54 protein-coding genes, 2 pseudogenes and 1 other annotated feature (1 of these 57 cut by a window edge) are annotated in these 56,170 nt (G+C 59.2%); of the genes and pseudogenes, 37 read left to right on the plus strand and 19 right to left on the minus strand.

Going from position 1 to position 56,170, the window contains the following annotated elements:
- Window positions 1–18: 18 nt before the first annotated feature.
- The 3 genes and pseudogenes from Q7U49_RS11620 to metK form a co-directional block, all read right to left on the minus strand.
- Window positions 19–279 (minus strand): annotated as a pseudogene (locus Q7U49_RS11620) (transposase); the annotation flags it as partial.
- Between the two features lie 62 nt (window positions 280–341).
- Window positions 342–742: pseudogene (locus tag Q7U49_RS11625) on the minus strand (transposase); the annotation flags it as partial.
- Window positions 345–461, minus strand: a sequence feature (AL1L pseudoknot). Its footprint overlaps the pseudogene before it by 117 nt.
- Before the next feature lie 67 nt (window positions 743–809).
- Window positions 810–1,997, minus strand: a complete 1,188-nt coding sequence (metK, locus tag Q7U49_RS11630; protein ID WP_304764431.1) for a methionine adenosyltransferase — start codon at window positions 1,995–1,997, stop codon at window positions 810–812.
- Window positions 1,998–2,183: 186 nt separating this feature from the next.
- Here metK and Q7U49_RS11635 point away from each other — a divergent pair, with 186 nt between their 5' ends.
- Both Q7U49_RS11635 and Q7U49_RS11640 read left to right on the plus strand, forming a co-directional pair.
- Window positions 2,184–3,014, plus strand: a complete 831-nt coding sequence (locus tag Q7U49_RS11635; RefSeq protein ID WP_304764432.1) for a lysophospholipid acyltransferase family protein — start codon at window positions 2,184–2,186, stop codon at window positions 3,012–3,014.
- Between the two features lie 21 nt (window positions 3,015–3,035).
- Window positions 3,036–3,905: a lipid A biosynthesis acyltransferase gene (locus Q7U49_RS11640; protein WP_304764433.1), complete on the plus strand. Its 870-nt coding sequence runs from the start codon at window positions 3,036–3,038 to the stop codon at window positions 3,903–3,905.
- Here the strand turns inward: Q7U49_RS11640 and yihA are convergent.
- A complete protein-coding gene (gene yihA / locus Q7U49_RS11645) occupies window positions 3,902–4,645 on the minus strand; it encodes a ribosome biogenesis GTP-binding protein YihA/YsxC (protein WP_304764434.1) in 744 nt (247 codons plus the stop codon). The genes Q7U49_RS11640 and yihA overlap by 4 nt on opposite strands.
- A gap of 74 nt (window positions 4,646–4,719) precedes the next feature.
- Between yihA and Q7U49_RS11650 the strand changes: the two genes are divergently transcribed.
- The 3 genes from Q7U49_RS11650 to Q7U49_RS11660 all read left to right on the plus strand — a co-directional run bounded on the left by Q7U49_RS11650 (window position 4,720) and on the right by Q7U49_RS11660 (window position 7,160).
- A complete protein-coding gene (locus Q7U49_RS11650; protein WP_304764435.1) occupies window positions 4,720–5,346 on the plus strand; it encodes a cytochrome c in 627 nt (208 codons plus the stop codon).
- 183 nt (window positions 5,347–5,529) lie between these two features.
- Entirely contained in the window at window positions 5,530–6,528 is a 999-nt protein-coding gene (gene msrP / locus Q7U49_RS11655; RefSeq protein ID WP_304764436.1) for a protein-methionine-sulfoxide reductase catalytic subunit MsrP, read from the plus strand.
- Complete coding sequence (locus tag Q7U49_RS11660; RefSeq protein WP_304764437.1) at window positions 6,528–7,160, plus strand: sulfite oxidase heme-binding subunit YedZ; 633 nt, start codon at window positions 6,528–6,530, stop codon at window positions 7,158–7,160. The genes msrP and Q7U49_RS11660 overlap by 1 nt, the downstream gene beginning before the upstream one ends.
- Window positions 7,161–7,216: 56 nt before the next feature.
- Here Q7U49_RS11660 and lysA read toward each other — a convergent pair whose 3' ends face one another.
- Window positions 7,217–8,494, minus strand: a complete 1,278-nt coding sequence (gene lysA, locus Q7U49_RS11665) for a diaminopimelate decarboxylase (RefSeq protein ID WP_304764438.1) — start codon at window positions 8,492–8,494, stop codon at window positions 7,217–7,219.
- A gap of 5 nt (window positions 8,495–8,499) precedes the next feature.
- Window positions 8,500–8,733 carry a lipoprotein gene (locus tag Q7U49_RS11670; protein WP_304764439.1) on the minus strand — a complete coding sequence of 78 codons (234 nt, stop codon included), beginning with the start codon at window positions 8,731–8,733 and terminating at the stop codon, window positions 8,500–8,502.
- A gap of 12 nt (window positions 8,734–8,745) precedes the next feature.
- Between Q7U49_RS11670 and cyaY the strand changes: the two genes are divergently transcribed.
- Window positions 8,746–9,075, plus strand: a complete 330-nt coding sequence (cyaY, locus tag Q7U49_RS11675; protein WP_304764440.1) for an iron donor protein CyaY — start codon at window positions 8,746–8,748, stop codon at window positions 9,073–9,075.
- Window positions 9,076–9,114: 39 nt separating this feature from the next.
- Here cyaY and Q7U49_RS11680 read toward each other — a convergent pair whose 3' ends face one another.
- Window positions 9,115–11,382, minus strand: a complete 2,268-nt coding sequence (locus Q7U49_RS11680; RefSeq protein ID WP_304764743.1) for a penicillin-binding protein 1A — start codon at window positions 11,380–11,382, stop codon at window positions 9,115–9,117.
- Window positions 11,383–11,771: 389 nt separating this feature from the next.
- Here Q7U49_RS11680 and Q7U49_RS11685 point away from each other — a divergent pair, with 389 nt between their 5' ends.
- From Q7U49_RS11685 to Q7U49_RS11815, 27 genes are all read left to right on the plus strand, one after another.
- Window positions 11,772–12,851 carry a pilus assembly protein PilM gene (locus Q7U49_RS11685; protein ID WP_304764744.1) on the plus strand — a complete coding sequence of 360 codons (1,080 nt, stop codon included), beginning with the start codon at window positions 11,772–11,774 and terminating at the stop codon, window positions 12,849–12,851.
- A complete protein-coding gene (locus tag Q7U49_RS11690; protein ID WP_304764441.1) occupies window positions 12,848–13,465 on the plus strand; it encodes a PilN domain-containing protein in 618 nt (205 codons plus the stop codon). The genes Q7U49_RS11685 and Q7U49_RS11690 overlap by 4 nt, the downstream gene beginning before the upstream one ends.
- A 12-nt stretch (window positions 13,466–13,477) precedes the next feature.
- Window positions 13,478–14,152: a type 4a pilus biogenesis protein PilO gene (locus Q7U49_RS11695; RefSeq protein WP_304764442.1), complete on the plus strand. Its 675-nt coding sequence runs from the start codon at window positions 13,478–13,480 to the stop codon at window positions 14,150–14,152.
- Complete coding sequence (locus Q7U49_RS11700; RefSeq protein ID WP_304764443.1) at window positions 14,149–14,691, plus strand: pilus assembly protein PilP; 543 nt, start codon at window positions 14,149–14,151, stop codon at window positions 14,689–14,691. Before Q7U49_RS11695 ends, Q7U49_RS11700 begins: the two co-directional genes overlap by 4 nt.
- The gene (gene pilQ / locus Q7U49_RS11705; protein WP_304764444.1) at window positions 14,688–16,781 is read left to right on the plus strand and encodes a type IV pilus secretin PilQ; all 2,094 of its coding nucleotides are present in this window, start codon (window positions 14,688–14,690) and stop codon (window positions 16,779–16,781) included. The genes Q7U49_RS11700 and pilQ overlap by 4 nt, the downstream gene beginning before the upstream one ends.
- A 39-nt stretch (window positions 16,782–16,820) precedes the next feature.
- Entirely contained in the window at window positions 16,821–17,345 is a 525-nt protein-coding gene (locus Q7U49_RS11710; protein ID WP_304764445.1) for a shikimate kinase, read from the plus strand.
- A gap of 38 nt (window positions 17,346–17,383) precedes the next feature.
- Entirely contained in the window at window positions 17,384–18,493 is a 1,110-nt protein-coding gene (gene aroB, locus Q7U49_RS11715; RefSeq protein ID WP_304764446.1) for a 3-dehydroquinate synthase, read from the plus strand.
- A gap of 10 nt (window positions 18,494–18,503) precedes the next feature.
- On the plus strand, window positions 18,504–19,691 hold the full coding sequence (locus Q7U49_RS11720) for a deoxyguanosinetriphosphate triphosphohydrolase (RefSeq protein ID WP_304764447.1): 1,188 nt from the start codon (window positions 18,504–18,506) through the stop codon (window positions 19,689–19,691).
- 37 nt (window positions 19,692–19,728) lie between these two features.
- Window positions 19,729–20,280 carry a DUF1415 domain-containing protein gene (locus Q7U49_RS11725; RefSeq protein WP_304764448.1) on the plus strand — a complete coding sequence of 184 codons (552 nt, stop codon included), beginning with the start codon at window positions 19,729–19,731 and terminating at the stop codon, window positions 20,278–20,280.
- Window positions 20,277–21,230, plus strand: a complete 954-nt coding sequence (locus Q7U49_RS11730; protein WP_304764449.1) for an SAM-dependent methyltransferase — start codon at window positions 20,277–20,279, stop codon at window positions 21,228–21,230. The genes Q7U49_RS11725 and Q7U49_RS11730 overlap by 4 nt, the downstream gene beginning before the upstream one ends.
- A 20-nt stretch (window positions 21,231–21,250) precedes the next feature.
- Complete coding sequence (locus Q7U49_RS11735; RefSeq protein WP_304764450.1) at window positions 21,251–21,718, plus strand: hypothetical protein; 468 nt, start codon at window positions 21,251–21,253, stop codon at window positions 21,716–21,718.
- A 14-nt stretch (window positions 21,719–21,732) separates the two neighbouring features.
- Complete coding sequence (locus Q7U49_RS11740; protein ID WP_304764451.1) at window positions 21,733–22,446, plus strand: transposase; 714 nt, start codon at window positions 21,733–21,735, stop codon at window positions 22,444–22,446.
- Between the two features lie 163 nt (window positions 22,447–22,609).
- Window positions 22,610–27,349 carry a glutamate synthase-related protein gene (locus Q7U49_RS11745; protein ID WP_304764452.1) on the plus strand — a complete coding sequence of 1,580 codons (4,740 nt, stop codon included), beginning with the start codon at window positions 22,610–22,612 and terminating at the stop codon, window positions 27,347–27,349.
- A gap of 33 nt (window positions 27,350–27,382) precedes the next feature.
- A complete protein-coding gene (locus Q7U49_RS11750; protein ID WP_304764453.1) occupies window positions 27,383–28,849 on the plus strand; it encodes a glutamate synthase subunit beta in 1,467 nt (488 codons plus the stop codon).
- Between the two features lie 90 nt (window positions 28,850–28,939).
- A complete protein-coding gene (locus tag Q7U49_RS11755) occupies window positions 28,940–29,758 on the plus strand; it encodes an ABC transporter ATP-binding protein (protein ID WP_304764454.1) in 819 nt (272 codons plus the stop codon).
- Window positions 29,755–30,537 carry a lipid asymmetry maintenance ABC transporter permease subunit MlaE gene (mlaE, locus tag Q7U49_RS11760; protein ID WP_304764455.1) on the plus strand — a complete coding sequence of 261 codons (783 nt, stop codon included), beginning with the start codon at window positions 29,755–29,757 and terminating at the stop codon, window positions 30,535–30,537. The genes Q7U49_RS11755 and mlaE overlap by 4 nt, the downstream gene beginning before the upstream one ends.
- Before the next feature lie 14 nt (window positions 30,538–30,551).
- Window positions 30,552–31,037 (plus strand): outer membrane lipid asymmetry maintenance protein MlaD, encoded by a 486-nt coding sequence (mlaD, locus tag Q7U49_RS11765; protein WP_304764456.1) that lies wholly within the window; start codon window positions 30,552–30,554, stop codon window positions 31,035–31,037.
- A gap of 32 nt (window positions 31,038–31,069) precedes the next feature.
- Entirely contained in the window at window positions 31,070–31,801 is a 732-nt protein-coding gene (locus Q7U49_RS11770) for a VacJ family lipoprotein (RefSeq protein ID WP_304764457.1), read from the plus strand.
- Window positions 31,802–31,821: 20 nt separating this feature from the next.
- Window positions 31,822–32,478, plus strand: a complete 657-nt coding sequence (locus Q7U49_RS11775) for a phospholipid-binding protein MlaC (protein WP_304764458.1) — start codon at window positions 31,822–31,824, stop codon at window positions 32,476–32,478.
- Window position 32,479: 1 nt separating this feature from the next.
- Window positions 32,480–32,752: a lipid asymmetry maintenance protein MlaB gene (locus tag Q7U49_RS11780; protein ID WP_304764459.1), complete on the plus strand. Its 273-nt coding sequence runs from the start codon at window positions 32,480–32,482 to the stop codon at window positions 32,750–32,752.
- 24 nt (window positions 32,753–32,776) lie between these two features.
- Window positions 32,777–33,718, plus strand: coding sequence for an ABC transporter ATP-binding protein (locus Q7U49_RS11785; protein WP_304764460.1), 942 nt, complete (start codon window positions 32,777–32,779; stop codon window positions 33,716–33,718).
- Entirely contained in the window at window positions 33,715–34,470 is a 756-nt protein-coding gene (locus tag Q7U49_RS11790) for an ABC transporter permease (RefSeq protein WP_304764461.1), read from the plus strand. Before Q7U49_RS11785 ends, Q7U49_RS11790 begins: the two co-directional genes overlap by 4 nt.
- Before the next feature lie 27 nt (window positions 34,471–34,497).
- Window positions 34,498–34,740: a BolA family protein gene (locus tag Q7U49_RS11795; RefSeq protein ID WP_304764462.1), complete on the plus strand. Its 243-nt coding sequence runs from the start codon at window positions 34,498–34,500 to the stop codon at window positions 34,738–34,740.
- Between the two features lie 3 nt (window positions 34,741–34,743).
- On the plus strand, window positions 34,744–36,021 hold the full coding sequence (gene murA / locus Q7U49_RS11800; RefSeq protein WP_304764463.1) for a UDP-N-acetylglucosamine 1-carboxyvinyltransferase: 1,278 nt from the start codon (window positions 34,744–34,746) through the stop codon (window positions 36,019–36,021).
- The gene (gene hisG / locus Q7U49_RS11805; protein WP_304764464.1) at window positions 36,018–36,656 is read left to right on the plus strand and encodes an ATP phosphoribosyltransferase; all 639 of its coding nucleotides are present in this window, start codon (window positions 36,018–36,020) and stop codon (window positions 36,654–36,656) included. Before murA ends, hisG begins: the two co-directional genes overlap by 4 nt.
- Before the next feature lie 16 nt (window positions 36,657–36,672).
- Window positions 36,673–37,989, plus strand: a complete 1,317-nt coding sequence (gene hisD, locus Q7U49_RS11810) for a histidinol dehydrogenase (RefSeq protein WP_304764465.1) — start codon at window positions 36,673–36,675, stop codon at window positions 37,987–37,989.
- Between the two features lie 209 nt (window positions 37,990–38,198).
- Window positions 38,199–38,555, plus strand: coding sequence for a RidA family protein (locus Q7U49_RS11815; protein ID WP_304764466.1), 357 nt, complete (start codon window positions 38,199–38,201; stop codon window positions 38,553–38,555).
- 109 nt (window positions 38,556–38,664) lie between these two features.
- On the opposite strand, the gene Q7U49_RS11820 is transcribed toward Q7U49_RS11815, so the two are convergent.
- The 9 genes from Q7U49_RS11820 to ureA all read right to left on the minus strand — a co-directional run bounded on the left by Q7U49_RS11820 (window position 38,665) and on the right by ureA (window position 47,008).
- A complete protein-coding gene (locus Q7U49_RS11820; protein ID WP_304764467.1) occupies window positions 38,665–40,371 on the minus strand; it encodes a hypothetical protein in 1,707 nt (568 codons plus the stop codon).
- On the minus strand, window positions 40,368–42,320 hold the full coding sequence (locus Q7U49_RS11825) for a hypothetical protein (RefSeq protein WP_304764468.1): 1,953 nt from the start codon (window positions 42,318–42,320) through the stop codon (window positions 40,368–40,370). Before Q7U49_RS11825 ends, Q7U49_RS11820 begins: the two co-directional genes overlap by 4 nt.
- A 281-nt stretch (window positions 42,321–42,601) precedes the next feature.
- Window positions 42,602–43,261, minus strand: a complete 660-nt coding sequence (ureG, locus tag Q7U49_RS11830; protein ID WP_304764469.1) for an urease accessory protein UreG — start codon at window positions 43,259–43,261, stop codon at window positions 42,602–42,604.
- 8 nt (window positions 43,262–43,269) lie between these two features.
- On the minus strand, window positions 43,270–43,971 hold the full coding sequence (locus tag Q7U49_RS11835) for an urease accessory protein UreF (protein WP_304764470.1): 702 nt from the start codon (window positions 43,969–43,971) through the stop codon (window positions 43,270–43,272).
- A complete protein-coding gene (gene ureE / locus Q7U49_RS11840; RefSeq protein ID WP_304764471.1) occupies window positions 43,940–44,437 on the minus strand; it encodes an urease accessory protein UreE in 498 nt (165 codons plus the stop codon). Before ureE ends, Q7U49_RS11835 begins: the two co-directional genes overlap by 32 nt.
- Window positions 44,437–46,182, minus strand: coding sequence for an urease subunit alpha (gene ureC, locus Q7U49_RS11845; RefSeq protein ID WP_304764472.1), 1,746 nt, complete (start codon window positions 46,180–46,182; stop codon window positions 44,437–44,439). Before ureC ends, ureE begins: the two co-directional genes overlap by 1 nt.
- Before the next feature lie 11 nt (window positions 46,183–46,193).
- Window positions 46,194–46,499: an urease subunit beta gene (locus Q7U49_RS11850; RefSeq protein WP_304764745.1), complete on the minus strand. Its 306-nt coding sequence runs from the start codon at window positions 46,497–46,499 to the stop codon at window positions 46,194–46,196.
- Between the two features lie 11 nt (window positions 46,500–46,510).
- Complete coding sequence (locus Q7U49_RS11855) at window positions 46,511–46,696, minus strand: hypothetical protein (protein ID WP_304764473.1); 186 nt, start codon at window positions 46,694–46,696, stop codon at window positions 46,511–46,513.
- A 9-nt stretch (window positions 46,697–46,705) separates the two neighbouring features.
- On the minus strand, window positions 46,706–47,008 hold the full coding sequence (gene ureA / locus Q7U49_RS11860; protein WP_300118945.1) for an urease subunit gamma: 303 nt from the start codon (window positions 47,006–47,008) through the stop codon (window positions 46,706–46,708).
- A gap of 122 nt (window positions 47,009–47,130) precedes the next feature.
- On the opposite strand from ureA, the gene Q7U49_RS11865 reads away from it, so the two are divergent.
- Together Q7U49_RS11865 and Q7U49_RS11870 are read left to right on the plus strand one after the other, a co-directional pair.
- Window positions 47,131–50,613 carry an ATP-binding protein gene (locus Q7U49_RS11865; protein ID WP_304764474.1) on the plus strand — a complete coding sequence of 1,161 codons (3,483 nt, stop codon included), beginning with the start codon at window positions 47,131–47,133 and terminating at the stop codon, window positions 50,611–50,613.
- On the plus strand, window positions 50,603–51,586 hold the full coding sequence (locus Q7U49_RS11870) for a response regulator (protein ID WP_304764475.1): 984 nt from the start codon (window positions 50,603–50,605) through the stop codon (window positions 51,584–51,586). Before Q7U49_RS11865 ends, Q7U49_RS11870 begins: the two co-directional genes overlap by 11 nt.
- A gap of 25 nt (window positions 51,587–51,611) precedes the next feature.
- Here the strand turns inward: Q7U49_RS11870 and Q7U49_RS11875 are convergent, their stop codons facing one another.
- Genes Q7U49_RS11875 through Q7U49_RS11885 form a run of 3 tightly spaced genes read right to left on the minus strand, consistent with a single transcriptional unit; the run spans window position 51,612 to window position 53,986 of the window.
- Window positions 51,612–52,190 carry a DUF882 domain-containing protein gene (locus Q7U49_RS11875; RefSeq protein ID WP_304764476.1) on the minus strand — a complete coding sequence of 193 codons (579 nt, stop codon included), beginning with the start codon at window positions 52,188–52,190 and terminating at the stop codon, window positions 51,612–51,614.
- 37 nt (window positions 52,191–52,227) lie between these two features.
- Complete coding sequence (locus Q7U49_RS11880) at window positions 52,228–53,736, minus strand: murein L,D-transpeptidase (RefSeq protein ID WP_304764477.1); 1,509 nt, start codon at window positions 53,734–53,736, stop codon at window positions 52,228–52,230.
- A 55-nt stretch (window positions 53,737–53,791) separates the two neighbouring features.
- Window positions 53,792–53,986 (minus strand): DUF3330 domain-containing protein, encoded by a 195-nt coding sequence (locus Q7U49_RS11885; RefSeq protein WP_304764478.1) that lies wholly within the window; start codon window positions 53,984–53,986, stop codon window positions 53,792–53,794.
- A gap of 269 nt (window positions 53,987–54,255) precedes the next feature.
- On the opposite strand from Q7U49_RS11885, the gene urtA reads away from it, so the two are divergent.
- Entirely contained in the window at window positions 54,256–55,530 is a 1,275-nt protein-coding gene (urtA, locus tag Q7U49_RS11890; RefSeq protein ID WP_304764479.1) for an urea ABC transporter substrate-binding protein, read from the plus strand.
- Between the two features lie 143 nt (window positions 55,531–55,673).
- A protein-coding gene (gene urtB / locus Q7U49_RS11895) for an urea ABC transporter permease subunit UrtB (protein ID WP_304764480.1) crosses the window boundary here: on the plus strand, window positions 55,674–56,170 show its 5' end (the start). 1,078 nt of this gene lie beyond the right edge of the window; 497 of the gene's 1,575 nt are visible here — the first part of the coding sequence; it begins with the start codon at window positions 55,674–55,676; its stop codon lies off the right edge, out of view.

The raw sequence follows: 56,170 nt of genomic DNA on the forward strand, positions 1-56,170 counted from the left end.
TGCGAGACGGCCTCACCACTTATTTGCGAGTGCCTCGGCCACGATGTCAGCCTTGAGTTGGGCCTCGACATACAGCTTCTTGAGTCGCCGGATCTCTTCTTCAAGCTCTTTCATGCGGCTCATCATGGAGGTGTCCATGCCGCCATATTTGGCACGCCACTTGTAAAAGGTGGCGGTGCTGATCCCCAGTTCGCGTCACAGCTCTGGCACGGGTAATCCAGCCTCAACACGCTTGAGCGCGTCCATGATCTGGCAGTCGTTAAATCTCGATTTCTTCATATAGAACTTCTTTCTAAGAAAATTCTACTTCTGGCGCCTTTGATTTATCGGGGGGATTACCCGGACGGGGCAATCTGCAAAACTTCGCAGATTGGCTCGACCCCGTAGGTGTCGCGATGTTTGTCCACGAAGCCTCTCAGGACTTGAGTCGGCGGTCGAGCTCCGCCTGGGCAAAAAACGCACTGGCCAGCTTGAGGATTTCGTTGGCTCGGCGCAGTTCCTTGTTCTCACGTTCCAGGGCTTTGATGCGGTCACGCTCTTCGCTGGTGACGCCTTCGCGCAGCCCGGTGTCGATCTCCTGCTTGCGTACCCATTCATGCAGCGTCTGGGGAACGCAGCCAATCTTGGGTGCAATTGATTCAACGGCAGCCCACAGGGATGGGTATTCGCCACGATGCTCTTGCACCATGCGCACCGCGCGTTCGCGAACTTCGGGGGAAAAACGATTTGATTTCTTGCTCATGGCTCCATCTTCTCAAAGTTTGGAGCCTCCTCAATTCCCGGGGCGATTCAGTATTACGTTAGCATGACTATCCCATCAGCCCAGCCGCTGCGCGCAAAGTCTGGGCTTTGTCGGTGCTTTCCCAGCTGAATTCGGGTTCTTCACGGCCAAAGTGGCCGTAGGCGGCGGTTTTTTCGTATATGGGGCGCAGCAGGTCAAGCATCTGAATGATGCCGCGCGGGCGCAAGTCAAAGTGGCGGTGCACCAGGGCGGCAATGTCTTCGTCCGGGATCACGCCGGTGCCTTCGGTGTAAACCGTCACATTCATGGGTTTGGCCACGCCAATGGCGTAGGCCACCTGAATCTGGCATTGGCGCGCCAGTCCCGCCGCCACAATGTTTTTGGCCACATAGCGCGCGGCATAGGCGGCCGAGCGGTCAACTTTCGTTGGGTCCTTGCCGCTGAAAGCGCCGCCGCCGTGAGGGCAGGCGCCACCGTAGGTGTCGACAATGATCTTGCGCCCTGTCAGGCCACAGTCGCCTTGCGGGCCGCCCACGACAAAACGGCCCGTGGGGTTGATCAAGTATTTGGTATCAGGCGTCAACCATTCCTTGGGCAACACTGGCTTGATGATCTCTTCACGAATCGCTTCATAGAAGGCATCGGTCATCCGGTTGCCCAGGCTCATCTCGGGACTGTGCTGGCTGGACAGCACTACGGTGTCAATGCTGTGCGGCTTGCCGTCCACGTAGCGCATGGTGACCTGGCTCTTGGCATCCGGGCGCAAAAAGGGCAGGCGACCGTCCTTACGCAACTGCGCCTGGCGTTCGACCAGACGGTGGGCGTAATAGATGGGCGCGGGCATCAGTTCAGGCGTTTCGTTGCAGGCATAACCAAACATCAGGCCCTGATCGCCGGCACCGGTGTTCAGGTGGTCGTCGCTGGCGTGGTCAACACCCTGGGCGATGTCGTTGCTCTGTTTGTCGTAGGCTACCAGCACCGCGCAACCTTTGTAGTCAATACCGTAGTCGGAGTTGTCGTAGCCAATGCGTTTGAGTGTGTCACGAGCGACTTGAATGTAGTCCACGGTGGCGTTGGTGGTGATTTCGCCAGCCAACAAAACCAGGCCAGTGTTGCACAAGGTTTCTGCCGCCACCCGTGACTTGGGGTCTTGCTTAAAAATTGCATCAAGAATCGCGTCTGAAATCTGATCAGCCACCTTGTCGGGGTGACCTTCAGAGACGGATTCAGAAGTGAATAGGAAATCGTTCGCCATAATGGAAAGCCCTAATAAAAGTTAACAAGCATTGCGCGTTGCTTTAGCTTTCGAGGCTTTCGGCGAACGCTTTAGCAGATCTGTCATTGATTTGACAAGGCACAATGGCGTCCTCGATAGAGTGGCTCTTGTGTGTCGCCCTGCAAGTAGTTCCATAACTCAGCGACGTGGTATTTTATCGCACTCATGATCATCCTTTTCAAACTGTTGTCAGTCTGGCCTTTGTGGTTGTTGCATGGCTTGGGTGTTGTGCTGGGCTGGCTGGCGATTTTGACGTCCTCCACGTACCGCCAGCGCTTCGTCCGCCATGCTGGACTGGCCGGCTTGACACGTTACCAATTGTTGAAGGCGGTAGGGGAAAGCGGAAAGATGGTGCTTGAGCTTCCGCGTCTTTGGCTGGGACCCCAAGTGACCGTGACGTGGGATGGCGCGGAGCATGTGGAAGGGGCACTTGCACAGGGCCGTGGTCTTGTATTCCTGACGCCACATCTGGGTTGTTTTGAGATCGCGGCGCAAGCCTACGCTCAGCGTTTTGGTCAGATGGGTAAGCCCGTGACAGTGTTATTTCGACCACCAAGGCAGAAGTGGTTCATGGCGCTGATGGTCGCTGCACGGCAGCGTCCCGGTTTACAAACCGCACCGACCAACCTGTCAGGTGTCAAGCAATTGATCAAGGCGCTGAAAAAAGGTGATACGGTGGGCCTGCTACCGGACCAGGTCCCACCACGGGGCATGGGAGTGATGGCCCCTTTTTTTGGCCGAGAGGCCTACACCATGACCTTGTCGGTGCGGCTGGTACAGCAAACGGGGGCCTCGGTTTTGCTGGCCTGGGGTGAGCGTTTGCCGTTCGGGCGCGGCTACCGGGTGCATGTGCGCCCGCTGGCTCAACCGCTACCAACCGCATTGCCTGAGGCGGTGACTGTGATCAATCACGCCATGGAAACGCTTGTACTGCAATGCCCTCAGCAGTATTTGTGGGGCTATGCGCGCTACAAACAACCACGCACCTCGGCATAAGGTCAGCAAGAAAATTCAAAAATGGGAACCCGATTTGCTTTGTATCTGATGCGTGTTCTGGCGCCTTTGCCGCTGAATTGGATCCGAGCCTTGGGTTGGCTGCTGGGCTGGTTGCTGTACACAGTCGTGGCGCCGCGCAGGCATGTAGTGCACACCAATTTGCGCTTGTGCTTTCCCCACCTGACGCACGCCGAATTGCGCCGATTGGCGCACCGGGTGTTTGTGTGTTTTGCCCAGGCTTGGCTGGATCGCGGCTGGCTGTGGCATGGCGCGCCCGACCTGGTGCGCGCTCGTTTGACCCTGTCCGGTGCCATCGAGGAACTCCAGGGACGCGATCCAGTGGTGATTTTTGCCCCCCATTTTGTCGGTCTCGATGCAGGCTGGACCGCACTCACACAACAACTACCGCGCCACTTCACCACCATTTACACCGACCAGGCCAACAAAATAGCAGATGCATGGATTCTGCAGGGGCGCCAGCGCTATGGTTCGGGGCGTTTGTTTGGACGGGCCGATGGCGTGAAAGCCATTGTGGCCAGCTTGCGCAAGGGCGATCCACTCTATTTATTGCCTGACATGAACTTTGGTCCACATGAGTCGTTGTTTGTACCGTTTTATGGCGTGCCAGCCGCCACAGTGCCCAGCTTGTCACGTTTTGCCCGGCTTGGGCGCGCCAAAGTGGTGCCGGTAGTCACCCGCATGACGCCCCGGGGCTATGTGGTTCAGGTGTTGCCGGCATGGCCGGATTTCCCCACCGATGACCTGCCGGCTGACACCGCGCTGATGAACGCACGCCTGCAAAGCTACGTTGATGCCATGCCAGAGCAGTACTACTGGGTGCACAAGCGCTTCAAGGACCAACCCCTGGGCGAATCAGCGGTTTACCGCTAGTCAGCGACCCTGGGCTCGGGTGTTATGGTGGCGCGGTCAGAGGCAGTCGCCTGCACTGGGTGGGCCCATTGCCACAGCAGCGTGGCGACCTCCTCAATACCCTGGCGCTTGGTGGCTGAAAACAGACGTACTTCACCGCCGCCGGCCTGCAGTTTCATGATGGACAAAGCCTTGGTTTGTTCGGCCCGGGTCAGTTTATCGGCCTTCGTCAGGATCACCAAAAACTTCAACCCCTCCTCCACCCTGGGGCGGACCACGTCAAGCAATACTTCATCAAGCTCGGTCAGGCCGTGTCGTGGGTCACACATTAGCACGATCGCCTTAAGGTTTTCGCGCGTCACCAAATAATTGGCCATAACCTGTTGCCAGCGAATTTTGTCCTGCTTGGGCACAGCGGCGTAACCGTAGCCTGGCAAGTCAGCCAGAACTGCATCGGTCACGCCTTGTTTCCCCAGTGCGAACAGGTTGATATGCTGGGTTCGTCCGGGTTTTTTGGAAGCGAAGGCCAGCTGTTTTTGTTGTGTCAGGGTATTGATACAGGTGGATTTACCCGCATTGGAACGTCCTACAAAGGCAATTTCTGGTACGTCCAGAGGCGGCAAAAAATGCAATTGTGGCGCAGTGGTGAGGAATTTGGCGGTGTGTAGCCAGCCCAATGCCACCACGGGCGTCACGGTGGAAGGGGCTTGCTCGCCGGGCAATGTTGGCTGGGATGGACTTGGGCTGGGTTGATTTGTCATGGGATGAGCGCTGTTAAGTTAGGCCATTGTAGAATTACAGGGTTTACCCACACCACCAACTGACCTGTCCACTTATGAAGCTGATCGCCACATTCACCCTCGCTGCCGCGTTGGTCACCGCTGTTTTTTCAAGTGTTGCAGCAGACGCAGTTGTCGCTGCCAAGCCGGATTTAGCCAAAGGCGAGGCCAGCTTTGCAGGAGTCTGCGCAGCATGCCATGCGCCGGATGGCAATTCCCTGATTCCGGTGAACCCCAAATTGGCGCAGCAACACCCTGAATATCTCGTCAAACAGTTGACTGAGTTCAAGGCGGGCAAGCGCGAAAACGCTGTGATGACCGGAATGTCCGCTGCGTTGAGCGATGAGGATATGAAAAACATCTCTTACTGGCTGGCCACCAAAAAGGCCACGCCGGGCGCAGCCAAAGAAAAAGAACTGGTGTTGCTGGGTGAAAAAATCTATCGTGGTGGCATTGCCGACCGCCAGATCCCGGCCTGTGCGGGGTGCCACAGCCCCAACGGTGCCGGCATTCCAGCCCAATACCCACGCTTGAGTGGACAACACGCTGAATACTCTGTGGCTCAGTTGACCGCATTCCGCGACGGTGTGCGAAAAAACAGCCTTCAGATGAACCAGGTGGCAGCCAAACTCAATGACCGTGAAATTAAAGCGGTTGCTGACTATATTGCCGGCTTGCGCTGACTCTCAATAAGTTTTAACGGCTGCCTGGTGACGCATGTCACCTTTGCAGCCCCGAAGGCAGGTCGTGTTAACCACCCTGCCTTTTTTGTTGCCTGTCTCCTTCGGAGTGTTATTTTTTTGTCTGGCACAGGATTTTGTAAGAAAGCCTAACATCTCGCGACTTAAAGGTACAAAGGAACCATGATGCTGATAAAAATTAACGACCAAGGCTTTACTCATCCGGTTTCAAGTGAAATAACACCTGAGGCTGTCTACCAAACAAGACGTCAGATGATTCGTCTGATGGCCAGTGGTGTGGCGGGTGCCGCGCTGGCTTCCTGGGCTTCGCGGGAGGCGCTGGCGCAAAGCTGGATACCGCCGGGAAAAAACGCAGCCCTGGCGCGCAGCCGCTCGAATATTGCCGGGGCACTGATCATGGAGAAAGTGACCGAGTACAAAGACGCCAGCACGTACAACAATTTTTATGAGTTTGGCACCGACAAAGCTGATCCGGCCAAACAGGCACACACCCTCAAGACCAGCCCCTGGTCGGTAGAGATCGAGGGGCTGGTCAAAAAGCCAGGCCGCTATGCACTGGAGGACTTGATCAAACTCAGCGCCCAAGAAGAGCGTATTTACCGCCTTCGCTGCGTCGAGGGTTGGTCTATGGTGATTCCGTGGGTGGGTTATTCGCTGTCTGAATTGATTAAAAAAGTAGAGCCGCTGGGAGGGGCCAAGTATGTTGAGTTTGTCACTCTGGCCGACCCTAAAACCATGCCTGGCGTGGGCTCCCGGGTGCTGGATTGGCCCTACGTGGAAGGCTTGCGCATGGACGAGGCCATGCATCCGCTGACCCTGCTGGCGTTTGGCATGTATGGTGAGGTGTTGCCGAAACAAAACGGTGCCCCGCTTCGCCTGGTGGTGCCTTGGAAATACGGCTTCAAAAGCGGCAAGAGTCTGGTCAAAATCCGTTTTACCGACAAGCAACCTGCCACGGCTTGGAACAAGGCGGCCGCCAGCGAATACGGTTTTTATTCCAACGTGAATCCGGAGGTGGACCATCCACGCTGGAGCCAAGCCGCCGAGCGACGGATCGGCGAAGACGGCTTGTTTGCCAAGAAGCGCAAGACCTTGATGTTCAATGGCTACGAGGCTCAAGTGGGACAGCTCTATGCCGGCATGGACCTGAAAAAGTACTTTTAATGTCTCTTGGCGAGGTCGCCGCCCGCGCTTTTAGCGCATGTTGTCGGCACCGGTTTGCCAAGCCGGTGGTGTTTGTCCTGGCCTTGCTGCCTTTTGTGTATTTGCTGTGGGCTGCAGTGGCTGATCAGTTGGGCGCCAACCCGGCAGAGGCGTTGGTTCGGGCGACGGGTGACTGGACCTTGCGTATGCTGTGCGTGGTGTTGGCGGTGACGCCGCTGCGGGTGCTCACGGGCAACGCGGCGTTGGCCAGGTTTCGCCGCATGTTGGGCTTGTTTGTGTATTTTTATGCCCTGTTGCACTTGCTGAGCTACAGCGGTTTTGACATGGCATTTGATCTGGCCGACATCGCCCGGGACATTGTCAAACGGCCGTTCATCCTGGTGGGTTTTGTCGCTTTTGTGATGTTGACCAGCCTCGCGTTCACGTCGTTCAATCGGGCCATCAAAGTGCTGGGCGGGCGCAACTGGCAGCGCTTGCACCGCGCCGTGTATGGAGTCGCTGGCCTGGCGATCTTGCACTTCTTCTGGATGCGCGCGGGCAAAAACGACTTTGCGGAGGTCTTTGTTTATGCTGGTGTGTTGACGGCTCTGCTGGGCTGGCGGCTGTCGCGGTTTTTGAATCAAAAGAGCTGAGGCCTGCCAAGTCCATCGAGGATCGCGCCGAGTTTCATCCGGGCTACGGCCATCGCTCAGGTAATCAAACGTTCCTGCCGCATTTGATCAGCATAGCCTTCCCGCGCACGAATCAGGTGTGCCTGACTACCATCCACCAGCACCTCGGCAGCGCGGTTGCGCGTGTTGTAGTTGCTGGCCATGCTCATGCAGTAGGCGCCAGCAGACATCACGGCGAGAAGGTCGCCTTGCGCCACGCTTAAATCCCGGTCGTGGCCAATCCAGTCGCCGCTTTCGCAGATCGGGCCAACCACTTCCCAGGTCTCTGGGGTGGTGTCGCGCGGCTTGAGCGGTACGATCTGGTGGTAGGCTTGGTACATGGCTGGTCGCGGCAGGTCATTCATGGCGGCATCGACAATGCAAAAATTCTTTTGCGCGCCTGGCTTGAGGTACAGCACTTCGGTCACACACACGCCCGCATTGCCCACCAGGGAGCGGCCCGGTTCGATCATCAGAGGCCGGTCGCCGAAACCACGGGCATCAAGTTTTGCCAATAACTTGCGCCACAACACAGCCGCTTCAGGCGGGGTTTCTCCCTGGTATTCGATGCCCAGACCACCCCCCATGTCGATGTGGTGAATGGGTACACCTGCGGCCTCAATGGCTTCCACCAGGTCCAGCATGCGGTCCATGGCATCCAGATAGGGTGACTCCTGCGTGATTTGCGAGCCAATGTGACAGTCAATGCCTTGGACCTTCAAGCCAGGCAAAGCGGCGGCGCGCTGGTAAGTCTGCACCACGTGCTCATGAGCGATGCCGAACTTGTTGCCTTTCAGGCCCGTGGAAATATAAGGGTGTGTCTGCGGATCGACATTGGGGTTGACGCGAATACTCACCGGGGCTTGCAGGCCCAGGTTCAACGCCACCTCATTGAGCACCTCCAATTCAGCTTCGCTCTCCACATTGAAGCAGCCTACGCCGGCTTCAAGGGCCGCGCGCATCTCGGCCCGGGTTTTGCCCACACCAGAAAAAATGATACGACTGGCCAGTCCACCTGCGACCAGCACACGTTGCATTTCACCCAGTGACACCACATCAAAGCCACACCCTGCATGGGCAAACAATTGAATGATTGCCAGGGTCGAGTTGGCCTTCATGGCGTAGCAAATTTGCACCTGCCGCCCCGAAAAGCCTTGCTGGTAGGCCGCAAGTGCCGCCAGCATCGAGGCCTTGGAGTAAGCAAACAAGGGGGTGCCATACTGCTGCGCCAAGGCGCTCAACGGGATCATCTCAACAAAAAGTTCGTCGCCAGCATAGGCAATGTGGGGGTGGCCCGGTAAACGGTCAGGATGCATGGAGGTTATGGCGCAGAGGCGGCGGTTGCAGGTTGGGGGGCTGGCGGCAAGGATGAACTGCCTGTCGCACTGGTTGGATTCTTGCCTAAGGATGGCAGCAAGCTCTCAGGCAGGGTGGCTCGATCTACCGTACCTGTCGGCGGTAAATAAAGAGGACCCCGCTGGCCGCAGGCCGCCAAAGCTACCGCACTGGCACCAAGGGCAAAGGCGCGCACTAGAATTTGAGGAATTAACAGCATGGTGAAATTGTAATGACTGACTCCGAATTCATGGATCGCGCAGAGCTGGTACTCAAGGCCGTCGAGGCAAGTTGCGACCGTATCAACGATGAAACCGCTGCTGATATTGACAACCAGCGAACGGGCGGCATGATTACCCTGGCCTTTGCCAACCACAGTCAGATCGTCATTAATTTGCAAAAGCCATTGCATGAAATTTGGTTGGCTGCAAAAGGGGGTGGCTTTCACTACCAATTTGATGGCGCACAATGGTCAGATACCAAAGGTCAGGGCGAGTTTTTTGCGTCCTTGTCGCGCCATGCAACAGAGCAGGCCGGCCAACCGCTCATGTTCACGCCATGACCATACAGACACGTTCTTGTCCGTGTCTGTCAGCTTGAATTATCTGAACAAGTCGAGAATTTTTCGTTTCTCGTCCGCTGCAGGCATGGGGATGACTTGTGGCTGATTCGGGTTTTCGCCATTGGTCAAGCCCAGGCTGGAAACGCCAGAGCGTCCCGCATACTCATCATAAAACCATTCGCCACCAAGATTGATCACGCCGTCTGGCACGTTAGCCTCCACCACCGGTGCATTTTTCAAGGCTTGTGCCATGAATTCAATCCAGACCGGCAGGCTCAAGCCGCCGCCCGTTTCACGCGCACCCAGTTTTCTCGGGGTGTCGTAGCCAATCCATGTGACGGCCATCAAGCTTGGTTGGTAGCCTGCAAACCAGGCATCCAGGGAGTCATTGGTTGTTCCTGTCTTGCCGTAGAGGTCAGGGCGCTTGAGCGTAGCCTGTGCCGACGCGGCCGTTCCGGAGCGCGTGACCTCCTGAAGCAAGCTGCCCATGACAAAGGCATTGCGGGCATCAATGGCGCGCATGGATTCGTTCAGAACCGGAACTTGCGTCTGGGTGATCACTTTGCCTTTTTGATCGGTGACGTGGCTGATCAGCCAGGGGTTCACGCGGTAGCCGCCATTGGCGAAGACGGCGTATGCGCCGGCCATTTGCATGGGTGTGACAGAGCCCGCGCCCAAGGCCATGGTCAGGTAAGCGGGGTGCTTGTCCGCCTCAAAGCCAAAGCGGGTGACCCACTCTTGGGCATTCTGCGCCCCTACGGTTTCCAGAATGCGAATCGACACCATGTTTTTGGACTTGGCCAGACCTCGGCGCATGGTCATGGGACCTTCAAATTTGCCGTCATAATTTTTCGGCTCCCAGGGCTGACCACCCGTCACGCCGGCATCATAAAACAAGGGGCTGTCATTGATGACCGTGGCAGGTGTCACGCCATGTTCCAGCGCTGCTGAGTAAATGAACGGTTTGAAGCTGGACCCAGGCTGGCGCCAGGCCTGAGTGACATGGTTGAACTTGTTTTTTTCAAAATCAAAGCCACCCACCATGGCCTTGATCGAACCATCGCGCGGGTCAAGGGCTACAAAAGCGCCTTCCACCTCAGGCAACTGGGTGATATCCCAGGTTTTTTTGGGTGTTTGCACGACACGGATCACAGCACCTCTGCGAATCCTGATGTTGGCAGCGGCCTTGTCAGACAAGCCGGATTGAACCGGTTTGAGTCCTTCCCCAGTGATTTCAATCGTTTCACCGTTTTGTCTGATGGCCACAATTTTTTTGGGCGAAGCCTCCAATACCACGGCTGACATCACGTCGCCATTGTCCGGGTGCTCCTGCAGCACCTCGTCAATGATGTCGTCCATGGCCTGTGGGTCGCTTGGCAGGCTGACAAATTTTTCGGGTCCGCGGTAAAACTGGCGCCGCTCATAGTTCATGATGCCGCGGCGTAACGCCTTGTAGGCCGTGTCTTGCTGTTCAGCGTTGAGCGTGGTGTAGACGTTCAAGCCACGGGTGTAAGTGGCATCACCATATTGCGCAAACATCAGTTGACGCACAGTTTCCGCCACAAACTCAGCGTGGATTTGGGTGTTGTCCGAGCTCGATTTGATTTGGAGCGGCTCAAGTTTGGCGGCATTGGCCTGCGCTGACGTGATGAACCCGTTGTCCAGCATCCGTTCAATGATGTAAAGCTGCCTTGACCTGGCGCGCTTGGGGTTATTGATGGGGTTGTAGGCCGACGGGGCCTTGGGCAAGCCCGCCAACATGGCCGCTTCGGCGACCGTGATGTTTTGCAGCGACTTGCCGAAGTAGGCTTCTGCAGCCGCAGCGAAGCCATAAGCTCGGTTGCCCAGAAAGATCTGATTCATGTAAATTTCAAGAATCTGGTCCTTGCTGAGCAAGTGCTCAAGCTTGAAGGTCAGCAGAATTTCATAAATTTTGCGCGTGTAAGTTTTTTCAGAGGTCAGGTATACATTGCGCGCGACCTGCATGGTGATGGTCGACGCGCCCTGACTCTTGATGCGGCCCAGATTGGCCAGCGCTGCACGCAAAATACCCTTGTAGTCCACGCCGCCATGTTCATAAAAGCGCGCATCCTCGATCGCCAGTACGGCATCTTTCATCACCTTCGGGATATCCTTGATCGGCGTGAGATGACGTCGCTCTTCACCAAATTCTCCAATCAGTACGCCCTCAGCAGAGTAAACACGCAAGGGCAATTTGGGGCGATAGTCAGACAAGTCTGAAATATCGGGCAAATTGGGGGATGCGACGGCCATGGCAATGCCCACCAAAAGTGCCAGCGATGTCATGCCCGCCAGGATCGCACCGCCCGTCCAGACGGTCAGTTTGATAAGCCAGTGGGTTTGATTTTTCTTTTGATTTTCTTGGGCTGGCGCTGACTTGGACACGGTGTTGGGCGAGGGAACGGTCATAAAAAACCTGTTGATGGATCTGACTCATTATAAAAATTGGGCCAGAAGCTGTGTCGAGGTTAGCATCCGCCCGGGGGATATTTGCGATTACCTGCCAAAATTAGCGCGGTAGAACCCCGATTTTTCTTGATTTTGCGTCTATATTTGACAACAGCCCGGTTTATTTAAAAACGGGATTCTCTTTGCTGCGCTTGGGGCTTGCTGATAGTATTGACGTGACTTCTCATGTGTTACGTAAATTTCTGTATCTTGTTCGGGGGAATGTGTTGATTTCTTTGAGATCATTGTTTAGCCAACAACTCGCGCCGATGCTGGGCTTGGACGTCAGTGCGTCCAGCGTCAAGCTCGTTGAGTTGGGGCAAGATAAATCTGGCAACTTGATTCTGGAGTGCTGTGCCATCGTGCCTTTGGAGCGAGGCTGGATCAACGATGGCAATATTGAGAAATTCGATGAAGTCGCTGAAGCCCTGCGGCGTTTGATCAAGAAGAGTGGCACCAAGACCAAGAACGTCGCCATGGCGCTGCCGCCGTCGGCCGTGATCACCAAAAAAATCGTCCTGCCAGGCGGCATGACAGACCACGATCTTGAGATGCAAGTCGAATCCGAGGCCAATCAGTACATCCCCTTTCCGCTGGATGAAGTCAGTCTTGACTTTTGTATTTTGGGGCCGAGTGCCAACGCGACCGGTGATGTGGATGTTCTGATTGCGGCTTCCCGGCGAGAAAAAGTGCAGGATTTGCAGGGACTCGCAGAAGCCGCAGGGCTCAAGCCTGTGATTGTCGATGTGAAGTCTTATGCGTCTCGCCTGGCCGCAAGCCGTTTGATTGCCGGCATGCCGGATCATTCGGCCGAGCGCATTGTTGCTTTGTTCGAGGTGGGTTCCCTGACAACCAGCATGCAGGTGATCCGCAACGATGAGGTGCTGTACGATCGTGACCAAGCTTTTGGCGGGGCGCAGTTGACTCAATTGATTGTTCGCCAGTACGGGTTTTCTCCGGAAGAGGCCGAAACAAAGAAATGCAGCGGTGATTTGCCTGAAGATTACCGATCAACTGTGTTGCAGCCTTTCATTGAAAGCCTGGTGCAGGAAATTGGCCGTGCTCTCCAGTTCTTTTTTACCAGTACCACGCACAACAAGGTCGATTTGGTGATGTTGGCCGGAGGGTCAGCCAGTCTGCCTGGCCTGACTGCAATGGTCACCAAGCAGTCCGGCTTTGCTTGCCTGGTCGCCAACCCGTTTGAGGGCATGCGCATCGCAGAGAGTGTTGGGCAGAAAAAAATGCTGCTTGAGGCGCCTTCTTACCTCACCGCCTGTGGCTTGGCTTTGCGGAGATTTTCGAAGTGATTCTGATCAACCTGCTCCCGCATCGGGAAATTGCCCGCAAACGCCGAAAAGAATTGTTCAATGTGAGTCTGGGTTTGTCTGTCTTTATGGGCGGACTGATCGCGGGACTGATTTTTTTGTGGTTTCAATCACAAATTTCATCGCAGCAAGAGCAGAACCAGTTGCTGCAAAGTGAAATCAGCAAGTTTGATCTTCAGATCAAGGAAATTGCCGGGCTGGAGGGGGAGATCGCCGCTTTGTTGGCGCGTCAAAAAGCCGTTGAAGATCTGCAGGCTGACCGCAACATGCCAGTCTATCTTTTAACCGAGCTGGTTCAACAGTTGCCTGACGGCGTCTATGTCAGCTCGTTGCGACAAGAGGGGCAGAACGTCGCTTTGCAAGGTGTTGCCCAGTCCAATGAGCGGGTTTCGGAATTGCTGCGTAATCTGGCGAACAATTCTCCCTGGTTTAGCCGACCTGAATTGGTTGAAATTGTGGCCGGCTCGGTTAATTTAACCCCGCGTGATGTACGCCGTGTGTCAAACTTTCAGATCAGGGTCAAACTGGTTCGTGCCACTGAGGCCCAAAAGAATCCTTCACAAGCTGCTTCTGTAGCTGCTGCGGCGAGTCGGTAACAGGTAGGCATGATGGCGAAACAATTAAAAATCAACATTGATTTCAAGGAGAAGCTGGAGGCTGCGGTCTCCCAGTTTCGGTATCTGGACAGCAAGGACCCTTCCAGTTGGCCCGTGCTGCCCCGTTTCTCTTTATTTTTTGGCTTGGCGCTTGTCTGCGTTGTTGCTTTGTGGTTTGTCTGGCTCAGCGATATCGAGGCCGAGTTGACTCAAGCGCAGGCGACCGAGCTCAAGCTGCGCGATGAGTTCAAGGTCAAGCTCGCCAAGGCCGTCAATCTTGAGGCGCTCAAGAAACAGCGTGAACAAGTCCAGCAATATGTCACGCAACTTGAAAAGCAATTGCCCAGCAAAGCCGAGATGGACGCCTTGCTGTCTGACATCAATCAGGCTGGTCTGGGTCGCAGTCTGCAATTCGAGCTGTTCAGGCCGGGTCAGGTGGTCATCAATGATTATTACGCCGAACTGCCCATCGCCATCAAGATTACCGGTCGGTACCACGACATGGGTGCTTTTGCCTCCGATATCGCCAATCTGTCGCGCATTGTCACGCTCAACAACCTGGTGATCACTTCCGTCAAAGAGGGCACTTTGACCATGGATGCCACCGCCAAGACTTTCCGCTATCTGGATAGCAACGAAGTCAGTGCACAGCGTAAAGCGGCTCCCAAGCCGGCTAAATCATCATGACGATATTCAGAATAGCCGTTTTTTTGAGCGTCGCAGCGGGCTTGACCGCATGTGGATCGTCTTCCGATGATGAGTTACGTCAGTGGATGGCTGCGCAGCGTGCGCAAGCGCAACCCAAGATCAAACCGATTGCCGAACCCAAGCAGTTCAAGCCCGAAAATTACACATTTGCCAATGAGGCAGATCCCTTTAGCAAGCAAAAACTCACCCAGGCGCTTGGCAAAGAATCCAATCTGGCGGCCTCGAACGGCGCCTTGATTGCACCTGAATTGAAGCGGCGCAAGGAGCCCCTGGAAGAGTTTCCTCTTGACAGCATGAGCTTGGTGGGCAGCATGGTGCGAAATCAAAAACCTGTGGCCCTGGTTAAGGTCGGGCCCTTGCTGTATCAGGTGCGTCCCGGTGACTATCTGGGCCAAAATTACGGTCGAGTCGTCAAAATTGTTGAAAATGAAGTTACTTTGCGTGAAATTGTGCAAGATGCAGTCGGTGAGTGGATTGAGCGCCCAGCCAGTCTGCTGTTGCAAGAGAGGTCAAAATGAAAAATAAGCAAGTTGGTTCAGGTGTGTGTTGGTGGTATCAGCTAGGTCTGGGTCTGGGTTTGCTGCTGTCTGCCGCCCTGGCACAAGCCCAGGTGGCGATTGAGTCGGTATCCGGATCCATTCAAAGTGGCGTCGAAGTCGTCAGGATTGATCTGAGCGAAGCACTCAGTGCGCTTCCAGCGGGTTTTTCGATCCAATCGCCGGCTCGTATTGCACTGGATTTCCCCGATGTGATCAGTGCCATTGGGCGCTCGACAATCGAAGTCAATCAAGGCAATTTGACATCCGTCAGCGTGGTGCAGGCAGGTAGCCGCAGCCGGGTGGTGATTAACCTCAAGCAATCGACCACTTACAAGGCCCAATGGCAGGGCAAGTCGCTGCTGGTCGTGCTGGACGCCGTGGCGAGTTCGTCGCCCGCGCCAGCTTCGCAATTATTTACCGAGACACAGGCTCGTGGCGTTCTGCCGCTGCGCGACCTTGACTTCAGGCGTGGAGATGGCGGGTCGGGTCGGGTGGTCGTCTCTTTGCCCAACAGCCAGGTGGGTGTGGACATTCGCCAGCAAGGCCAATTGTTGGTGGTCGATTTCATGAAGACATCTCTGCCAGAAGGTTTACGCCGCCGCCTTGATGTGAATGATTTCGGCACCCCGGTGAAGACCATCACCACCACCCAGGCGGGTGACCGGGTGCGTATGGTCATCGAGCCCCAAGGCTTGTGGGCGCACAGCGCCTACCAGACGGACGAGCAGTTCGTCATCGAGATCAAGCCGGTGAAGGAGGACAGTTCCAAGCTGACCCAAGGGCCGGGTTACGGCGGTGAGAAACTGTCGCTGAACTTCCAGAGTATCGATGTGCGTTCCCTGCTGCAAGTCATTGCAGACTTTACTAATTTCAACGTCATCACGTCGGATTCCGTCACCGGTACCGTCACCTTGCGCTTGCAGGACGTGCCATGGGATCAAGCGCTTGACATCATTCTGCAGTCCAAGGGTCTGGGCATGCGTAAAACAGGTAACGTGCTGTGGATTGCTCCGAAGGACGAAATCAACGCCAAGGAAAAACTCGATCTGGAGTCAGCTGCAGCACTGCAAAACCTGGAACCTCTGCGGACCCAATCTTTCCAGATGAACTACACCAAAGCGGCTGAAGTGGCTGCTCAGCTGACCGCGACCGGCGGTGGCACTGGCGCTGGGGCCAGCAGCTCGCGCTTGCTCAGTCCGCGTGGTAGCGTGATTTCGGAGTCGCGTACCAACCAGCTGTTTGTCACAGACATCCCCTCCAAGTTGGAGCAGGTTCAGCAGTTGATTGCCAAGCTCGACATTCCGGTGCGCCAGGTGCTCATTGAGGCGCGCATCGTGGAGGCGTCCGATACCTTTGGCAAGTCGCTCGGGGTCAAGCTGGGCGGCAGTGCTGGGTCCCAGCCTGCAACGAGGGTTGGCAGTGGTGGCGTGTCCGTCGGATCGACCTATGTGGATTCCGGGGGGACGACCACGGGCAGTTTTGTTAATCTGCCGGCCATCGGTCAAGGGGGGTACGAGCCTGCTACTTTTGCCTTGTCAATTTTCAGCTCCAATCTCAACCGATTCTTGAACTTGGAGTTATCTGCCCTTGAAGCTGATGGCAAAGGGCGTGTGGTTTCCAGTCCGCGGGTCGTGACGGCGGATCAAATCAAGGCCTTGATCGAGCAGGGAACCGAATTGCCCTACCAGGTCGCGTCTTCGAGTGGTGCCACTTCCATTGCCTTCCGAAAAGCCAATTTGAAGCTTGAAGTCACACCACAGATCACGCCCGAGGGCAATATCATCCTGTCGCTTGACATCAATAAAGATACTGTGGGCCAGTCCACCGCAGCCGGTTTTGCCATTAACACCAAGCACATTCAAACTCAGGTGCTGGTTGAGAACGGCGGCACCGTCGTGATCGGTGGTATTTTCGAGATGACTGAAAGCGATAGCGAGACCAAGGTGCCCCTGCTGGGAGATTTGCCTGGTGTTGGCAACCTGTTCAAGAACCGTTCCAAGGTGTCCAATAAACAGGAAATGCTGGTTTTCATTACACCTAAGGTATTGGCTGACAAGGCCGTACGCTAGCCGTCCCATCAGGTCAGCCCGGTCCTCACATTACAAAAATTGCGAATCAGCCTCATTGGCCTCCCCGGCTCGGGCAAGTCCACCGTCGGGCGGCAACTCGCCCGGCGGCTGCAGCTGCCCTTTTTTGACTCTGACCACGTGATCGAGCAGCGCTTGGGCTGCTCGATTCGCGAGTATTTCGAGCGTGAGGGTGAGGTCCGCTTTCGCGATATCGAAGCGTCTGTTATCGATGAACTCACGCAGAATCAGGCGGCCGTTTTGTCGACGGGTGGTGGCGCCGTGTTACGGCCGGAGAACCGCCAGAACTTGCGCTCGCGGACCCAGGTGGTCTACCTGAACTCTTCTCCGGATGACCTGTTTCGTCGCCTGCGGCACGACAAAAGCCGCCCCCTGCTGCAAGTGGCTGATCCACTGCAGCGCCTGCGCGACCTGTATGCCCAGCGCGATCCCCTGTACCGCGAAACGGCGCACTTTCAGGTCGACACTGGACGCCCCTCGGTGGCCACCTTGGTCAATATGATCTTGATGCAGTTGGAGCTGGCGGGTGCGCCGACGAGTCGCTGATCCGCTGACCGCTTGCCCAGTTCGCTAAACTCGGGGTCATGCAATCTTCCGACCTCCAAACCGTTGCCATTGACCTGGCTGAGCGCAGCTACCACATTGCCATCCGTGGCTCCTTGTTTGACAACCCACTCAGTTATGCCGAGTTGCCCCATGCGCACAGCGCGCTGATCGTCACCAACACGACGGTGGGGCCCCTTTACGCCGGCCGCTTGCAAAAAGCGCTGGCGGGCAAATACCCGCAGGTGTATACCGTGGTGTTACCTGACGGCGAGGTTTTTAAAACCTGGGAAAGCCTGAATCTGATTTTTGACGCCTTGCTGGGTCACGGCTGTGACCGCAAGACGACGGTGTTTGCGCTGGGAGGCGGCGTGGTGGGCGACATGGCGGGTTTTGCTGCTGCCAGCTTCATGCGCGGAGTGCCGTTTGTTCAGGTTCCCACCACCTTGCTGGCGCAGGTCGACTCTTCCGTGGGTGGCAAGACGGCCATCAACCACCCGTTGGGCAAGAACATGATTGGCGCCTTTTACCAGCCGCTCAAGGTGGTATGTGACCTGGACACGCTCAAGACGCTGCCTGCGCGCGAACTCAGCGCCGGTTTGGCCGAGGTCATCAAGTACGGGCCGATTGCCGACATGGATTTCCTGGCCTGGCTGGAGGCCAACATGGACGCTTTGCTGGCCCGAGAGCCGGCCGCGCTGGCACATGTGGTCAAGCGCAGCTGCGAAATCAAGGCCGATGTGGTGGGTCAGGACGAACGTGAGTCGGGTTTGCGCGCCATTCTGAATTTTGGCCACACCTTTGGCCATGCCATTGAGGCGGGCCTGGGTTATGGCGCGTGGCTGCATGGCGAGGCCGTTGGGTGTGGCATGGTCATGGCGGCGCATCTGTCGGAGCGTCTGGGCTTGGTGGATGCGTTTTTTGTCAACCGGCTGGTGCACCTGATCCAGAAAGCGGGCTCGCCCGTCAAAGGGCCGCGACTGTCAGCCACCGACAACGCCGGGCGTTACCTGGAACTAATGCGCCTGGACAAAAAGAGCGAGGCCGGGGAAATCAAGTTTGTCGTCATCGAGCGCCCGGGCCGGGCCGCCGTGCGCAGTGCGCCGGATGATATGGTGCGCAAGGTGATCGACGCCTGTTGCGCCAGCTAAACCCCGCCACATGACGCTGGCCCCCTACGCCTGCGACCCGGGCAAGACGCGCGGGCGGCGCTATGCTCAGGCGCCGGCACCCACCCGCACCGACTACCAACGTGACCGCGACCGCATTGTGCACAGCACGGCGTTTCGGCGCCTGGTTTACAAGACCCAGGTTTTTCTTAACCACGAGGGCGATCTGTTTCGCACTCGTCTGACGCATTCGCTGGAGGTGGCGCAGCTCGGACGCTCGGTGGCGCGCTCACTTTCGCTCAACGAAGACCTGGTGGAAGCCATCGCGCTGGCGCACGACTTGGGCCACACGCCCTTTGGCCACGCCGGTCAGGACGCGCTCAATGTCTGCATGGCCAACCATGGCGGCTTCGAGCACAACCTGCAAAGCCTGCGCGTGGTCGACCATCTGGAAGAGCGTTACCCCGAGTTTGACGGCCTCAACCTGACGTTCGAAACCCGCGAAGGCATCCTCAAGCACTGCTCGCGCGTGCATGCTGAGCAACTTGAACGCTTTGATCCGGGGGGTGTCGGCCATCGCTTTTTGAACCGTGTCCAGCCCAGCCTGGAAGCCCAGTTGTGCAATTTGGCCGATGAAATTGCCTACAACGCGCACGACATTGACGACGGCGTGCGTTCCGGGCTGATCACGCTGGCGCAGTTGCAGCAAGTTCCGCTGTTTGATGACCACAGGCGCCAGACGCTGGCGGAATTTCCGCATTTGCAGGACAAGGCGCAGGGGCGGCGTCTGCTGTACGAGTCGATCCGCCGCATGTTGAGTGCGCAGGTCTACGACGTGATTCAGGCCACCCAGGCCGCCCTGCAGCTTGCAGCGCCCGGCACCGTCGATGCGGTACGTCATTTGCCGCCCTTGATTCAATTCAGCGCGGCCATGCGCGAGCAGTCGCAGATGTTGAAGCGCTTTTTGCTGGACAAGCTGTACCGCCATCCGCGCGTGCTGGATACCACGGGCCAGGCGCAGCAGGTGGTGCGTGATTTGTTTGGGCGTTACCTGGCGCAGCCCGATCACATGCCTGAGAGCCATCAGCGCCGGCTGGCGGCTGCGCTGGAGAACGAGCCGGTTTCCGAGCGCGCCCTGGCTCGGATTGTTGCGGACTACATCGCCGGGATGACCGACCGCTTTGCGCTGCGCGAACACCAACGACTAACGGGCCAGCGGCTGTTGTTTGAGTCATCTTAGGCGCGATTACGCGACTCCAATAAATGGAAAGATTCCTATGAACTCTGATGATCTTGTGATCGCTGACACCCAAGCCTGGCTCGAGCGTGCCGTGATTGGCCTCAACCTGTGCCCCTTTGCCAAAAGCGTGCACGTCAAGGGGCAGGTGCATTACGCCGTCAGTCGCGCCACCGCAGCCCCAGAGTTGCTTGAGGGTTTGCGTGCCGAACTCAAGGCGTTGGTGGCCCTGGACGCCAAACTGCGCGACACCACGCTATTGATCGCGCCAGACTGTCTGCAAGACTTTCTGGACTTCAATGACTTTCTGGCGCAGGCGGACGGGGTGCTGGCTGACCTGGACCTTGACGGGGTGCTGCAAATCGCATCGCTGCACCCTGGCTACCAGTTTGCAGGTACACGCGCCGATGACATCACCAATTACACCAACCGTTCGCCTTATCCGACGCTGCACCTGCTGCGTGAAGACAGCATCGACCGCGCGGTCGCGGCCTTCCCTGACCCTGAGTCGATTTTTGAGGTCAATATGAAAACCTTGGAGCAGTTGGGCCCCGAAGGCTGGGCGGCTTTGAAAGTAGGGCGCACGTCATGAAAAAGCAAAAGACAGACAACAGTCGCTCGTCCAAGGCGCCATCGCACGGTCCTGCTTCGTTGGTCGATGAGATCCGTCCCGGTCAATCGATCGAATTGCTCAAGGAACTGCACATCCTGACGCGGGACGGCAAGCTCAACCAGGACTCCCGGCGCAAGCTCAAGCAGGTCTACCACCTCTACCAGTTCATCGAGAAGCTGCTGCTTGAGTTGAGCGACAAGCCTGGCAGCACGCCGGGCGTCACGCTGGCCGACCATGGCGCGGGCAAATCCTACCTGGGCTTCATTTTGTACGATTTGTTTTTCAAGGCGCAGGCCAAGGGGCACATTTACGGCATCGAAACCCGGCCTGAATTGGTGCAGAAGTCCCAGGCCCTGGCGCGGCAGTTGGGGTTTGATCGCATGTCGTTTTTGAACCTGACGGTGGCCGATTCAGCGCAGTCCGACCAGTTGCCCGCGCGCATTGACATCGTCACCGCGCTGCACGCCTGCGACACCGCCACCGACGACGCGATGGCCTTTGGCCTGCAAAAACAGGCGCATTTCATGGTGCTGGTGCCCTGTTGCCAAGCCGAAGTGGCGCGAGTGCTGAGCCAGCACAAGGCGCTGTCGCTGTCACGCACGCCTTTGTCCGAGTTGTGGCGCCACCCCTTGCACACCCGTGAGCTGGGTAGCCAGATTACCAACGTGCTGCGCTGCCTGTACCTGGAGGCTTGTGGCTACCAGGTCACGGTGACCGAACTCGTGGGCTGGGAGCACAGCATGAAAAACGAGCTCATCATTGCGCGCCATACCGGTCACAAGAAGGTGGCATCGGCGCAACGCTTGCGCGCCCTGCTGGACGAGTTTGGTTTGACAGACCTGCTTCACACCCGCTTTACAGCCTTGCCTGACAATTCAAGTCAAGCGCCTGAGCGGCAGTCTGACCCTGGCGCCGAGGCACCCATGTGACATTAACAAAGGAATTTGCCATGAAACGAACGATGCAAAACGGGTTTTTGGCCTTATCCGTCAGCCTGTTGGTGGCCTGTGCCAGCAACAGCCCTGACGTGATCCAGCGTGGCGATGCCCAGCGCCTGTCCCAAGTCCAGGACGGGGTGGTGTTGTCGGTGCGCAATGTGGTCGTGGATGGCAGCCAAAGCGGCGTCGGGGCGGCGGTGGGTGGTGTCACTGGCGCCGTTGCGGGTGCCACGCGTGGCGGCTCCAGTGCAGAGAGTAATGTGATTGGCCTGCTGGTGGGCGTGGCGGGTGCTGTGGCTGGCAACGCCATCGAGCGCATGGCCACGCGTGAGGATGCCGTGGAGGTTCTGGTGCAACTCAAAGGGGGTGAGCGTCGTGCGGTGGTGCAAGCCAAAGGTGAGCAAACCTTGATGCCCGGCGACGCGGTCATCCTGGTCACCACGGGCGGCAAGGTCCGCATTGCCAAGGCCCCGAGATAAGCTGACCCGCTTCCATGGCCCGCCAACCCCGTCTCACCTTGCCTGGCTACCCGTATCATGTGATTCAGCGCGGCAACAACAAGCAGGCCATTTTCACCACCACAGCCGACTATCAGCGGCTGCTCGACCTGCTCGAAGAAAATGCCAAAAAGTTCGACGTGGCTGTGCATGCCTATGTGCTGATGAGCAACCATTTCCATTTGCTGGCAACACCCAAAACTGCAGATGGTTTGCCCAAAATGATGCAGGCGGTGGGGCGCAGCTATGTGCGCTATTTCAACGACGCGCAAAAGCGCAGCGGCACCTTGTGGGAAGGGCGCTACAAATCCACCCTGATTCAGACCGACCGTTATTTGCTGGCCTGCATGGCCTACATTGATCTCAATCCAGTGCGCGCTGGCCTGGTGGTGCAGCCGCAAGACTATCCCTGGTCGAGTTATCTGCATTACCTGGGTGTGCGCGTTGACCGTTTGATCACGCCGCATGCGCTGCTTTGGGAGTTGGGCAACACGCCTTTTGCCCGTGAAGCAGCCTACGCCGAATTGGTGCAAGGCGGCATCAGTCCGGTGCAACAGGCGGCCATCACGCAGGCGACGTTGAGCGGCTGGGCCTTGGGAGAAGCCGATTTTGTGGCAGATTTGCAAAAGAGTACCGAGCGACGTGTGGCCAAAGCAGCGCCTGGCAGGCCATTTTCAGTGAACAAGCCAAACCAAAAACAGCCTGAATAATCGAAAAAATATACCCTCAATGCTCTTAATTTTGATATGTCCCCAATTAAATTGAAATATGAGTTTTCGGAAAATAATTGGAATCTGACCCCTATTATTTTGTTTGGCATAAATGCTGCATTGCGGTAAAGTCTTTATCTTTGAAATTTACAGGAGCGCTCCCATGACGACGGCAGCCGAGATCAAGCATCTCCAGGACAAGGGTTTGTATTCAGCAGCGCAAGAGCACGATGCTTGCGGGGTTGGTTTTGTGGCCCACATCAAGGGCGTCAAGTCGCACGACATCGTCAAAAACGCGCTCAAGATTCTTGAGAACCTCGACCACCGGGGCGCGGTGGGCGCCGACAAACTCATGGGCGACGGTGCCGGTATTCTGATTCAGCTGCCCGATGCGCTCTACCGTGAAGAAATGGCTGCGCAGGGCGTGACCCTGCCGCCTCCCGGTGAGTACGGCGTGGGCATGGTGTTTTTGCCCAAGGAACACGCCAGCCGCCAGGCTTGCGAGCAGGAGCTGGAGCGTGCGGTGCAGGCCGAAGGCCAGGTGCTGTTGGGCTGGCGCGATGTGCCAGTGGATCGTGACATGCCGATGTCGCCCAATGTGCGCAAAAAAGAACCCATCCTGCGCCAGATCTTCATCGGTCGGGGCAATGACGTGATCGTGCAGGACGCGCTTGAGCGCAAGCTTTATGTGATCCGCAAATGCGCCAGCAAACACATCATGGCACTCAAGCTCAAGCACAGCAAAGAGTATTACGTGCCCAGCATGTCGAGCCGCACGGTTATTTACAAGGGTCTGCTGCTGGCCGACCAGGTCGGCACCTATTACCTTGACCTCAAAGACCCGCGTTGCGTGTCTGCGCTGGGGCTGGTACACCAGCGTTTTTCCACCAACACCTTCCCCGAGTGGCCGCTGGCCCATCCCTACCGTTATGTGGCGCACAACGGCGAGATCAACACCGTCAAGGGCAACTACAACTGGATGAAGGCGCGCGAAGGCGTGATGAGCTCGCCGGTGCTGGGCGCCGACCTGCAAAAGCTCTACCCCATCAGTTTTCCCACCCAGTCCGACACCGCCACCTTCGACAACTGCCTGGAATTGCTGACCATGGCCGGTTACCCGATCAGCCAGGCGGTGATGATGATGATCCCGGAACCCTGGGAAAACCACACCAGCATGGACGAGCGCCGCCGCGCTTTTTATGAATACCACGCCGCCATGCTCGAGCCCTGGGACGGTCCGGCCAGCATTGTTTTCACCGATGGCCGCCAGATTGGCGCCACGCTGGACCGCAATGGCTTGCGTCCGTCGCGTTACTGCATCACCGACGACGACCTGGTGGTGATGGCTTCCGAGTCCGGTGTACTGCCTTTCCCCGAAAGCAAGATTGTGCGCAAGTGGCGTCTGCAGCCTGGCAAGATGTTCATGATCGACCTGGAGCAGGGCCGCATGGTGGATGACGACGAGCTCAAGGCCACGCTGGCCAACGGCAAGCCTTACAAGCAGTGGATCGAGAACCTGCGCATTCGTCTGGACGACGTGCAGGGTGGTGGCGAACCCGCCAGCGCGTCCGAGTCCGAGAGCACCTTGCTCGACCGCCAGCAAGCCTTTGGCTTCACCCAGGAAGACCTCAAGTTTTTGATCGCCCCGATGGCGGCCAATGGCGAAGAAGCGATTGGTTCCATGGGCAACGACAGCCCGCTGGCGGTGCTGAGCGACAAGAACAAGCCGCTGTACAACTACTTCAAGCAGTTGTTCGCCCAGGTGACCAACCCGCCGATCGACCCGATTCGCGAAGCCATCGTGATGAGCCTGGTGTCCTTCGTTGGTCCCAAACCCAACCTGCTCGACATCAACCAGGTCAATCCGCCGATGCGCCTGGAGGTGAGCCAGCCGGTGCTCAACTTTGCCGACATGGCCAAGCTGCGCGACATTGCCAAACACACCCATGGCAAGTTCCACAGCTACACCATCGACATCACCTACCCCTTGAGCTGGGGCCGTGAAGGGGTCGAGGCCAAGCTGGCCTCGCTGTGCGCCGAGGCAGTCGATGCCATCAAGAACGGCAACAACATCCTGATCATCAGCGACCGTGGCATGAGCGCGACCCAGGTCGCCATTCCCGCCTTGCTGGCGTTGTCGGCCATTCACCAGCACCTGGTGCGCGAGGGCTTGCGCACCACGGCCGGCCTGGTGGTTGAAACCGGCACTGCGCGCGAAGTGCACCACTTTGGTGTGCTCGCGGGTTACGGCGCCGAGGCCATCCACCCCTACCTCGCCATGGAAACCCTGGCCAGCATCTGCAAGGACCTGCCCGGCGATTTGAGCGCCGACAAGGCCATTTACAACTACGTCAAGGCGGTCGGCAAGGGCCTGTCCAAGATCATGTCCAAGATGGGCGTGTCGACCTACATGAGTTACTGCGGCGCGCAGTTGTTCGAGGCCATTGGCCTGTCCACCGACACCATCGACAAATACTTCACTGGTACCCCCAGCCGTGTCGAGGGCATTGGCGTGTTCCAGATTGCCGAAGAAGCCATTCGCATGCACAAGGCCGCTTATGGCGCCGATCCGGTGCTGGCCAACCGCCTGGACGCCGGCGGTGAGTACGCCTGGCGCGCCCGTGGTGAAGAGCACATGTGGACGCCTGATGCGATCGCCAAGCTGCAGCACAGCACACGCGCCAACAACTGGAACACCTACAAGGAATACGCGCAGCTCATCAATGACCAGAGCAAGCGCCACATGACGCTGCGCGGCCTGTTCGAGTTCAAGATTGATCCCGCCCGGGCGATCCCGCTGGACGAGGTCGAGCCCGCCAAGGAGATCGTCAAGCGCTTTGCCACCGGCGCCATGTCGCTCGGTTCGATCTCCACCGAAGCCCATGCCACGCTGGCCATTGCCATGAACCGCATCGGCGGCAAGAGCAACACCGGCGAGGGCGGTGAAGACCCCTTGCGCTACCGCAACGAGCTCAAAGGCATCCCGATCAAGCAGGGCCAGACCATGTCGGACCTGTTGGGCAAAGACCTGTTCGAGGTCGATTACCCTTTGCAGGATGGTGACTCCATGCGTTCGCGCATCAAGCAGGTGGCCTCGGGCCGCTTTGGCGTCACGGCCGAATACCTGGGCAGCGCCGACCAGATCCAGATCAAGATGGCGCAAGGCGCCAAGCCGGGCGAGGGCGGTCAGCTGCCCGGCGCCAAGGTGTCCGAGTACATTGGCCGCTTGCGCCACTCGGTGCCCGGTGTCGGTTTGATCTCGCCGCCGCCGCACCACGACATTTATTCCATCGAAGACCTGGCACAGCTGATTCACGATCTGAAAAATGTCGCCCCTAAGGCCGGCATCAGCGTCAAGCTGGTGAGCGAAATTGGCGTTGGCACCATTGCCGCCGGCGTGGCCAAGTGCAAGGCCGACCATGTGGTGATTGCCGGCCATGACGGCGGCACCGGCGCTTCGCCCTGGTCGTCCATCAAACACGCCGGCAGCCCGTGGGAAATCGGCCTGGCTGAAACCCAGCAAACGCTGGTGCTCAACCGCCTGCGCAGCCGCATCCGGGTGCAGGCCGACGGCCAGATGAAAACCGGCCGCGACGTCGCCATCGGCGCGTTGCTGGGCGCTGACGAGTTTGGCTTTGCCACCGCGCCGCTGGTGGTGGAAGGCTGCATCATGATGCGCAAGTGCCACCTCAACACCTGCCCGGTGGGTGTGGCCACCCAGGACCCGCTGTTGCGCGCCAAGTTCTCCGGCAAGCCTGAGCATGTGGTGAACTATTTCTTCTTCATTGCCGAAGAAGTGCGCCAGATCATGGCGCAGCTGGGTATCCGCAAATTTGACGACATGATTGGCCGCTCTGACTTGCTCGACACGCGCCCCGGCCTGGACCACTGGAAAGCCAGCGGCCTGGACTTCAGCCGCCTGTTTGCCCAGCCCAATGTGCCCGCCGATGTGCCGCGCTTCCAGTTCGAGGAGCAGGACCACGGCCTCGACAAGGCGCTCGACAACGTGCTCATAGCCAAGAGCCGTGCTGCCATTGACAAGGGTGAGCGTGTGCAATTCATCGAGGTGGCGCGAAATGTGAACCGCTCGGTGGGCGCCATGCTCTCGGGCGCGGTCACCCAGGTGCACCCCGAAGGCCTGCCTGATGACACCATCCGCATTCAGTTGGAGGGCACCGGCGGCCAGTCCTTTGGTGCCTTCCTGGCACGCGGCATCACGCTTTACATGATTGGCGACGCCAACGACTACACCGGCAAGGGCCTCAGCGGCGGCCGCGTGGTGGTGCGCCCCAGTATCGATTTCCGTGGTGACGCGGTCAAAAACACCATTGTTGGCAACACCGTGATGTTCGGTGCCACCAGCGGCGAAGCCTTCTTCAGCGGCGTTGCCGGTGAGCGTTTTGCCGTGCGTCTGTCAGGGGCCCGCGCTGTGGTGGAAGGCACGGGCGACCATGGCTGCGAGTACATGACGGGCGGCACCGTGGCGGTGCTGGGCGTGACCGGGCGCAACTTTGCCGCCGGCATGAGCGGCGGCATTGCTTATGTGTATGACGAAGACGGCAAGTTTGCCAAACGCTGCAACACAGCCATGGTGAAGCTGGAGAAAGTGCTGACCACGGCCGAACAGCAAGAAGCGCTGGACGCCAGCCTGTGGCATCGCGGCTTGAGCGACGAAGAGCAGCTCAAGCAGATGCTGGCCGACCACAACCGCTGGACCGGCAGCCGCCGGGCCCGCGAACTGCTCGACAACTGGGAGACGTCGCGGCTCAAGTTTGTCAAGGTATTCCCCATCGAGTACAAGCGGGCACTGGGCGAGCTGCATGCCAAAAAAGGGGCTCAAGCCAAGGTGGATCGGGCGCAAGCCGCGAGTCAAAAAGAAGTCAAAGCGGTCGCGGCCAAGTAACGCGACACGGACCATCGATCAAGGAAAAATATCATGGGAAAAGTTACCGGTTTCATGGAATACGAGCGTCTCGAAGAGGGCTACAAGCCTGTCCCCGAGCGCCTGAAAAATTACAAGGAATTTGTCATCGGCTTGAACGACGAGGCCGCAATCAAGCAGGCCGCGCGCTGCATGGACTGCGGCACGCCGTTCTGCAACAGCGGTTGCCCGGTCAACAACATCATTCCGGACTTCAATGACCTGGTGTACCAGGGGGACTGGAAAGAAGCCATTGAGGTGCTGCACAGCACCAACAACTTCCCCGAGTTCACCGGGCGCATCTGTCCGGCACCGTGCGAAGCGGCCTGCACGCTGAACGTGAATGACGACGCCGTCGGCATCAAGTCGATCGAACACGCCATCATCGACCGCGCATGGGAGCACGGTTGGGTCACGCCCCAGCCCGCCAAGATCAAGACCGGCAAAAAAGTGGCTGTGGTCGGATCAGGGCCGGCCGGCATGGCGGCGGCGCAGCAGCTGGCGCGCGTCGGCCACGACGTGACCCTGTTCGAGAAAAATGACCGTGTCGGTGGCTTGCTGCGTTACGGCATCCCCGACTTCAAGATGGAAAAAACGCACATTGACCGCCGGGTCGAGCAGCTCAAGGCGGAAGGTGTGACGATTCGCACGAGCGTGCTGGTCGGTGATCTGCCCAAGGGGTCCAAAGTGACCAACTGGGCCAAGGAAACCATTTCACCCGCCCAGTTGCAGACCGACTTTGACGCCGTGTTGCTGACCGGCGGCTCCGAGCAGTCGCGTGACCTGCCCGTGCCCGGGCGTGACCTGGACGGCATTTATTTCGCAATGGAATTCCTGCCGCAACAAAACAAGGTCAATGCGGGCGACAAGCTCAAGAACCAGTTGCGCGCCGACGGCAAGCACGTCATCGTGATTGGCGGAGGCGACACGGGTTCCGACTGCGTGGGCACCAGCAACCGCCATGGTGCGGTCAGCGTGACCCAGTTCGAGGTCATGCCCCAGCCCCCCGAAGAAGAAAATCGGCCGCTGACCTGGCCCTACTGGCCCATGAAGCTGCGCACCAGCTCCAGCCACGACGAAGGCTGCGTGCGCGAGTTCGCCATTTCCACCAAGGAATTCATCGGTGAAAAAGGCAAACTGACCGGACTGAAAACCGTGCACATCGAGCTCAAGGACGGCAAGATGGTGGAAATCCCCGGTTCTGAGAAAACCTACAAGGCCGACCTGGTGTTGCTGGCCATGGGTTTTGTCAACCCGGTGGCCACGGTGCTCGACGCCTTTGGGATTGACAAAGACAACCGCGGCAATGCCCGTGCCAGCACCGACTTCACCGGCGGCTATGCCACCAATGTGGCCAAGGTGTTTGCTGCCGGTGACATGCGCCGCGGCCAGAGCCTGGTGGTGTGGGCCATCCGTGAGGGCCGCCAGGCCGCCCGTTCGATCGATGAATTCCTGATGGGTTACAGCGATCTGCCACGTTGATCCGGAGGTCAAAAGGGTGGCTGGAGTGCGAGCCTAGGTGTATTCCCTTATGATGGAAGCGCCGGGAATGCCCGGCCTTTCTATTTATTTATGGCTTTATTTTCCTCAGACGCGCTGGTCGAACTACGCAATCTCACCTTCGGGTACGGAGAGCGGGTGATCCTGGACAAGGTTTCCCTGTCGATTCCACGCGGCAAGGTGACGGCGCTCATGGGCGCCTCGGGCGGCGGCAAAACCACTTTGTTGCGCCTGATGAGTGGGCAAAACCGGGCCCAATCAGGCCAGGCGCTGTTTGACGGGCAGGACGTGACGCCCATGAACCAGGCCCAGATTTACGCCGTGCGCCGCCGCATGGGCATGCTGTTCCAGTTCGGCGCCCTGTTTGCTGACCTGTCGGTGTTTGACAACGTTGCATTTTCGCTGCGCGAGCACACCAATTTGCCTGAGCCGCTGATTCGGGACATCGTGCTGATGAAGCTCAACGCCGTGGGCCTGCGCGGTGCCTTTGACTTGATGCCGAGTGATTTGTCGGGCGGCATGGCGCGGCGCATTGCGTTGGCGCGTGCCATTGCGCTTGATCCTGAATTGGTGATGTATGACGAGCCTTTTTCTGGTCTCGACCCCATTTCTCTCGGGACCGCGGCGCGTTTGATTCGTCAGCTCAACGACTCGATGGGGCTGACCAGCGTCTTTGTCTCGCATGAGCTGGAGCAAACCTTCACCATTGCGGACCACGTGATCATCCTGGCCAACGGCAAGGTGGCCATGGAGGGAACGCCCGAGCAGGTGCGCCAGAGTGCTGATCCGCTGGTCTACCAGTACGTCAATGCCTTGTCTGACGGGCCGGTGCGTTTTCATTACCCTGGCCCGTCGGTGGCCGAAGATTTTGGTGTGGAGGCTTGCGCATGAGTTGGTACAAACCTGCTGATATTGGTCTGGCCGCGCGTAGTCAGTTGGCCGACCTGGGCTTGGGCGCCCGCCTTTTTGTACGGCTGCTGTCCACGTTTTTCGGGAGCTTCAGGCGCTTTGGCCTGATTCGTGACCAGATTCATTTTTTGGGCAATTACTCGCTGGCCATCATTGCGGTGTCGGGCCTGTTTGTCGGCTTTGTCTTTGGTTTGCAGGGCTACTACACCTTGCAACGCTACGGTTCTTCTGAAGCGCTGGGTCTGCTGGTGGCGCTCAGCCTGGTGCGCGAACTTGGTCCAGTGGTCACCGCGCTGCTGTTTGCCGGGCGCGCCGGCACCTCGCTCACCGCCGAGATTGGCCTGATGAAGGCGGGCGAACAGATCAGCGTGATGGAAATGATGGCGGTCGATCCGGTGCAACGCGTCCTGGCGCCGCGTTTCTGGGCTGGTGTCATTGCCATGCCCTTGTTGGCGGCGGTGTTCAGTGCCATGGGCATCATTGGCGGCTGGGTGGTGGGCGTGCTCATGATCGGGGTTGACACCGGTTCCTTCTGGAGCCAGATCCAGGGCGGTGTGGATGTCTGGAAGGACGTGGGCAACGGCATCATCAAAAGCATTGTGTTTGGCTTCACCGTGACCTTCATTGCGCTGCTGCAGGGTTTTGAGGCGCAAGCCACGCCCGAAGGTGTGGCCAGCGCCACCACGCGCACCGTGGTGGTGGCGTCGCTTTCTGTGCTGGGGCTGGATTTCATTCTGACGGCCATGATGTTTACGATTTAAAGAGAATAAGTTTTATGCAACGTTCAAAAAATGATGTCTGGGTGGGCCTTTTCGTGCTCATTGGTGCGGTCGCCATTTTGTTTCTGGCGCTCCAGTCGGCCAATCTGCTGAGCTTGAGTTTCCAGAAAACCTACCAGGTCAAGGCCAAATTCGACAACGTGGGTGGCGTCAAGCCCAAGGCGGCAGTGCGCAGCGCCGGGGTCGTGGTCGGGCGGGTGGAAAACATCGCCTTTGATGACAAATCCTTTCAGGCGGTGGTCACACTTGCGCTGGAAAGCCAGTATGTGTTCCCCAAGGACAGTTCACTCAAAATCCTCACCAGCGGTTTGCTTGGTGAACAATACTTGGGCATCGAGCCCGGGGCCGACGACAACAACCTGGTAGCAGGGGATACCATCTCCAGCACCCAGTCTGCGGTTGTGCTGGAAAATCTTATCAGTCAGTTTTTATTCAGTAAAGCCGCGGAACCAGCGGCAGGCAATGACGGTCAGGGAAAATAATGAGATATTTTTGCAATCAATCCGGTGGCACGATGAGGCGCAGTTCATGGGCCCTCCTCGTGTTGGCCATCTTTATGCTGAGCGGCTGTGCTTCGGGCCCCAATGCCAATTCGCGTGACCCGCTGGAGCCCTTCAATCGGAGCATGTACCGGTTCAATGACACGGTTGATCGGGCTGTCGTGAAGCCGGTGGCCACGGCCTACCGCGACGTGCTGCCGTCACCAGTGCGTACCGGCGTGACCAATTTTTTTGCCAACCTGCAGGATGCCTGGTCTTTTGTGAACAACGGCCTTCAGCTCAAGGGTGAAGCGGCGGGCAACAGCCTGATGCGTTTCAGTGTCAACACCTTCCTGGGTTTGGGCGGCCTGCTCGACATTGCTTCCGAAATGCAGATCGAGCGTCACAGCGAAGATTTTGGCCAGACACTGGGTCATTGGGGGGTGGGTGCCGGCCCCTATCTGGTGTTGCCGCTGCTCGGGCCTTCCACGCTGCGTGACACCGCGGCCTTGCCGGTGGATGCCCAGGGCAATCTGGTCTCGGGCGTGAGTGACGTGTCCACACGCAATTCGCTCACGGCGCTGGGTTTGTTGAATCGGCGTGCCCGCTTGCTCGAAGCCACCAGCATCCTCGATCAGGTGGCGCTGGATCCCTACACATTTACCCGTGACGCTTTTTTGCAAGGGCGTCAAAATGATGTTTACGACGGCTATCCGCCGGATGATGCCGAGCCTGTTGATTCGGTCAATGGCGATTCAGCCAAGTAATTTTTTTGGAATCAGTGACTATGAAAAAACGTTTATTCAACCAATGGCTGCTGGCGCTCACTGCCAGCCTGTCCCTGCTGGTGGCGCTGCCCGTGCAGGCCGCCGACGAAGCCCCCGATGCGCTCATCAACCGGCTGACCAAGGAGGCGCTTGACACTATCCAGGCCGACAAGGCGGTACAGGCTGGTGACGTGTCGCGCATCATCGCCTTGGTCGATGAGAAAGTCATGCCGCACCTGAACTTCCAGCGCATGACCGCCTCTGCCGTGGGTCCCGCCTGGCGCCAGGCCAGCCCCGAGCAACGCAAGCGCCTGGAGGCTGAATTCAAGACCCTGCTGGTGCGCACCTATGCCGGTGCCATGAGCCAGGCCAAGAACCTGAGTTTCAATGTCAAGCCCCTGCGCGCTGCAGCCGACGACAAGGAGGTCATTGTGCGCACCCTGATCACCGGCCGCGGGGACCCTGTGCAATTGGACTACCGGCTCGAAAAAACACCGGGTGTGGGCGCAGGCTGGAAAATTTACAACCTCAATGTGCTTGGCGTTTGGCTGGTGGACACCTACCGCAGCCAGTTCGCGCAGGAAATCAACGCCAAGGGGCTTGACGGTCTGATCGCCACTCTGAGCGAGCGCAACAAGTCCAACGCGGCGGCCAACGCGAAGCCGGCCAAAGGTTGACATGCTGGTATTGCCCGAAGCGATCACGCAGGCCAACACGGTGGCTTGTCTGGCGGCTTTGACCAAAGAGCTGGCCCAAGAGGGTGCGTCTGACGTGGTGGTCGATGCGGCGCGCTTGACCCGCTTTGACTCGGCGGCTTTGGCCCTGTTGCTGGAACTGCGCCGCCAGGCGCTCAAAATGGGCAAGACCTTTGCCCTCCGTGACGTGTCGCAGCGCCTCCAGGATCTGGCTGATTTGTACGGCATCGCAGAGCTCTTGCCCTCGAAGGCTTGATGGCCTCGCTAAAATAGCGGCCCCATGCCCGCCATCTCATTCCAGTCTGTCTCCAAAAGCTTTCCTTCCCCACGCGGCCCCCAGGCCGGCACCTTTCTCGCGCTTGACAATGTGAGTCTGGACGTTGAGGAGGGCGAGTTTTTTGGCCTGCTCGGTCCCAATGGGGCCGGCAAGACCACGCTGATCACTATTCTGGCCGGTCTGGCCAAGGCCAGTTCCGGGCGTGTCAGCGTCATGGGACACGACGTGCAGACCGACTTTGCCGCAGCCCGCCGTGCCTTGGGCGTGGTGCCGCAAGAGTTGGTGTTCGACCCTTTTTTCAACGTGCGCGAAGCGCTGCTGTTCCAGTCGGGTTATTTCGGTGTGAAAGGCAACGCCGCCTGGGTTGATGAATTGCTTGACAACCTCGGGCTCGCCGACAAGGCCAAGGTCAACATGCGGGCACTCTCGGGCGGCATGAAACGCAGGGTGCTGGTGGCGCTGGCGCTGGTGCACAAGCCGCCCGTCATCGTGCTGGACGAGCCCACCGCCGGGGTCGACGTGGAGTTGCGTCAGACGCTCTGGCACTTTATTGCCAAGCTCAACAAACAGGGGCACACCGTTTTGTTGACCACCCATTACCTCGAAGAAGCCGAAGCCCTGTGCAACCGCATTGCCATGCTGAAAACCGGCAAGGTGGTGGCGCTGGACAGCACCAGCGCGCTGCTCAGCGCGGCATCCGGCAACGTGTTGCGCTGCACGGTGGATGGCGAGCTGCCGCCCAAGCTGGCCGGCCTGGCACGTGTCACCGGGCGGGTGGTGCAATTGCCTGCCAAAGATGCCGCTGCTGTCGAGCAGCACTTGGCACAAATCCGCCAGGCGGGCCTGCAGGTGCAAGACATCGAGATTCGTCGCCCCGACCTCGAAGACGTCTTTTTAAAAGTGATGCAACAACATCCCGGACGCGACGACAGGAGCCCCGCATGATCGGCTGGCAAATGCTTCTTTACAAAGAGGTGCTGCGCTTCTGGCGGGTGGCTGCGCAAACCATCACCGGCCCGATCCTGACCGCATTGCTTTACCTGCTGGTCTTTGGTCAGGCGCTGGAGTCGCACGTCAAGGTCTACGACAACGTCAGCTACACCGCCTTCCTGATCCCGGGCCTGGCCATGATGAGCCTGCTGCAAAATGCCTTTGCCAACAGTTCGTCGTCGCTGGTCGCCAGCAAGGTCATGGGCAACCTGGTGTTTTTGCTGCTGACGCCCCTGTCTGCCTGGCACTGGTTTGTGGCCTATGTCGGCGCGGCCGTGGTGCGCGGCCTGGTGGTGAGTCTGGGCGTGCTCGCTGTGTCCTTGTTGTTTGCCGTACCCCCTCTGGCGCAGCCGCTCTGGGCGCTGTTGTTTGCGGTGCTGGGCGCGGCCCTGATGGGCTCGCTGGGCGTGGTGGCGGGCTTGTGGTCGGAAAAATTTGACCAGATGGCCGCTTTCCAGAACTTTGTGGTGATGCCCATGACCTTTCTGAGTGGTGTTTTTTACTCTATCCACTCCCTGCCGCCTTTCTGGCAGACCGTGAGCCATTTCAACCCGTTCTTCTACATGATCGACGGCTTCCGTTATGGCTTCTTTGGCGTCAGCGATGTCTCCCCCTGGGTCAGTCTGGGCGTGGTGGGCGCAGCCACAGCAGGCGTGGGGGTGTGGGCGCTGCTGCTGCTGCGCATGGGCTACAAAATCCGCTCGTAATGACGACAGTTTCAAGAAAGTAAACCAATGACTGCTGACCAAATCAAACAACTCATTGCCGCCAGCCTGGCGTGTGACTACCTCACGCTTGAGGGCGATGGCCGCCACTGGTATGCGGTCGTGGTGTCACCTGAGTTCGATGGCAAACGCGCCATTGCACGCCATCAGCGGGTCTATGCCTGCCTGGGTGACAAGATGAAAACCGACGAAGTTCATGCCTTGTCGATCAAAGCCTTCACGCCCGCCGAATGGGCGGCACAACCGGTCTGATCCATGGATAAATTACTCATTCGCGGTGGCCGTCAGCTTAACGGTACGGTCACCGTCTCGGGTGCAAAAAATGCCGCTTTGCCCGAGCTCTGCGCCACCCTGCTGACGCCCGAGCCAGTCAAGCTGCTGAACGTGCCGCGTCTGCAGGATGTGGCGACCATGCGCAAGTTGCTCGGCCACATGGGGGTGCAGACCCAGACCCACGGTGAGCGCGGCGGCATGAGCTTTTCTGCTGCCGGGCCCATCACTCCGGAAGCCCCGTACGAGCTGGTCAAGACCATGCGCGCCTCGGTGCTGGTGCTGGGGCCCTTGCTGGCCCGTTTTGGCCACGCCCGCGTGTCGCTGCCCGGGGGCTGCGCCATCGGCTCACGCCCGGTCGACCAGCACATCAAGGGCCTGACCGCCATGGGTGCCGAGATTGCCGTCGAGCATGGTTACATGGTGGCCAAGCTGGCTGCTGGGCGCACGCGCCTCAAGGGCGCGCGCATTGCCACCGACATGGTCACCGTCACCGGTACCGAGAACTTCATGATGGCCGCCGTGCTGGCCGAGGGCGAGACCATTCTGGAAAACGCCGCCCAGGAACCCGAGATTCCTGACCTCGCCGAGATGCTGATCCAGATGGGCGCCCGCATTGAAGGCCATGGCACGAGCCGCATTGTCATCCAAGGGGTGGATGCCCTGCATGGTTGTACGCATCGGGTGGTGGCCGACCGCATCGAAGCCGGTACCTTTTTGTGTGCCGTGGCCGCTGCCGGTGGCGACGTGGTGGTGCAGCATGCCCGCATCGAGCACCTGGAAGCCGTGGTGGAAAAATTGCGTGACGCCGGGGTCACCGTGACCAAGGTGCCCGATGGCATCCGGGTGCAGTCGGGCGGTGCGGCTCAGCTCAAGGCGCAGCATTTCCGCACCACCGAATACCCTGGCTTTCCGACCGACATGCAGGCCCAGTTCATGGCGCTCAACACCGTGGCCAAGGGCTCGTCGCTGGTGACCGAAACCATTTTCGAGAACCGCTTCATGCACGTCAACGAGTTGGTGCGTCTGGGCGCCAACATCCAGATCGACGGCAAAGTGGCCATGGTGGAAGGCGTGCGCGTCTTGTCCGGCGCCACCGTGATGGCCACCGACATGCGCGCATCGGCCAGCCTGGTGATTGCCGGCCTGGTGGCCGAAGGCGAAACCCTGGTGGACCGCATCTACCACCTTGACCGGGGTTACGACCAGATGGAAACCAAGCTGCGCGGCCTGGGCGCCGACATCGAAAGAGTCAAGTCATGATCACGCTGGCCCTGTCCAAAGGACGCATTTTTGAAGAAACCCTGCCGCTGCTCAAAGCCGCCGGCATCGAGGTGCTGGAAGACCCGGAGAAATCGCGCAAACTGATCCTCACCACCAACCAGCCCGATGTGCGCGTGCTGGTGGTGCGCGCCACCGACGTGCCCACCTATGTCCAGTACGGCGGCGCCGACCTTGGCATCACGGGCAAGGACACGCTGCTCGAGCATGGCAGTGAGGGCCTGTACCAGCCGCTCGACCTGCAAATTGCCAAGTGCCGCATCAGCGTGGCGGTGCGCTCGGATTTTGACTATAAGAGTGCGGTCAAAAAAGGCTCGCGCCTGACCGTGGCCACCAAATACGTCGCGATTTCGCGCGACTTTTTTGCCACCAAGGGCGTGCACGTGGACTTGATCAAGCTCTACGGCAGCATGGAGCTGGCACCGCTGGTGGGCATGGCCGATGCCATCGTCGACCTGGTCTCGACCGGCAACACCCTCAAGGCCAACCACCTGGTTGAGGTCGAACACATCATGGACATCAGTTCGCGCCTGGTGGTCAACCAGGCCGCCCTCAAGCTCAAGCAGGCTCCCATTCGCCGCATCATTGATGCGTTCGCCTCCGCCCTCGGCAAATAAATCTGCAATGAACGTCATGTCACCCCTCGCCACGCCCGTCCGCCTGTCAACCGCCAGCAGCACCTTTGAGGCTGAGTTCAAGGCGCGCCTGCACTGGTCGGCAGAAACCGATGCCGGCATCGAGCAGCGGGTGGCGGACATCCTGCGTGATGTGCAGGTGCGTGGCGATGCCGCCGTGCTGGACTACACCGCGCGTTTTGACGGCCTGCAGGTTGACAGCATGGCCGAACTGGAACTGACCCAGGCCGAGCTCAAGGTCGCTTTTGATGGCTTGCCCGTGGTGCAGCGCGAAGCCTTGCAAGCCGCCGCAGCGCGCGTGCGCAGTTACCACGAAGCCCAGCGCAAGGCCAGCGGCGAGAGCTGGAGCTACCGCGATTCCGATGGCACCCTGCTGGGCCAAAAAGTCACGCCGCTGGACCGGGTCGGCATTTACGTGCCCGGTGGCAAGGCCGCCTACCCGAGCAGCGTGCTGATGAACGCCATTCCGGCGCACGTGGCGGGTGTGGCCGAGATCATCATGGTGGTGCCCACGCCCAAGGGTGAAAAGAATGCCCTGGTACTGGCCGCCGCCTATGTGGCCGGTGTCAGCCGCGCCTTCACCATCGGTGGCGCCCAGGCGGTGGCTGCGCTGGCTTACGGCACGGCCACCATTCCCAAGGTCGACAAAATCACCGGCCCGGGCAATGCCTATGTGGCCGCCGCCAAGCGCCGCGTGTTTGGCACGGTGGGCATCGACATGATCGCTGGCCCCAGCGAGATCCTGGTACTGGCTGACGGCTCCACGCCGGCGGACTGGGTGGCCATGGATCTTTTTTCACAGGCCGAGCACGACGAACTGGCGCAAAGCATCTTGCTGTGTCCCGACGCGGACTACCTTGAGCAGGTGCAGATGAGCATCAATCGTTTGCTGCCCGAGATGCCCCGACAGCAGATCATTGCCAAGTCGCTCACCGACCGCGGCGCCTTGATTTTGACGCGCAGCATGGAAGAAGCCTGCGACATCAGCAACCGGATTGCGCCGGAGCACCTGGAAGTGTCCAGCCGCGACCCGCACCGCTGGGAGCCTTTGCTCAAACATGCCGGTGCCATTTTCCTGGGCGCCTACACCAGCGAGTCGCTGGGCGACTACTGCGCCGGCCCCAACCACGTGCTGCCCACCAGCGGCACCGCGCGCTTTTCATCGCCGCTGGGGGTCTATGACTTTCAGAAGCGCAGCAGCCTGATCGAAGTCAGCGAAGCCGGTGCCCAGACCCTGGGCCAGATTGCGTCGGTGCTGGCGCGTGGTGAAGGTTTGCAGGCGCATGCGCGGGCGGCGGAGATGCGGCTGCGCTGAGACTGCCAGGTTTCTTTGATTGCGTATCAGGGTGGCAGGGGACGGGTTGAACTGGAGCGAGGAAGAAAAAACTCCGGGGCTTGGCATCGTCAGGCATGTCAGGAGCGCAGCATGGCAAGTGGAAGCAAAGAAAAGCATGCAAGACTGCACCAAAACGCCAGGGGCGCGCCCGTACACTGTGCGGTGTTTTGACCCACAGCAGTACACCCATGCCAGAATCCAGCATCACGCGCATCAACCCCCAAGCCCAATGGTCCGACGCCGTGGTGCACGGCCACACCGCCTTTTTTGTGGAAGTGCCCGACACCGGCACCGACATTGAAAGCCAGACCCGCGCCCTGCTGGCACAGGCCGAAGTTACGCTGATCAAAGTGGGGTCGGACAAAGCCCGCCTGCTCATGGCCACCATTTACCTCAAGCACATGGCGGATCGTGCCGCCTTCAACGCCTTGTGGGCCGAATGGCTGCCCCAAGGCTGCGCCCCGGCCCGCGTGTGCGTCAGCGCCGAAATGGCCAGCCCCGACTACCTGCTGGAGATCGCGTTCACCGCGGCCTCGCCGCTGTAACAGAAAACTGCTGTGGTGGGCGAGCCCCTGCAAGGTCAGGTCCGCAGCGTAAAGGGTCGTTCGCCATGGTCAGCTTCCGGGTAAGCCAAGTATCTCAGGGACTCAACAGTCACGTAGTCATCACGAGTTGGTACCAAAACGCTGGCGCAACAGGCGTGCCAAAGTGTCTGCATGCAATCAGGTCAATCGCAGGCAAACCAACTTTGCAGCCCATTGTCTGAAGGCATTCTTTCCCTTGCTCGGATTCCACAATGACACGCATGTGTTCAAACCACTGTGCGATGTCCTCAGGCAGCCGAATAGGAGCCTCCGAAGCCCCTGATGAAAAATGAGCTGCATGAAAGTACAGGTGCTCGTGTATTTGCTTGTCTGGGTGCCACAACTGCGCACACGTCTCTGGGTAGTCCTGAACCAGCCCTTGTCTCAATACGCCATACGACTCCCCCTGTCCCAATACAGCACACAACCCAGCCAGAACCGCAATCATCCAAGAGGTCTTCATCAACTTGTCGGCTGTTTGACCAGAATGCCAGCCACCAATGTCCGATAAATCGTCGATGGAATCGCTGTCAATCGGAACATACCGTTTGGCTTTGAAGGAGTAATCGATGTTGCGAATGAGCGTCTGGAGCCAGCGTTTGGCGATGTCCGAGCGTCCCGTCAGCACCAGCAACAACATGCCAAGAACGATGTCTTGACTGTGCCTATCAAAACATGGCGAGTTGCAAATGCCGTTGCTGGAAATCAGTGATGCAAGCGCAGCGGCCACGGTATCTGCATTCTCGTGCTGTGCTACTCGATCTGCATCATCGCCAGCAACTGACAGTACATGGGTCAACCCGATGGATGCCAGCATGCCGATTTGCTCAAACGCTACTAGCGACAGCTCCGCACTGTCGGACGCATACCCCAGCAGTCCATCCTCAACGTAACAATGCGCTTGTAGCTTTTCGAAATAGTGCCTTCCAACGGTCAGATACCCTTGCCAAACTGACCCAAGTGCTTGGGTCATGTCGTTATCTGAGTCCCACCCTTCAAATGCGCGCACTCTGTGCCATGACCACAACAAGGCTCGTTCTATAGCACGCAATCCTTGGCGACCATCGCCGTCCCCAAGTGCCCATGAGGCAAATGCATGGGCGGCAAAATTGACCACTCGCAAAGCCTTCAGCAAATCCTTCTTTGACATTGAGGCGCCGTCAGGCACACCTTCAGAATTCAACCCAAGGGTTCGCAGCATCATCCGGTGCAGGTCTCTTTGGTCGTATTCGACATCGGCAGCCAAGGCCAATGCACGCCGCAAGTTTCGTCGGTCTTCGTCATGGAAGACATGTTCATCCAGCAGGTGGCGCTCAATCAAAGTGGACAGCGTGTCAAGCCCCCAAAACTCAATCAATGCCTGGTCTTTATGATCATTTACAAAACCGCTCCAACTTGCCTGAATAGTTTGTTTCAGTTCGCCATTGGTGACCACGGCGATACGGACAGGCTTGCCAATGTCTTCGGCCTCCACATGAGATTTGAGATACACATCAAAAACCTCGTTCAAGCTGGGTCTGATGGCTTGATCACTTCTCTCCCACTCCGTGCGCCCGATGTCCTTTTGTTTGATGACCAGCAAAAGCAGTTCAGCTTGCCCGGTATCTGGGTTGATGCCACGGGTTGCAATATCGACACCAAACTGCCGATTGCCGGTTTGTGGGCGGGCAATTGGCACGTAGCCCATTTCGACCAGTAAATCGGGCAGCAGTCTGTCCAGTTCATTGCGCTCTTTGAGTGTGCGCAGGTACTCGGCAATGACAAGGGCCAGTCTCATTCGTCTTCTCGCTTTGCAATACGGTAGAGGAGTCCAGCAATGGCGTAACCCACTGGGTCTGTGAGCGCACGTTTGGGCATGCTGATCGAATGTGAAAAACTTTGCAAATGCTGCGTAGGCCCGACTTTGTTGTCTGAAACTGAGAACCAACCTCGACCGGCTTTCATTGGGATCACTGTAGAAATTAAGCGAACGATGGACTTTTCATTGGCCGCTTCCATCACCTCTTCCATTTCCCGTGCCCGATTCAATTCAATGGCTCTGCGAAGTCTCATGGGTGGACGAAGTTCATGCAATCTGGGCAGGTCATCCATGGCGGTACTTCGCCTGAGAAGGACGGCATGTATCTGACCCAGTAACTCCTTTTCAGGGGAATTGGCCATTTTTTGCCGTACTTTCAAAGCCTCCATCGTGCCATGCGCGTAGTCCTTGCCAACCTCGTCTGTCAGCAGTGAGTACACCCAATCAAAACTACGGTCGGGGGCGTTGTTTGTTTCCAGCAAAGAAAACGTCAGTGACAACAGTGTTTCCTCTGATATCACATAGCCAAGCAGCCGACGAGCCAGAAACCTGAAGTCTTGCGCGGTGAATGTGTTGAGAACTTCTGGCGAAAAGGTTGGCGACTTCATTCCACGGATGTGCAAGTAGCTGATGAGCCCGCCGAAGGCCACGGCAAGTTGCTTCTCGGGCGCAACTAGCCAGCGCGTGATGACAGCCTGGAAGCCCGACTGGTCATTGGCAATTTGCATGATGGTCTGGTCAAACATCTCAATCAAGGCTTTGTCATTCAAGCTTGAGCCGCCATGCTGGATGACCCATTGGCTCACGCAATCCAGCACCAACGGTCGATATTCGGGTGTTGCATAGAGCTGATGCAGAACCCAATCAAAGTTATCAATTGCGTTTTTCTGCAATGGCGAAAGCCTGACCAGTGATTGCAGCAAGGGTTTGAAATGGGGGGAGGACACTGGGAAATCCTGCTGATTCATGAACAAGAAATCAGCGATCACTGCAAGGGTGTTGTCGTCATGCTCCGATGCCAGCCGAACGAGTTCTGACATCAACCGTTCGTCCTTCAACGACGCCTGCGCCACTGCACGAATCGCTGACTGTTGAATCTCGGCGGACGTCCCGCTGGTTTTGTTGATCAGGACTGCAACGCAGTCGTCCAAATCAAATTCGTTCAATTTGTGAGCCTGTATCGCCCTGCCCAGGGTCCACAGCGCAGCCCCCGCGATAAGCGGATCAATGTCCTCGGCATCCTGTCTGGCTTTTTCCAGCGCAAGAGATTGCTGGTCGGTATGCATTAGTGCTTGCAAGGCTGTGCTGTACAAGCTCTGCATGGATTCCGACATATTCGTTCTGGTGATGTGCCAGATTTCCCAAGCGATCTGCGATTCTGACTGTAAGCGGCGCTCGACAGCATTGAAGATCACCCCTCCAGCCATGTCACGCTTTGTGGACTCATGCTGAGCATCAATAACTGCCACGATGTCCTCTGCGCAGATGTTTGGCAAGTGCGGCAGTGCTTTTTCCAGCAGATGAAGTATGTCAAAGACACGCCGACTTTTATCGCCAATGGCCTTTGCAGCTCCTAAAAGCACACTAATGTTCTGACCGGCCAAACCCAACAAGCGACCGGATGCCGAATCAGAGTGTCCAATTTCGTTTCGCCACAGTCCGTATGCGGCATCAAACAACGCATCGGTACCGCTCAAGGGCATCACTTGCTGAAAAGTTGCCAATGCAGCGCAGCGATTGCGGGCTTCTAGGTTGACGAATTCGATTTCATCTTCAACACAATGCCAAAGCGGATTACCTTCGACTGTGGCCAATTCTGAGGTGCTGAATGGGCTGAAGGTCAGACTCGTATTTTTTTGTTGGTGAAGAGCTAGGGCTGCATCCAAAACGGCTTGTGGAATAGCTTGGATTGCTGTTGACGCTGTCATTTTCAGAACTCCCTGATCACCGATAACAATCGACCGACTGAGATCAAGTATGACATCAGTTGGAGTTGTCAATACGCCGCCCCACAACCGAACTGCCTCAAAATTGAGAAGCTGGTTTGAAAAATTAGCAACACATTGCCAACGGACGGGCTGCAGATGCCTACGACCGCTTTGAAGAAGGCAAATCTTAATTGTCTACTTTGGCTTAGGGTCTTTTGCAGCATTTGGTCTGTTTTGCCATCGGCTGCGCTGATCTCAGTCAAGCGCTTGGTTGTCAAACCTTACGCACTTTTCAGCATGCCCTTCTGCTCAATGAAGGTCACCACCTGCGCCAGACCCTCCAGCGTTTTCAGGTTCGTCATGACGAAGGGCTTGAGCCCCTTGGGCGTGCTGCGCATGCGTGTCGTGTCGGCGTGCATCACGTCCAGGTTGGCGCCCACGTAAGGGGCCAAGTCGGTTTTGTTGATGACAAACAAATCGCTCTTGGTGATGCCAGGCCCGCCCTTGCGCGGGATTTTTTCGCCAGCCGCCACGTCGATCACATAGATCGTCAGGTCGGACAGCTCGGGGCTGAAGGTGGCCGCCAGGTTGTCGCCGCCGCTCTCGATGAAGACGATGTCGGCATCCGGAAAATCCACCAGCATGCGGTCAATGGCTTCCAGGTTGATTGACGCGTCTTCACGGATCGCGGTGTGCGGGCAACCGCCGGTTTCCACGCCCATGATGCGCTCGGCGGGCAGGGCGCCGCTGACCGTCAGCAGGCGCTGGTCTTCCTTGGTGTAGATGTCGTTGGTGATGGCCACCAAGTCGTACTGCTCGCGCATGGCCTTGCACAGCATTTCCAGCAGCGTGGTTTTGCCAGAGCCCACCGGCCCGCCGATGCCGACGCGCAAGGGGGGCAGGTGTTTGGTGCGGTTCTTGATGTGATGTAGCAGGGTCATGGTGTGGCTCAGGAACGGAAAAGACGTGAATACTGGACTTCGTGCTGCGCGCTCAAAATGGCCAGCATCGGTGCAAAGGCCTGGCGCGCGTGGTCTGGCACAGCCAGCGCGCGCTCAATTGCGGAGGGAATGGCGGCTGTCAAGGCAGAAAGAATGCGCTGCCCGGCGCTTTGGCCCAGCGGCACCGACTTGATTGCGGCCTGCACCATGTTCTCGGCCCAGCCGAAGGCGTAGGACAGCAGGCACTCGCGCACCGGCGCGCTGGTGGCACTCGCGGCCAGCGCAAAGGCCAGCGGGTAGCTGGGCTGCAGATCGGCCAGCAGGTCGATCTGCGTCGGGGTGGCCGTGGTGTGGTTGCGCAGCCATTCCAGCAGGGACCGGCCCATCTGCTCGGTCTGCGCGCGCAGCTCGCGGCTTTCGCGCGTCTGCAGTACCCAGGTGTTGAGCGCGGCAATGCGGTTGGCATCTGCGGCCCGCCATGCTGGAACGGCTTGCGCCAGTACCGCAAGATCGCCGCGCGCCAGGCTCAGTTCCAGCTGGTCGAGCAGCCAGGCGGCGGCCTCAAGTTCCGTCGTGACGCGGGCCGACTCAACCGCTGCCTCCAGCCCTTCCGAGTAAGAGAAGCCGCCAATTGGCAGGGCCGGCGAGGCCAGCCACATGAGTTGCAGCAGGCTGCTGTCATGCATGGGCGTGATCGTGGCCATGTCCATGCGAATGGCCACCGCTGGCATAGGCGCCGCTTTCCGGTTCGAACGCCTCATGGACCTCCACCACGGTCAGGTGCATGGCGCGCAGCATGTCGGCCAGCACATGGTCGGGCTCGATCTTGAGGTGGTCGGGCTTGAGTTCGATCGGCACGTGGCGATTGCCCAAGTGGTAGGCGGCGCGGATCAGATCGAAACTCGAGCCGTGGCTATTGCAGGGTGTGATGCGCAGCACGGTTTGCGGTGCGGCCATGACTCTGATCAGTGAACCGTCTTCGGCCACCAGCACATCGCCGCCGCGCAGCACGGTGCCGCGTGGCAAAAAAATCCCCAGTTGCCGCCCGGCAGAGTCATGCGTTTCAAGCCGGCTTTTTTGTCGCAGATCCCAGTCCAACTCGACCTGCGTCGCGCGTTTGAGCAGCACCGGGGCCAGTCCCTGGCCATGGGGAACAAGTTTGGAGATGTGCAGCATCAAAACAAAAAGTAGCGCTGTGCCATCGGCAAGCTCACCGCCGGTTCGCAGGTGAGCAGTTCGCCGTCGGCGCGCACGCTGTAGGTTTGGGCGTCGATCTCCATGTGCGGCAGGTAGGCGTTGTGAATCATGTGCTCCTTGCGAACGCCACGAATGTTGCGCACTGCGCTCACGTTTTTGGTCAGGCCAAAGCGCTCCTTGATGCCGGCGTTCTCGCCCGCCTGCGAGATGAAAGTAATCGAACCTTTGGCCAGCGCGCCGCCATAAGCGCCGAACATGGGCCGGTAATGCACCGGCTGCGGTGTGGGAATTGACGCATTGGGGTCGCCCATGGCAGCCATGGCGATAAAACCGCCCTTGAGGATCAGCGCGGGCTTGATGCCAAAAAAGGCGGGTTTCCAAACCACCAGGTCAGCCCATTTGCCGATCTCGATGCTGCCCACTTCATGCGCCATGCCGTGGGTCAGCGCCGGGTTGATGGTGTACTTGGCCAGGTAGCGTTTGACGCGGTAGTTGTCATTGCGCTGCTGCAGTTCCACCGGCTCGCCGCGCCCGGGTGGCGGTGCCAGCCAGCCGCGCTGTGCCTTCATCTTGTGCGCTGTCTGCCAGGTGCGAATGATCACCTCGCCGACGCGGCCCATGGCCTGGCTGTCGCTGCTCATGATGCTGATGGCGCCGAGGTCGTGCAGGATGTCCTCGGCGGCGATGGTTTCCTTGCGGATGCGGCTCTCGGCAAAAGCCAGGTCTTCGGCAATGCCCGCGTCGAGGTGGTGGCAGACCATCAGCATGTCGACGTGTTCGTCGAGCGTGTTGACGGTGTAGGGCCGCGTCGGGTTGGTGCTGGACGGCAACACGTTGGGTTCGCCCACCAGCTTCATGATGTCGGGCGCGTGGCCGCCGCCGGCGCCTTCGGTGTGAAAGGTGTGGATGCTGCGGCCCTTGAAGGCGGCCAGTGTGTCTTCCACAAAGCCAGATTCGTTGAGGGTGTCGGTGTGGATCGCGACCTGGGTGTCGGTGGCCTCAGCCACGTTCAGGCAGTTGTCGATGGCGGCCGGCGTGGTGCCCCAGTCTTCATGCAGCTTGAGGCCGATGGCGCCGGCGTTGATCTGCTCATGCAGCGCTTGCGGCAGGCTGGCGTTGCCCTTGCCCAGAAAACCCAGGTTCATGGCAAAACCGTCGGCAGCCTGAAGCATGCGCTCGATGTGCCACGGCCCCGGCGTGCAGGTGGTGGCAAAGGTGCCGGTGGCCGGGCCGGTGCCGCCGCCGGTCATGGTGGTGATGCCGCTGCTCAAGGCCTCTTCGATCAGTTGCGGACAAATGAAGTGGATGTGGCTGTCAAAGCCGCCGGCGGTGACGATGCTGCCTTCGCAGCTGATGATTTCCGTGCCCGGGCCAATGATGATGTCCACGCCCGGCTGGGTGTCGGGGTTGCCGGCCTTGCCGATGGCCACGATGCGGCTGTCCTTGAGGCCGATGTCGGCCTTGATGATGCCCCAGTGGTCCATGATCAGGGCGTTGGTCATGACCGTATCGACGGCGCCCTCGGCCCGGCTGCGCTGGCTTTGCGCCATGCCGTCGCGGATGGTCTTGCCGCCGCCGAATTTCACTTCTTCACCGTAGCCACCTGCGCGCAGGGTGAGGTCGGCTTCGACCTCGATGATCAGGTTGGTGTCGGCCAGACGCACCCTGTCCCCCACAGTGGGGCCGAATATTTCTGCGTAAGCGCGTCGTCCCAGCGTTGCCATGTGTGTTCTTTCTAAAGTGGGCCTTGCGTCAGGCCACGAAAGCCGTAAACGATGCGCGTGCCGGCGTAGTCCACCAACTCCACGGTGCGCTGCTGGCCTGGCTCAAAACGCACCGCCGAGCCCGACGGAATGTTCAGCCGCATGCCTTGCGCGGCGGCCCGGTCAAAGCCCAGCGCACCGTTGGTCTCGGCAAAGTGGTAATGCGAACCCACCTGAATCGGGCGCTCTGACGCATTCACCACCACCAGCGTCTGGGTCCGTCGCCCCGGATTCAGCACATGGTCGGGGCCGTCGGTAAAAAGTTCGCCGGGGTGCATCATCTGCCGCCCTACCTGTCGCCGCGTGACAGCCAGATGGCCACGGCGATCGCACCACCCAGAGCCACAAAGCCCCAAACGTCGGTGACATGCCAGTGGCTGCCAAGCAGGCCATGGTTGTCGTGCGCAAAGGCCAGGCCGGAGGTGCTCAACAAGGCGAGGGCGGCCAGGGAGTGAAAGGAAGCAATGTTTTTCATAGGGCAGCCTTAAACAATGGGTTGGTGTACCGTCACCAGTTTGGTGCCATCAGGGAACGTGGCCTCGACCTGGATGTCGGGAATCATATCGGCGATGCCGTCCATCACGTCGGCGCGCGTCAGGATGGTGCGGCCAAAACTCATGAGTTGGGCCACGGTCTGGCCGTCGCGCGCGCCTTCCATCACGGCGCAGCTGATCAGCGCCACGGCTTCGGGGTAGTTAAGTTTCAGGCCACGTGCTTTGCGGCGTTCGGCCAGCAGGCCGGCGGTGAACAGCAGGAGTTTGTCTTTTTCGCGGGGGGTGAGTTCCATGTTTGCTTCAATGCAAAAGCCGTGCCTGAGATTTTTCTTGTCAACCCGCGCGGTGGTTGGGCATGGCATGAATACTGCACCACAAGTGTGTGAGTTCAGAACCTCAACTTCAATCCAGTTCGGTGCATCAAGGCGCCCCGTCGCAGCGCATCACCTTGGTGCGCCGGGACTACAACGCCTGGGTGGCGAGCGAAACGCTGGAAGACTACGCCTTGCGCTTCACGCCGCAGGGCTTTCGCCAATGGTCGCCGTGGCGCGTGGCGCTGACCGCGCTGGGCGGTGCTGGTGCCTTTTTGATTCTGGAGGCGGTGGGTGCCACGCTGCTGGTGCAGTACGGTTTTGTCAACGCGGTGTGGGCGATTCTGGCCACCGGGCTGATCATCTTTCTGGCGGGTTTGCCCATCAGCATCTACGCCGCCAAATACGGTGTCGACATGGACCTGCTCACGCGGGGCGCCGGTTTCGGTTACATCGGCTCAACGCTGACCTCGCTGATTTATGCCTCGTTCACCTTCATTTTTTTTGCGCTCGAAGCGGCGGTCATGGCCTACGCGCTGGAGCTCGCACTCGACATTCCGCCGCGCTGGGGTTATCTGATTTGCGCGCTGGTGGTGATTCCGCTGGTGACACACGGCGTGTCCACCATCAGCCGGCTGCAGGTCTGGACGCAGCCGCTGTGGCTCGTGATGTGGCTGCTGCCCTTTGCCTTTGTGTTGTGGCGCGAGCCCACGGCGTTCGCGGGTGTGGCGCACTATATTGGTGACAAGAGCCAGTCGGATGGCTTCAGTCTGCCCCTGTTTGGTGCGGCGCTGACGGTGGGTGTGGCACTCATGACGCAAATGGGTGAGCAGGCCGACTACCTGCGTTTCATGCCCGCACTCACGCCCGCCAACCGCAGGCGCTGGTGGTTCAGTGTGTTGCTGGGCGGGCCGGGCTGGGTGATTCTGGGGGTGCTCAAAATGCTGGGTGGCGCGCTGCTGGCCTACCTGGCCATCAGTCACGCGGTGCCACTGGAGCGCGCGGTGGACCCCAATCAGATGTACCTGGCGGCCTACGAGTATGTGTTTCCCCATTACAGCTGGGCGGTAGCGGCCACGGCCTTGTTTGTGGTGCTGTCGCAGATCAAGATCAATGTCACCAACGCCTACGCCGGCTCGCTGGCCTGGAGCAATTTTTTCTCGCGCCTGACGCACAGTCACCCGGGGCGCGTGGTGTGGGTGGTGTTCAACACGCTGATTGCCTTCATGCTGATGGAGATGAATGTGTTTGCCGCCCTGGGCGACGTGCTCGGGCTGTATTCCAACATTGCCATCGCCTGGATGATGGCGGTGGTGGCCGACCTGGTCATCAACAAGCCGCTGGGTCTGAGCCCCAAGGGTATCGAGTTCAAGCGCGCCTACCTGTACGACATCAACCCGGTGGGCGTGGGTGCCATGGCGTTGGCCTCGGTGCTGTCGGTCACGGCCCACCTGGGGGTTTTTGGGCCGCTGGCACAGGCGTTTTCAGCGCTGATTGCGCTGGCCACCGCCTTGATCACCGCACCCCTGATTGCGTTTGCCACCGGGGGCAAGTACTACCTGGCACGGCATGCCGACACTTTGCCGATGGCGGATGCAGGGACCTATCCGCGTCTTCGCCTGCAGCGTTGCGTGATTTGTGAGCGCCACTATGAGGCGCCCGACATGGCGCGTTGCCCTGCCTACCAAGGGCCGATCTGTTCGCTGTGCTGCACGCTCGACGCCCGTTGTGGCGACCTGTGCAAACCGCATGCCAGTCTGGCCACCCAGTGGACGGCTGCGCTGCGCTGGTTATTGCCCCGGCGCAGCTGGGCGCTGCTGGACAAAGGCCTGGGCTACTTTTTGCTCTTGATGCTCGTGATTGCGCCCTTGCTGGGGGTGGTGTTCGGCCTGCTTTACCACCACGAGACGGGCGCGCTGGCGCGGTCGGTCTTTGATGCGCCGTTGCTGCAAACCGGCCAGGAGGCGCTGCGCTCGGGCTTTGTCAAGGCCTACATGGCCTTGCTGTTGATCGCCGGGCTGGTGGCCTGGTGGGTGGTGCTGGCGAACCAGAGTCGTCGGGTGGCGCAGGACGAATCGAATCGGCAGACCAGCCTGTTGCAGCGCGAGATTGACCTGCACCGCCAGACCGATGCCGCCCTGCAGCAGGCCAAACTGGCGGCCGAGCGCGCCAACCAGGCCAAAAGCCGCTATATCAGCGCCATCAGCCACGAGTTGCGCACCCCTCTCAACAGCATTCTGGGCTATGCCCAACTGATGGGGCAGGACACCGGCATTCCGGCGCACCGCAGGCAGGCTGTGGCCGTGATCAAGCGCGGCGGCGAACATTTGCTCTCACTCATCGAGGGCACACTGGACCTGGCACACATCGAGTCGGGCCGCCTCACACTCAGCCCCCGGCCGCTGGCGTTTGCCGACTTCATGCGGGATCTGGCCGACATGTTTGCGTTGGAGGCCGAGCGCAAGGCCCTGCGCTTTGTCTTCGAGGTGCAGGGCAAGCTGCCCGCCGTGGTGCGGGCCGATGAAAAGCGGGTGCGCCAGATTTTGCTGAACTTGCTGGGCAACGCCATCAAGTTCACGGCCAGCGGGCAGGTGAGCTTGCGCTTGCGCTATGCGGTTGAGATGGCGCACATCGAGGTCGAGGACACCGGGCCGGGTTTGAGTGCAGAGGATATCCATCATGTGTTTGAGCCCTTTGCCCGGGCCAACGCACCCGGCCTGGGCGCGCCCGGGGCCGGCATGGGCCTGACCATTGCCCGCATGCTGACCGACTTGATGGGCGGCGCACTCAGTGTCAGCAGCCAGCCGGGCGTGGGCTCGGTGTTCAAGGCCAAGCTCTTTTTGCCGGAGTTACCCGCCAGCTTGCCAGCCACCGGGGGCACTGGCGCCTTGCGCGGCAAGCCCCTGGCCGCAGCGTCCAAGCCGCGTTTGGGCTACGCGGGGCCGCGCCAGCGGGTGCTGGTGGTCGACAACGAGGAGGCCGACCGGGAACTGCTGGTGCAATTGCTGCAGCCGCTGGGTTTTGAGGTGCGCACTGCCGCCAGTGGTCACGACGCGCTGGACCTGCTGGCCAGCGGCCACCAGCCCCATGCCGTGTTCATGGACCTGGCCATGCCCGGCATTGACGGCTGGGAAACCGTGCGCCGGCTGCGGGTGCTCGAACAAGCCACGCAACGCCCGGCCGCCCAGATTGCCATTGTCTCGGCCAACGCCTTCGACAAGGGACTGGTCAACCCGGTCGGGCTGCCCAGCGATGACTTTTTTTGCAAACCGGTGCGCCACGCCGACCTGCTGGACTGGCTGACCCAGCGCCTGGGCCTGACCTGGCTGGATGCCATCGAACCGGCTGTGCCACCGCCCACGGCGGTTCAGCCCGTCGCGCTGGTTTACCCAAGCCGGGTCCAGCGTGACGCCTTGCAGGAAGTCGTCACGCTGGGCTTTTACCGTGGCATTTTGAATCAGCTCGACGCGCTGGAAGCGGCCCAGCCCGAATGCGCCGGATTTGTCGAGCGCATGCGCGAGCTGGCCCGCCAATTTCAGTTTGAAACCATGAGCCAGCAACTGGCCGGCATTGACCATGACCCATAATTTGAGCAAGGCGCTTGACTGCACGCTGGACCGCGCCAACAGCGACGTGGTGCTGATCGTCGACGATGTGCCCGACAACCTGGCGGTGCTGCATGACGCGCTGGATGAGTCCGGCTACACCGTGCTGGTCGCCCTGAGCGGTACCGCTGCGCTGCAGCGCGCGGCGCAAGCGCTGCCCGACGTGGTGCTGCTCGACGCCATGATGCCCGGCATGGACGGTTTTGAGGTGGCGCGCCAACTCAAGCTCAATCCGCAAACAGCGCACATCCCGATCATTTTCATGACCGGCCTGACCGAGACCGAGCACCTGGTGGCCGCGCTGGAGGCCGGTGGCGTGGACTACGTGACCAAACCGATCAAGCCCAAGGAGGTGCTGGCGCGCATGGCGGTGCACCTGCAGGGCGCGCGCGAGAAGCGCCAGACCCGCAATGCGCTGGATGCCTTCGGTTACGCCAGCATCACGGTGCGGGTGAACGACGGGCGGCTGATGTGGCAGACCTCGCTGGCGCGCGAGTTGCTGATGCGCTATTACGGCACCGACGCGCCCACCACCCCCATTCCCGTGCTGACCTGGCTGCGCCGCCATGTGGAAAAGGGTTTGGGCGGTATCGAGCCGCCGCGCCTGAGCGTTGAAGTCGGCCCGAAACGTCTGACATTCAGGCTGCATCAGCAAATTGGCGACAGCGAGGGGGGCGGTGACTGGCTCATCATCATGCAGGAGGTCAGCGACGAGAACGTGATTGAGACCATGGCCTTGAGCTTCAAGCTCACGCCCAAGGAAGCCGAGGTACTGTACTGGGTGGTCAAGGGCAAGATCAACCGCGACATCGGCGACATCGTGGGCTCCAGCCCGATGACCGTGAAGAAACATCTGGAGCATGTGTTTGCCAAGCTGGGGGTCGAGACCCGCACTGCCGCGGCCGCCATGGCGATGCGCCGCATCCGGCAACTGCAGCCCCAGTTTGAAGGCTAGCCGGGCGGCTTATTCCGAAATGGAATTACCAGGTGCGCACGCGCCCGGTGTCGATGTGAACAAACTGGTCGCGCGGGTAATAACCCACGCCGCCCGCCTTGAGCGACAGCGCCGCATCGCGCAACTCGGCCAGCGGTACGCCGGGCAGGCGGATGTCGATGGCCTTGCCATCCATGTGCAGGCTGCGGCTGGCCACACCGCCACCGCGTGTGTCGCGCAACCGGGCATTGGTGAGCGGGCTGCGGTAGCCTGAAATGATGTGGTAGGACAGCGGCACGCCGCTGCCCAGAGTCTGCCGCACCCGGTGCAGCAAGTCGAACAATTGCGGGTCGATCTGGCCGACCTCGCCCGAGTAATGGTCACGCAAAAAGTGGTTCAGCGAGCCCAGCGCCTGCGGCAGGTACTGCTCGCCCGAGGCATACACCAGCTCAATGCGTTCACGCGTGTGGGTGTGGTCGAGCACCAGGCTGCGCACGCTGGGGGCGGCAGCCCGCGCCGGCCTGCCCGCCAGCCCCAGCGCGCCGCCGAGCAGCACTGCCTGGGCCGAGCGGTGCAAAAAGGCGCGCCGCGAGGGCGCCAGGGGGATGGAGGTTGGACAGGTCATTGGCAGGATTTTAAGGATTTCCGTTATTCGGCAAGCCTCATGGGGTCAAGGTGGCCGCATGCTGGCGCAAGGCCTTGGCCAACAAACGGTCATGGCCGTACAGGTCGGGGTAAAAAAACACCCGGCCCGCCTTGACCACCACGGTGCTGTAGGCAATCAGCACGGTGACCGCTTGCGTCAGGCGCAAAGTGTTCGACTGGCCGCTGGTCATGGCGGCACGGATGCGCTCCTCAGGCCAGGCGGGGTCGTCCTGCAGCACAAACTTGGCCAGTTCCACCGGCTCCTGCACACGGATGCAGCCGTGGCTGAAGTCGCGCCGGTCGCGCTCGAACAGGCCCGGTGACGGTGTATGGTGCAGGTAGATGTTGTCGTTGTTGGGAAAGACGAACTTGATGTCGCCGAGGGCATTCTTGGGGCCCGGCCGCTGGCGAATGCGCCACGACCCTGACAACACCGCGTCCAGATGGTCCGGCGCCATGCTGGTCACCACCTGGCCGCTGGCCGTGACAAACTCCATGTCCTGATGCGCCAGATAGCCCGGATCGGCGCGCAGCTTGGGCACGGTTTCCTGGCGCGCAATCGAGGGTGGAATGTTCCAGTAGGGGCTGAACTCGATGAAGCGCATTTCTTCGTCGAACAGGGGCGTGCGCGTGTCCAGCGCCTTGCCGACGATCACCTTCATGGTCAGTTTGACCTTGATTTTTCCGTTCTGCACCTCGTAGGCGCGCAGCACAAATTCCGGCACGTTCACCACCACCATGCGTGCGGCTTGGCGCAAGGGTGTCCAGCGCAGCCGTTCCAGGCTCAGCGCCATCTGCTCGGCGCGTTGTGCGGGCGTGATGTTGAGTTGCTGCAGGGTTCTGCGCCCCAGCACGCCGTCGGGCGTCAGCCCGTGGCGTTCCTGAAAACGCATCAGCGCCGTGATCAATTCGCCCTCAAGCCTTGGCAGTACCGGGGTATCGGCAGCCAGATCCCCCAGCGCCTGCAGGCGCTGGGCCAGCAGAGGCAGGCCGGCATAGGTCTGGCCGACTTCCAGTTTGCGTCCGGGCAGGGCTGGCAAAGGCGATTGCCAGGCCGGGTGCTGGCCCAGCGCGCGGTACTGGCTGAGTGCCTGGCGCAGCGGGGCCGCCATGGGCGCCTGCGTGGCCAGCTGCGCCACGGCCGTGCCCAGTCGCTGCTCGCGCACGGCGTCGCGCAGCCAGGCCGGGATATCGGCAGCGTGCGCGATGGGTGTGGAAAAATTGGCTTTGACGCGCCCCGGGTTGACCCGCCCCTGACTCAGGTCGCTCAGGTAATGCTCCATGGCCCGGGTCAAGGTGGCGTCCAGTTGGACTTGTTGGGTGGGCGTCAGTGCCGGGTCTGCACTGGCCCGCGTCACCGCTTGGCTCAGGCTGGTAGCCTGGTAGTGCTGCGGCTCCAGGCCTTCATCGGCGGCGTTGAGCAACAGCTGGACAGCCTGCTGCGCCTGCACGCTGGGCCGGTCGGCGTCAAACCAAAGGGGTGGCGCTGTCGTCAGGAGATCGGCTGCTGCGGATGGGCCAAGCACGCCCAGAAAGAGCCAGGTGCAGATCAACCAGCAACGCACCAACCGGCAGGTGACATCATGAATCAGGGCTGTTGGCCTGAGCTTTGGACTTGTCACCCTGTTGTTTCCATTTTTCATAACATTCCAGGCCGCAAAAGTGGACGAAGTAGTCCGATGCCTCCGGGATGGTGGCTTCAGAGATGGGCACTTCCTTCAGGCACACTTCGCATTGGACGGACTCAAGTTCGATGGGTTTGTCATGGGTAGTCATCACACACTCCTTCTGTGTAGCCATCCGGCAAGGTGTTACCGAGGTTGAGGATGGCGTTTCCGCTCGGGCATTCTGATGGCTTGATTCTGGCCACTGTCTGGGTGTTTGTCCAGACCAATTCCCGTGCGGCCTCATGCTCCCTACGCCACTCGGCGTATTTGCCAAATCCCTGAGCGTCCCTAAAGTCGCCTCATCGCTGAGTAAATGCCGGATTCAATCCCCGGGCAGACACCCAGCGACAACGGTTTCATCAACTTTGGAGGTCACCCATGCAATCTTTGAACTCACGTCGTTTTACGCTCAAGGCGCTCACCGCCGCCGTCGCGCTCACCACCCTCACGGCGCTGCCGGCGTTCGCCGCCGACACCATCAAGGTCGGTATCTTGCACAGCCTGTCCGGCACCATGGCCATTTCGGAAACCGTGTTGAAAGACACCGTGCTGATGGCGATTGACGAGATCAATGCCAAGGGCGGCCTGCTCGGCAAGAAGCTCGAACCGGTGGTGGTCGACCCGGCTTCCAACTGGCCGCTGTTTGCCGAAAAGACCAAGCAGTTGCTGGGTCAGGACAAGGTCGATGTGATCTTTGGCTGCTGGACCAGCGTGTCGCGCAAGTCAGTGTTGCCCGTGGTTGAAGAAATGAACGGTCTGCTGTTCTACCCGGTGCAGTACGAGGGTGAAGAGCTGTCCAAGAACGTGTTCTACACCGGCGCCGCGCCCAACCAGCAAGCCATCCCCGCGGTGGACTATCTGATGAGCAAGGATGGCGGCGCGGCCAAGCGCTGGGTGTTGCTGGGCACCGACTATGTCTACCCCCGAACCACCAACAAGATTTTGCGCGCCTACCTCAAATCCAAGGGCGTGAAAGACACCGACATCGACGAAAAGTACACCCCGTTTGGCCATTCGGATTACCAGACCATCGTGGCTGACATCAAGAAGTTTTCTGCCGGTGGCAAAACCGCCGTGGTGTCCACCATCAACGGTGACTCCAACGTGCCGTTCTACAAGGAACTCGGCAACGCCGGCCTCAAAGCCAAGGACGTGCCCGTGGTGGCCTTCAGCGTGGGTGAAGAGGAGTTGCGTGGCGTCGACACCAAGCCGCTGGTGGGCCACCTGGCGGCCTGGAACTACTTCCAGTCGATCAAGAACCCGACCAACACCGAGTTCATCGCCAAGTGGGCCGCCTATGCCAAGGCCAAGAACATCGCCGGCCACAGGGACAAGCCCTTGACCAACGACCCGATGGAAGCCACTTACATCGGCATCAACATGTGGAAGCAGGCGGTTGAAAAAGCCAAGACCACCGATGTCGACAAGGTGATTGCCGCCATGGCCGGCCAGACCTTCAAGGCGCCGAGCGGCATCGTGAGCAAGATGGATGAAAAGAACCACCACCTGCACAAGTCGGTGTTCATCGGCGAGATCAAGGCCGACGGCCAGTTCAACCCGGTCTGGAAGACGCCCGGCCCGGTGAAAGCCAAGCCATGGAGCCCGTACATCGAAGGCAATGCATCCAAGCCGGATGAGCCGGCGAAGAAGTAAGGCACCTGACGTCATTGCGAGCGCAGCGCGGCAATTCATGACCCCCATGGATTGCCACATCGCTGACGTGCCTCGCAATGACGGTTTATCTAAGGAAATTGCAGCGTGGGCACCGCCAACGTGTCCACCCTACAGGCTCTTATATGTTGATACGAAAACTACTTTTATTCACCGCGTTTTGTCTGGCTGGCAGTGCCCATGCGATCAGCGTGGACGAGGCCAATGCCATCAGCAGCGGCGACACCGATGCGCGCATCGAGGCCCTGAATAAGGCCGTGGCCCAGGCAGACGCCGGCACCGCGGTGTTTTTGCAGGCGCTGGCCGACGACGCGGTCAAGCTGGTGCGCGGCAAGGCCATCATGGTCAGGGACGACAAGGGTATTGATCCGGCAACTGGTGCTGAATTCGGCTTGCCTGATGATGCCGAAGACGTGATCAACAACAACCGCATGCGCGGTGAAATTGACTCCGCCCTGGCCGCGCTCAAGCTGTTCTCCAAAGACGACAAGGTGCGCATGGCGGCGGTGCAGCAGATGCAAAGTGACGCCGACCCGAGCAAGCTGGCGCTGATCGAGCAAGCCCTGAAAGCCGAGCAAAACCCCAAAATCAAGGACCAGCTGGCGCTGGTGCGTGCCGCAGC

The organism is Rhodoferax sp., from assembly GCF_030653815.1.
Lineage (GTDB): Bacteria > Pseudomonadota > Gammaproteobacteria > Burkholderiales > Burkholderiaceae_C > Rhodoferax.

Bases quoted from the DNA above. Each gene is read 5' to 3' on its own strand.
- metK (WP_304764431.1), bottom strand. From the start codon at position 1,997: ATGGCGAACGATTTCCTATTCACTTCTGAATCCGTCTCTGAAGGTCAC.
- Q7U49_RS11635 (WP_304764432.1), top strand. From the start codon at position 2,184: ATGATCATCCTTTTCAAACTGTTGTCAGTCTGGCCTTTGTGGTTGTTG.
- Q7U49_RS11640 (WP_304764433.1), top strand. From the start codon at position 3,036: ATGGGAACCCGATTTGCTTTGTATCTGATGCGTGTTCTGGCGCCTTTG.
- yihA (WP_304764434.1), bottom strand. From the start codon at position 4,645: ATGACAAATCAACCCAGCCCAAGTCCATCCCAGCCAACATTGCCCGGC.
- Q7U49_RS11650 (WP_304764435.1), top strand. From the start codon at position 4,720: ATGAAGCTGATCGCCACATTCACCCTCGCTGCCGCGTTGGTCACCGCT.
- msrP (WP_304764436.1), top strand. From the start codon at position 5,530: ATGCTGATAAAAATTAACGACCAAGGCTTTACTCATCCGGTTTCAAGT.
- Q7U49_RS11660 (WP_304764437.1), top strand. From the start codon at position 6,528: ATGTCTCTTGGCGAGGTCGCCGCCCGCGCTTTTAGCGCATGTTGTCGG.
- lysA (WP_304764438.1), bottom strand. From the start codon at position 8,494: ATGCATCCTGACCGTTTACCGGGCCACCCCCACATTGCCTATGCTGGC.
- Q7U49_RS11670 (WP_304764439.1), bottom strand. From the start codon at position 8,733: ATGCTGTTAATTCCTCAAATTCTAGTGCGCGCCTTTGCCCTTGGTGCC.
- cyaY (WP_304764440.1), top strand. From the start codon at position 8,746: ATGACTGACTCCGAATTCATGGATCGCGCAGAGCTGGTACTCAAGGCC.
- Q7U49_RS11680 (WP_304764743.1), bottom strand. From the start codon at position 11,382: ATGACATCGCTGGCACTTTTGGTGGGCATTGCCATGGCCGTCGCATCC.
- Q7U49_RS11695 (WP_304764442.1), top strand. From the start codon at position 13,478: ATGGCGAAACAATTAAAAATCAACATTGATTTCAAGGAGAAGCTGGAG.
- Q7U49_RS11700 (WP_304764443.1), top strand. From the start codon at position 14,149: ATGACGATATTCAGAATAGCCGTTTTTTTGAGCGTCGCAGCGGGCTTG.
- pilQ (WP_304764444.1), top strand. From the start codon at position 14,688: ATGAAAAATAAGCAAGTTGGTTCAGGTGTGTGTTGGTGGTATCAGCTA.
- aroB (WP_304764446.1), top strand. From the start codon at position 17,384: ATGCAATCTTCCGACCTCCAAACCGTTGCCATTGACCTGGCTGAGCGC.
- Q7U49_RS11720 (WP_304764447.1), top strand. From the start codon at position 18,504: ATGACGCTGGCCCCCTACGCCTGCGACCCGGGCAAGACGCGCGGGCGG.
- Q7U49_RS11725 (WP_304764448.1), top strand. From the start codon at position 19,729: ATGAACTCTGATGATCTTGTGATCGCTGACACCCAAGCCTGGCTCGAG.
- Q7U49_RS11730 (WP_304764449.1), top strand. From the start codon at position 20,277: ATGAAAAAGCAAAAGACAGACAACAGTCGCTCGTCCAAGGCGCCATCG.
- Q7U49_RS11735 (WP_304764450.1), top strand. From the start codon at position 21,251: ATGAAACGAACGATGCAAAACGGGTTTTTGGCCTTATCCGTCAGCCTG.
- Q7U49_RS11740 (WP_304764451.1), top strand. From the start codon at position 21,733: ATGGCCCGCCAACCCCGTCTCACCTTGCCTGGCTACCCGTATCATGTG.
- Q7U49_RS11745 (WP_304764452.1), top strand. From the start codon at position 22,610: ATGACGACGGCAGCCGAGATCAAGCATCTCCAGGACAAGGGTTTGTAT.
- Q7U49_RS11750 (WP_304764453.1), top strand. From the start codon at position 27,383: ATGGGAAAAGTTACCGGTTTCATGGAATACGAGCGTCTCGAAGAGGGC.
- Q7U49_RS11755 (WP_304764454.1), top strand. From the start codon at position 28,940: ATGGCTTTATTTTCCTCAGACGCGCTGGTCGAACTACGCAATCTCACC.
- mlaE (WP_304764455.1), top strand. From the start codon at position 29,755: ATGAGTTGGTACAAACCTGCTGATATTGGTCTGGCCGCGCGTAGTCAG.
- mlaD (WP_304764456.1), top strand. From the start codon at position 30,552: ATGCAACGTTCAAAAAATGATGTCTGGGTGGGCCTTTTCGTGCTCATT.
- Q7U49_RS11770 (WP_304764457.1), top strand. From the start codon at position 31,070: ATGAGGCGCAGTTCATGGGCCCTCCTCGTGTTGGCCATCTTTATGCTG.
- Q7U49_RS11775 (WP_304764458.1), top strand. From the start codon at position 31,822: ATGAAAAAACGTTTATTCAACCAATGGCTGCTGGCGCTCACTGCCAGC.
- Q7U49_RS11780 (WP_304764459.1), top strand. From the start codon at position 32,480: ATGCTGGTATTGCCCGAAGCGATCACGCAGGCCAACACGGTGGCTTGT.
- Q7U49_RS11785 (WP_304764460.1), top strand. From the start codon at position 32,777: ATGCCCGCCATCTCATTCCAGTCTGTCTCCAAAAGCTTTCCTTCCCCA.
- Q7U49_RS11790 (WP_304764461.1), top strand. From the start codon at position 33,715: ATGATCGGCTGGCAAATGCTTCTTTACAAAGAGGTGCTGCGCTTCTGG.
- Q7U49_RS11795 (WP_304764462.1), top strand. From the start codon at position 34,498: ATGACTGCTGACCAAATCAAACAACTCATTGCCGCCAGCCTGGCGTGT.
- murA (WP_304764463.1), top strand. From the start codon at position 34,744: ATGGATAAATTACTCATTCGCGGTGGCCGTCAGCTTAACGGTACGGTC.
- hisG (WP_304764464.1), top strand. From the start codon at position 36,018: ATGATCACGCTGGCCCTGTCCAAAGGACGCATTTTTGAAGAAACCCTG.
- hisD (WP_304764465.1), top strand. From the start codon at position 36,673: ATGTCACCCCTCGCCACGCCCGTCCGCCTGTCAACCGCCAGCAGCACC.
- Q7U49_RS11815 (WP_304764466.1), top strand. From the start codon at position 38,199: ATGCCAGAATCCAGCATCACGCGCATCAACCCCCAAGCCCAATGGTCC.
- Q7U49_RS11820 (WP_304764467.1), bottom strand. From the start codon at position 40,371: ATGAGACTGGCCCTTGTCATTGCCGAGTACCTGCGCACACTCAAAGAG.
- Q7U49_RS11825 (WP_304764468.1), bottom strand. From the start codon at position 42,320: ATGACAGCGTCAACAGCAATCCAAGCTATTCCACAAGCCGTTTTGGAT.
- ureG (WP_304764469.1), bottom strand. From the start codon at position 43,261: ATGACCCTGCTACATCACATCAAGAACCGCACCAAACACCTGCCCCCC.
- Q7U49_RS11835 (WP_304764470.1), bottom strand. From the start codon at position 43,971: ATGGACATGGCCACGATCACGCCCATGCATGACAGCAGCCTGCTGCAA.
- ureE (WP_304764471.1), bottom strand. From the start codon at position 44,437: ATGCTGCACATCTCCAAACTTGTTCCCCATGGCCAGGGACTGGCCCCG.
- ureC (WP_304764472.1), bottom strand. From the start codon at position 46,182: ATGGCAACGCTGGGACGACGCGCTTACGCAGAAATATTCGGCCCCACT.
- Q7U49_RS11850 (WP_304764745.1), bottom strand. From the start codon at position 46,499: ATGCACCCCGGCGAACTTTTTACCGACGGCCCCGACCATGTGCTGAAT.
- Q7U49_RS11855 (WP_304764473.1), bottom strand. From the start codon at position 46,696: ATGAAAAACATTGCTTCCTTTCACTCCCTGGCCGCCCTCGCCTTGTTG.
- ureA (WP_300118945.1), bottom strand. From the start codon at position 47,008: ATGGAACTCACCCCCCGCGAAAAAGACAAACTCCTGCTGTTCACCGCC.
- Q7U49_RS11870 (WP_304764475.1), top strand. From the start codon at position 50,603: ATGACCCATAATTTGAGCAAGGCGCTTGACTGCACGCTGGACCGCGCC.
- Q7U49_RS11875 (WP_304764476.1), bottom strand. From the start codon at position 52,190: ATGACCTGTCCAACCTCCATCCCCCTGGCGCCCTCGCGGCGCGCCTTT.
- Q7U49_RS11885 (WP_304764478.1), bottom strand. From the start codon at position 53,986: ATGACTACCCATGACAAACCCATCGAACTTGAGTCCGTCCAATGCGAA.
- urtA (WP_304764479.1), top strand. From the start codon at position 54,256: ATGCAATCTTTGAACTCACGTCGTTTTACGCTCAAGGCGCTCACCGCC.